We start from the raw sequence: 57,671 nt of genomic DNA on the forward strand, positions 1-57,671 counted from the left end.
ATTAGATAAAGTAGATATATTGAGGTGAGTAATTATTGACATTTATTTATTCGTAATACGTGATTATTTTTATCTTTATTTAACTAATTAGTTGAAAATATGGCTGAGAATATAAATAATGATAGAAAGTTCGGTAACTTAGAAAATTATGATAATGAACTTACAAATACTGCTCTAAAAGAGAATAACCAAAATAAGCTGAAAGAGCATTATGAAAATATCTCTCAAGCCTTAAATAATACGGGAATATGAGTATGAAGCGAAAGCAACTCAGTACTGCGAAATGCTTGACGATGCCCGTACCTATGATAAATCCACAAAAGATTATAATTTAGGCTCAGCTCATTTTATAACGACTAGCGGTTATAAGCCTTACTTGGAGCTTATAAAGCTTTAAATCCTGACGAAAATACAGATAAAAAATATAATATCTAGAGAAATAGAAAATAATATATTTTCTGTATTATTTAGTAAAAATAAAAATGATATTACTGCTCTTAATGATAAAATAAAAAAGCAAATTTAGAAGATTTTATTAACCCCACAGTCAACACAGAAAGAACAGTTATACTGGACAAACTTTAAGCAATTGTAGTAGCAGGTCAATAAGAGAAGCTTTAAGAGACAATGTACCGGATTCAGAATTTCGCGAAATATATGATTTCATTATACAAAGTCAAGTATCGCAAATAATATCAAACCTAGAAAAAGAACAAAAACAATTAGCAAATACACTAAATATAACTTCAATAAAAGAGCCTGAAGTTAAAGACCAGCATTTACCTAATAAAACTGATTTATTTATAAATACATTTCAAGAAAAAATAAATAAAGGACTTAATTTATCTACCTGATAGTACGAAAGTAGTAGACGATAAAAAACAAGAAGTTAAAACCGATCATATATTCCATAAAAATTCAGAGCCTAAAAAACAAACTATCAAAAATAAATTTTATAAGTATTTAAGTAAATTAACGGAAAAATTGAGCTTAAAATCCATAAGTAATTATTTTAAAGAATTAATTAAAGCTCCAAATCTTGAGTAAAATATCAATTTAGAAAAAGAAGCAAAGTTAATAGCAGACAAACATCGACTAACAAAATATATGGAACTTAGCGATAATAAAAATAATAATGCAGTATTTAGCGGTAAAAAAACATCAAAGAATATTATTCAATTATGACAACTGCCTTAGGATCTTGCATAGGTGTTGTTGCGTGGATCGGTTTCATCGTCATTGCGAGCAACTGTAAGGAGCACGGCAATCCAGAAAAAATAATAAAAAATTCTGTAAATCAGAATTTTTTACTGGATTGCTTCGTCAATCGCTATGCAATTTCCTCGCAATGACGATGAAACCGATCCACGCAACAACACCGCTATTTACTATATTCTTTTAAAATCTCAAAATCTTGTGCTTGGAGAAAGAATTTTTCAGGTAATGTAATTTTTGCTACAAAATTCTTTACATCTTCGCTTTGTAAATAGATCGTAGCTTTAGCATTACTTTCATTATTATTAGTGCGAGCTGCAAGCAAGGTTACTATCTGCCGTAATTCTTCATGATTTTGTGGGTAAAGCTGTAGCTCGAATTGTTTATTATTAACTGCATCCTCAATTGATGAAAAACTTTTTGCCGTTAGTTTTATTCCTCCCTCATCTTTAACTATGTCACAATTAACTACTACCAAACTTTTAACATCAAGTAAATGTACATAATCTTTTAAAACTTCCTCACTAAAAATACTAAGTTCAAAGATATTCTCAGGATCGGAAAGCACGAGTGTAACGAACCTACCTCTTGCCGACATACGAGAATCCTTTTTTTGTATTACACCGGCAAGATTTACTCGGTTAGTGCCTTCAGGTAAGTTATTATGTAAATCCGCAGTATTTAAAATATTTAAACGACTAAATATTTCTTGATACTGCGTAAGAGGATGATTAGAGATAAATAAACCCATAGCCTCAAATTCATAAAAAGCTAAAGTATTTTTATCGGCATAATCACTTGATACTAAAATAGTTGGACTTAAACTAGAAACTTTAATTAAGCTCAATTGATTAGATTCCTGCTCTTCGTGATATGAAGTTGAATAAGAAAGTAATTTTGGAATGCTTGAAAATAATTGCAATCTATTATCATGTAACTCATCAAAACAGCCTGATTTAATTAAATTTTCCAATAATTTACTGTTAATAGATTTTGTGGGTAATCTTTCAATAAAATCGGTAATTGATTTAAATGGCCCTCTTGCTTTTCGCTCGTCTGTTACTAACTTACCGAAATTTGGCGTAACTCCCTTAATAGCACCTAAGGCGAAGATTATTGCACTACCGGTATCATATCGTTCTTCTTTGTCATACCGCGGCTTGACCGCAGTATCTTTTGAAATTTCCTGGATCCTGCGATCAAGTCGCGGGATGACAGTGTCCGAAGACTTTACGCTAAAATACCCTTCAGAAATATTAATATTAGGTGCAGTAATTTTTATGCCGTTATCTTTTGCTTCTTGCAGAAATAAATTAATTTTATCGTGATTATTCAATTCAAGATTTAAGCAAGCAACTAAAAATTCAGCAGGATAATTAGCTTTAAGATATGCAGTTTGGTATGAAATAACACCGTAAGCCGCAGCATGTGCCTTATTAAACCCGTATCCGGCAAATTTAGCCACGGTTGCAAAAATGGATTTAGCTTGAGATTCCGAAATATTATTAGCAATTGCCCCTTTAACAAAAATTTCTTCCTGCTCCTCCATTTCTTTTTTTATCTTCTTACCCATTGCTCTACGGAGCAAATCGGCAGCTCCTAGCGTATAGCCTGCAAGAATCTGAGCAATTCTTTGTACCTGCTCCTGATATATCACCACTCCGTAAGTTTCTTCCAAGATCGGCTTTAATAGTTCGTGTAAATAATCAGGCTGCTGTAATTTATGCTTACAAGCTATATAGGTAGGGATATTTTCCATAGGACCGGGACGGTATAACGCACCAAGAGCTATCAAATCATGTATAGAATCAGGTTTAAGACGTCTAAGTGCATCTTTCATCCCAATACTTTCAAATTGGAAAACTCCGACTCCCTTACCTTTACACAACATTTGATAAGTCTTATTATCATCAAACGTCATATTGTTAAAATCTACTTCTATCCCTTGCTCTTTAAGTAGTTTCTTACAATCGGTAATAACCGTTAGGGTTTGCAACCCTAAAAAATCAAATTTAATTAAACCGGCAATTTCAGAATATTTCATAGAATAACCGACTATCAACATATCGGAATTAGCATCTTTATATACCGGTACTATATCGACTAAATCAGTACCTGCTATTACGATTCCTGCAGCATGAGTTGAGGAATGCCTATGTAGCCCTTCAAGAATTAACGAAGTATCAAGTACTAGCTTAATTAACTCCGCTTCACCCTCTAAATTATACAGCCCATTACCTTTAGCGGCATTTGCAAGCTCCGGAACTTCACGTATTGCCTGTTCTAGGCTAACTGGATTAACTGCACTAAAAGGTACAAGCTCTGTTAGATAATCAGCGAATTTATAAGGCAAGCTAAGCACACGAGCAACATCCTTAATTACAGCCTTTGCCTGCATCTTACCGAAAGTTATAATCTGTCCTACTCTATTATTACCGTATTTAGAGCGTACGTAATTAATTACTTCCTCACGCCTTTCTTGACAAAAATCAATATCGAAATCAGGCATTGAAATACGTTCAGGATTTAAAAATCTTTCAAATAATAAGCCGAATTTAATCGGATCGAGATCAGTAATAAGCAAACTCCAAGCAACAACCGAGCCTGCTCCCGATCCTCTACCCGGTCCGACTAAAATACCCTCTTTTTTACTCCATTTAATAAAATCGGATACAATCAAAAAATAACCGGCAAAATTCATATTACAGATAATATCCAGCTCATAATTAAGACAAGCAAAATATTCGGTTTTCAATTCTTCTTGATTCTCTAACGAAATATTTTCAGATTTAAACTTTATAGCAAGCCTTGCAAGCAACCCTTCTTTTGCATCTTTTCTAATTAAATCCGTTTCACTAATATCTTTGGTGGCAAAATTAGGCAGCATCGGCGGGTTTGCATGTGCTGCAAAATAACAACGCTCTCTTAAATTTACAGTATTTTGGGTAGCAGCGGGTAAGTCGGAAAAAAGCTCTATCATCTCACGTGGTGATCTAAAATAACAATTTTCGCTAACTGTTTTTCGATCCGAATATTCTTTAGTAACACCGGCTGATATGCATAACAATACATCATGTGCATCATGCATGCTTTTCTCACTAAACAAAACTTTATTAGTAGCAATAAGCGGAATAGCAAGCTCGGCAGCAATTCTAATATAACTATCCTCAATAAACTGTTCTTCAGGTAGATCATGTCTCATAATCTCAAAGTAAAAACGGTCTCCTAAAATTTCCTGTAATTTACGTGCAAACAGTATCGCTTGCTCCTCGTTACGAGCTAGCAAGCATTTTCCGATAATACCGTCGGTATAACAGCATAATCCTATTAATCCTTCTTGATATTCGATTAAATCTTCAAAATCAATGTGATCGCAGATCTTACGATCATTTTTAGTAAAAGTAAGACTTGATAGTTTGAGTAAATTTTTATAGCCGACTTCATCTTTAGCTATAAGCAAAATTTGAGCAAAAATATCTATATCGTATTTTATATTTAGAATAACCCCATGTATCGGCTGCAGCCCCTTTTTTACTGCGTATAATGCAAATTCTAATGAGCCGAATAAATTTCCCTTATCTGCCAAACAAATAGCAGGCATTTTATGCGATGAAGCAAGCTCTACTACCTTCTCGATCGTTAATGCACTTTCTAGAAAAGAATAAGAGCTTTGAGTTCTTAAATGAATAAATTCAGGTCGCATTTTAAATTAATGTTATAAGTGTATAAATCGTCATTGCTAGCGAATGTAGAGAGCGTGGCAATCTCATAAAACAGTATAAAATTCCTGAGATTGCCACGTCGATTCTACGAATCTCCTCGCAATGACCGTTGCTTAGGTTAAATTTTACTTCCAACTGTATAATATCTAAAACCGATTTTTTTCATTGCTTCATTATCTAGTATATTTCTAAGATCAATGATTATCGGAGATTTTACTAAATCATAAATTTCTTGCCAATTAAGCTCTTTAAATTCTGACCATTCAGTTGCAATAACTATAATATTTACTGATTTACAGGCTTCAACTGCCGACTCTAAATATAGCAAATTTCTATGTTCCAAATTCTTTTTAGCATTTTCAAGACCGACAGGATCAAATGCTTTAACATATACATCTTTATTTAATAAGATCTTTACAATTTCGATGGCAGGGCTTGCTCTAACATCATCTGTTCCTGCTTTATATGTTAAGCCTAAAATTGCTATATTTTTACCTTTTAAATCTCCGTCTAACAAAGTAGCTATCTTATCTACCATATTACTTGGACGCTGCTTATTACTTTTAATTACTGCCTTAAGAATCTTACAATCGATATGATGGTTTTCTACAAGATTATTTAATGCTAGAATATCTTTTGGAAAACACGAACCGCCAAAACCTGGTCCTGCATTTAAAAAATTTTGACCGATTCTTTGATCAAGTCCTACACCTTTAGATAAATCTTTAATATTACCGCCGATTTTTTCACATAAATCAGCCATCTCATTAATAAAAGCAATTTTGGTAGCTAAAAAACTATTTGAAGCATATTTAATAAGTTCGCTCGTCACTAAATCGGTAACCACAAACTTTGCACCTTGTTTTATTAAAGGTGCATAAATTTTTCGCAATATTTCCTCTGATTCTTTATTATTTACACCGACAACTATACGATCAGGATATAAAAAATCTTCTACCGCACTGCTTTCTCTTAAAAACTCAGGATTAGAAGCAATATTAAATGAAAAGCCTTTTGATTTTAAATAAGCTATAATATTACTGCAACTATCAGGCGGAACAGTAGATTTTATGACTATTAAACAATCTTTATTTATATGCATAGAAACTTTATCAATAGCATCATAGACATATTTTAAATCTGCTTCTCCAGACTCTTTTGAAGGCGTGCCGACCGTAATAAATATTGCCTCGGCATTTTGAAGTTCATTATTATAAATATTTGTAAATTTTAACCTATCAGATTCTAAAGCTTGCTTAAGATACTCATCAAGTTTAGCTTCATAAATCGGTAATATTTGCTTATTTAATTTGGATATTTTAACCTCATTATTATCAAGACAAGTAACATTATGACCTAAATAGCCCATAATAATACCTGAGACTAATCCCACATATCCGCTACCGATAAATGTAATATTCATAATTTTTTGTGATTTTTATATTAAATTTTTAGATTATACGTTATATTTAACTAGCTTATAAAGCTACTACAACAAAGTATAAAGCTTTTATCATATTTCAATAGATTTACAAGCTCAAATGAATTTTATTAAAAAAACCTTTATTAGTATTTTTATAATTCTGATTTCATTATCTTTGGCTATAACTCTAACTGTTTATAGTGCAAATAAAGGACACTTAAATGAACCTTTGAAAAAAATAATTGAATTTTATTTAAGTAAAAATGATATAAAGGCTGTACTACATAATTTAGAATTTAAAGAAAACCGATTATCCATAGATAAAATTTCCTTAAGTCTTATAGATAATGCTAGAGGAGAAATTAACGATTTTAATCTTTTCTTTAATTTCAAAAATTTCTTCTCTAATTCGTTAATAGAGGCTAATTTTAATATTGATAAAATTTCCGTAATCTCAAATAACGATGAAGAGATTATAAATACTTCAACGACCGGTGATTATTCGTTAAATATAATTAAAAAAGATTCCCTAACCGACATACGGTTAACTTCAATAAAAAGTGATATCTTAACCGATGAGCAAGGAGCAGGCTTACCTCTAGGAAATGCTTTATGCTCATATAAAACCGCCTATTCTAAAGATAATCCAAAGACCGTTAATTGCAAACTTACCTTTGGGGACAAAGCTTTTTTATCACTAAACGGTATAATAACCGATAAAAATATCGACGCAAGTGCAACTGCCGCAAATATGCCTTTAATAATTTATCAAACAGTCGAAAAAATCATTCCAGATAATCCTATAATCTCATATTTGCGAGAACATATAAAACAAGGTTACATCCAAAACGGAGAATTAAATATTAAATTAGATAAAAAAATTTTAAAAAAAAATATTTTAGTAGAAGATAATTTAAAAGCAAATTTACATATCTCGAATTTTGAATATAAATATCATAAAGATTTACCGCCTTTAACTAAAGTTGATACTAATATAATCATTTCAGGACCGGAAATAAAATTTCTAATTAATGAAGCATATAGCGGTAAAAGTGTCGTTTCAGATGGTATTATGACTTTCAAATGGGAAGGACCGGATAAATCGCAATTTGTTTTTAATGCTACTGCTAAAGGTGAAATTAACGACTTAATTGCTTTTGTTCCAAATGATGCATATCAAAATATTAAAGCTCAAAATATTGATCTAAAAAAAATAAAAGGGTCGGCAAATTCAATAATAGAGTTAATAATCCCTATTAGCCCAAATATCCCTAATAGCTATAATATTTTGTCGACATTAACAAATATTGCTTTTAATAGTTTAGACAATAATATCCTATTACAAAATGGAGAAGCTAAAGGTAGCTTTAAAGATAATAAACTAAATATTAGCGGTAAAGGTAAAATTAATAATTATGCAAGCAGCTTTACTTATGATCATGATATATCGGATAAAAATAATGAGTGTTTACTTAAAATAAAAAGCAATATTGCGGCAAATAATCAAAGATTTGGAGTATTTAAATTAATTTCAGGCAGCACTGTTTTAAATTTTGAGTATAAAAAACAGCATAATAATGAGAGTTTTATTACCGTTAATTCTAATCTTGATAATTTAGAATTTTATATAGATAAAGTATCGATTCATAAAAAATTATATAAAAAAGCCAATTTATATTTATATACTAAATTAAATGATAAAAATTTCGATGGAAATATTGAATTTAACCTTTCAGGGCAGGATAATCTAAAAATTAACGGTAATGCCTTAATTAAGAAAAATATTTATAATATTAATCTAGCCTCTGTTAAACATAATCATACGAATTTAAAAGGAAAAATAATCATAGATAATCATAATCTTAATACGGAACTTTATGGAAGCGGATTAGATTTATCAAATGCTAATATGATGCAGTTTTTAGAAAAAGAGGGAGATTCTACACGTAATATTAATTTAAAAACTAATATATCAAAAATACTTTTAAAGAATAATATAATTCTAGGTAATCTTGATTTAGCAATTAAATGTGATAAAGTGCGGTGTTTCTCCGGTTTTCTAAATGCTAATATCGATAATAAAAAAGTTAAGATGTCGCTTACCGCTAAGGAAACTTTTGAACAATGGCTAATTGAATCCGATAATGCCGGAGCATTGCTTAGGGGACTCGGAATGTATACCACTATGCAAAACGGTCAGATTAACATCAACTTAAATACAAAAAGATATGAAGTAAAAAAAGGTGAAATAGTGCCGATATTAGATGGCAAATTTTCTATAAAACATTTTACGGTAGTCGATACTCCTTTTTTAACACGGCTTGTTTCCTTTGTTTCATTGCCAGGTTTTCTTAGTTCAATAACTAATAATAAAAATATTTTATTTGAAGATATGAGCGGTAAATTTAATTATAGAGGAAATATAATTACAATTTTTGATACGGAAGCACATGGACCATTCTTTGATTTTACTATGAAAGGTAATATTGATACCAAGCAGCAATTAATTATGGTTAAAGGAAATGTTATTCCTTCCTTTTTCTTAATCAGCACTATTGTAACTAAAATACCGGTAGTCGGTAAAATATTTTCCAAAGTAGCCCCTTACTCCCTAAAAATGAACTATAAATAGCTAACTCCAAATAAATAAAACATAGGTAGACGAAGTTTAATTTGGAAAAGAGTAAGGAGGCTGTAAGCTGAGGATCGCAGCGTACATTAGTATGTGAGGATTGGAGGACTTATAAGGCATTGTTGCCAATTTTTCAAATTAAACGAGTATATATTTTGTGCAGAAAAAATTATATTTAATCGGTATTTTACTTTTAGGCTTAATTTCCGGTCTTACGTTCAATTTAATTTTTTTCACAGTTCCATATCAATTATCCGAAGCAAAATACACCACTGATATAATAGGTTCGATATCACTAGCTGCTTTTCCATATTGCTTAAAGGTCATATGGTCACCTTTTATAGATAAATACCCTATACCTTTTTTATGTTCTAAATTCGGTCACAGGCGTGGCTGGGCATTAGTAGCACAAATATGTTTAATCCTAGCAATGACGGGGTTCTTAAACATAAGCCCTTGTAATAACTTATATATTACTGCCGTTATCTTATTTATTATTTCATTCTGTAGTTCTACTCAAGATATTGTACTTGATGCATATAGAATTGAGAGACCTACATCGAAAGAAGAGCTTTCAATGGCTTTTACCTTTAGTAGCATAGGGTTTCGTTTAGGTATGTTACTTGGCAGCATCGGTGCTTTATATTCATCAATTATTTTCGGCTGGAATACAGTATATAAATTTGCTCTATTCATTACTATAATTGGACCTATAGTAATTTTATGTATCAAAGAACCACAATCAAAAGAAATACGCCATACAACTACTAATTTAATAGGATTACAACAATATTTTGAAGTTATTAAAAAAAGTATTATATCCTTAAAAAATGAACAGCAATATTTATTGCTAATTATATTGTTTGTCTTTTTATATAAAGCTGCGGATTCTATACCTATGGCTATGAGTTCGCCTTTATTTCTAGATTTAAGTTTTACTACTCATGAAATTGCCGTTATTTACAAAGCTTACGGGTTACTAATCATGATCGTCGGAGGAGCTTTAGGTGGCGTTTTAGCTGCAAAAATGGGTATATTTCATAGTGTCTTAATTGGTGGAGTTATTCAATTATTGTCACCTCTTATGTTTATGATTCTTGCTACTATCGGCTATGATATAAGGACATTTATAATAACCGTTACAGTGCAAAATTTTTGTGCAGGCTTTGCAGGAACTATTATCTCTATCTATTTTGCTAACCTTTGCAATAGTGAATTTGTTGCCACGCAATATTCTATTATTGCATCTTTTAGCTCTCTTAGCCGTATTATTCTAGCTAGTCTTGGCGGTATTTGTGCAAAATATCTTACTTGGCCTGTATTCTTTTTAGGTAATACTCTGTTTAGCATGTTATTTATACCGATATTTTATAAAAAATATAGAAAGAAACTAGGCTTTGTGAATATTTCTAAAAAGATATGACAATTATTAAAAAAGGTTTATAATATTGATATATACTCGTTTAATTTGAAAAATTGGCAACAATGTCCTATAAGTACTGCGGTACTCACGTATTAATATACGCTTCTCTCCTCGTCTTATGGACTCCTTGCTCTTTTCCAAATTAAACTTCGTCTACTTACTACATATATTAATCACATAATTATGAAATTATATAGTTTTCAAGAACATTTATTAGAATTAAAAATAAGGCTTCTTAGAATATTTACTACTTTTATAATTATATTTGCTATTTGCTATTATTTTAGCGACAATATTTATAGTTTTTTATTAAAACCGCTTGCTAAGCTAAGCGGTGATACGGTACGAAATATAATTTATACGGGGCTTACAGAAGCATTTTTTACCTATATTAAACTTGCAGCTTTTACTGCTTTTACTATTATTATACCTATAATTGCTTTGGAGTGTTATTTATTTATCAGTCCCGGGTTACACCGCCATGAAAAAAAAATTATCGCTTTTATTCTTTTTATGTCGCCTATTTTATTTTGGTGCGGTAGTATTTTTGTTTTTTACTTTGTAATGCCGAAAGCTTGGAATTTTTTTCTTAGTTTTGAAAAACGTGATATGATAGTACCGATAGTTTTGGAAGCAAGAATTAGCGAGTATCTAAATTTAGTTATTCATTTAATTATTGCTTTTGGAGTTGCTTTTCAACTACCGATTGTGATAATAATATTAAATATACTAAAAATAGTTAAGGTACAAACACTTAAGCAAAAAAGACGCATTGCCGTGGTAATTAACTTTATTATTGCAGGAATATTAACGCCTCCTGACATTTTAAGCCAGTTTGCTCTTGCAATACCGCTACTTTTATTATATGAAACTTCAATAATGATATGTAATTTTATAGAAAAACCGAGGACACTAAATGTTAAATATCAAATGGATTAGAGAAAATCAAGAATTGTTCGATGAAAAGCTTAGCCAAAGATTTATTGAACCTATGTCTAGTAAAATTGCTATGCTCGACGGAGAGAAAAGAAAAATTACGAGTTTAATTCAAGAATTTCAGCATGCACGTAGGGTAAAATCAAAGATTTTAGGTGATATGGCCTCTAAAAGCGGTGAAGAGTTTAAAGGGTTACAAATAGATGTCAAACATATAAATGAGAAGTTGGAAGAACTTGAACAGGATCTAAATAATAATAATGAATTAAATGAACTATTAAATATGCTTCCTAATATTCCGGACGAAGAAGTACCTTACGGAATTGATGAAAGTATGAATAAATTAGTTCGTACTTACGGAGAGATAAATCCAAATGCTTTGAATAAGCAGCATTTTGAACTAGGTACAAAATTAAATTTAATGGATTTTGAACAAACTGCTAAAATTTCTGGAGCTAGATTTGTAACGTTAAAAGGTGATTTAGCAAAGCTAGAACGTGCTTTAATTAACTTTATGATTGATGTTCATACTAAAGAGTTTGACTTCTTTGAGATATCACCTCCGGTATTAGTTCGAGATAATGCTATGTATAATGCAGGACAACTACCTAAATTTGCCGAAGAGTCTTTTGCAACAACAAATGGTTACAGACTAATTCCAACCGCAGAAGTATCTTTAGTAAATATAGTCGCTGATACTATTATACCAAGAGAAAAATTACCGATGCGTTATGTTGCTTACACCCCGTGCTTTAGATCAGAAGCAGGTAGTAGCGGTAGAGATACAAGAGGTATGATTAGATTACATCAGTTCGGTAAAGTTGAACTAGTATCCATTACTACCCCTGAAGAATCAAAAAATGAGCATGAATATATAACTAATGCATCAGAGACTATTCTACAAAAACTGAGTCTTCCTTATCGTGTTATGTTACTTTGCACCGGAGATATGGGGTTTGCGGTAAACAAAACCTATGATATAGAAGTATGGCTTCCGGGACAAAAGCAATATCGCGAAATTGCTAGCTGTTCTAATTGTGGAGATTTTCAAGCACGTAGAATGAAAGCAAGATATAAAGAATTCGGCAGTAACGAAACTACCTTAGTTCATACTTTAAATGCTTCAGGATTACCTATCGGAAGAACTATGGTTGCAATACTTGAAAATTATCAGAATGAAGATGGATCAATAACTATACCTGATGTCTTGATAAATTATATGGGAGGGTTACAAAAAATCACTACATATAGTGAATAATTGTTTATTAAATATAAATAATAAGGTAAAGTTTTGTAGTATACTCGTTTAATTTGAAAAATTAGCTATGTAGTGTAGAAGGCATTATTGCATAGCTTTGTATCATACCGTGGCTTGACCACGGTATCCAGTTACTAATAATAAAATTATTAGTATTATTAGTTATCTCTGGATCCCGCGACTTGATCGCGGGATGACCCCTGAATGTTACATAGTATACAAAACGATAATTTAAATTCAGGTTATTTGTGTTTAGTGATTTACGAAAATTTGACAAAGATATATATAATTACAATGCTCCTAATTTTATACCTATAGCATGTCATTATAATGATAATACTTTACTTACCAAAGATGGTAAATTACTACAAATTATCAAAATACATGGCATTAACTCAGAGAAAATAAGCGATAACATACAAAATTTACGTGAAATGGTTAGAGTTTCTATAAAAAAGAATATAACCGATTATGATTTTGCTTTTTGGCTACATACAATACGAGAAAAACAAAATTTAGACGATGCTACTCCTTACAAAAAATTATTACCGGCAAATATTCATGCACTATGGCAAAGAAAAAACCATTGGAATGATAAATTCGTTAATACTTTATATATATCTATAGTACATGATTCTGCTAAAGTTAACATCAAAAATTTTAACTCTTTAATAAATTCTTTATCTAATAAATTAATTACTGATTTTGAAAATAACTACTTAGATTCAGCTTTTCAAAAACTAGAAAATATCACTAATAATATTTTAAACGATTTAAATGAATTCGGTGCTGAAAAACTCGGTATAATATTTGAAAATGATAATGTTTTTTCTAATCCTTTATTTTTATATAATCGAATAGCTAACCTTAATAATAATGATTGTTTGGTGCCTATAATAGATTTATCCGATGCACTAGGTAGAAGTATTTATACAATTAGCGGCGATAAAATGGTAGTTACGGATCATGAGAAAAATAACAAATTCGCTTCTTTACTATCTATAAAAGAATATCAAGAAACTCCTTCTAATGCACTTGATAAATTTTTACAGTTACCGATTGAATTAATAATAACTGAAATATTTTACTTTGTTAGCAAAAAACAAGTAACATCCAAATTGCGTGGTCAAGATTATATTCTAAAAATTACTAATGACTCAACTTTACTTAATCACAAAGGGATTAATAAGCTTGATGCAACTAATTTAGATTTTCAATTTTGTAATCAGCAAATTTCAATTGCCGTTATAGAAGAAGATGAAAATAAATTAGATGCAGCCGTAGCTAAAGTATCAACCGAACTTTTTAAACTTGGTATTATTCATGTAAAAGAAGATCTTAATATTGAGCAAATATTTTGGTCGCAATTACCTGCTAACTTTGCTTTTATCCGTAGAATGTCACCATTATCCGTAGAACATATTGCTTCTCTTACCGCTCTTCATAATACTACACTCGGTAATCAATATAATCCTTGGGGTAAGGCTATAACTTTACTGCGAACCGAGAAAGGTACTCCATATTTCATGAATTTTCATGATAAAACGAATAAAGGTAATACTTGCATCTTTGGTACAGAAAAAACCGGCAAAACCGTATTATTGAACTTTCTAATATCAGAATCGACTAAATACGACCCAACAATAATTTATATCTCTAATAATAATGATTCTAAAATTTTTATCGAGGCAATAGAAGGCAAATGGTTAGAACCGGACAAACAAATTATCAATCCATTTTTAGTAGATGATACAGAAAAATCACAAGCCTTCATTTTAGAATTTTTAAAATTAATCAGCGGTCATTATGCTTCACCTCTCAGCAAAATAGAGATATCCTTTCTAGAGAAATTAAAAAATAAAATTTTATCAATTGAAAAAGAACAACGTATTTTTTCCGATATTTTAAAATTAGAAGATTTTAAGGAGGAAGGAGGAATACAAATACTTGATAAACTTAAAGTTTTTACCGAAGGACAATTATATTATGGATTATTTGACGGACCGTCTCTTAACATTCAAGAAGGGGAAATTATAGGGTTTAATTTATATAAACTTTCTGATGAGCCGTTTTCTAAACAATTTTACCCGATGGAGAGAAAATTTTTAGAACAATTTAATAATAATTTAAAGAAACACCAAAGTATTAGTGCAGCAGTAATTTATGCTTTTACTTATCATTTAAGCCTAGTTGGCACAAAACCTAAAATATTTGCTGCCGATAATTTTGATAAACTTTACAAACCTGAAGTTTATTACGATAATATAAATTTAATTTTTAATAATTTATCTCAAAATAACGGTATTTTCGTCAGTAATTTCAATTTTATTTATCTTAAGTCATATCCAAAATATACTATAAAACCTTGGCTTGATTTAATTAATACTAAAATTATTCTACCGTCTGACGTTAAAATAGAAGATTTAGACAAAATTTTAGGTTTAAGCGAGCCGGAAATACGAAAATTATCACAGCTAATACTTTCTGCAAGAATGTTCTTAATTAGTAAGGATAATGAATCTATAGCTTCTGAATTAAGTATTGCCGCTTTAATAGGAATTGTCCGTATTTTATCAAGCAGACAAGAGGAAATGGATATTTATAAAAAAATACTTGAACAATACCAAGGTCCTCCGGATAATTGGATTAATTACCTATATAATGAGTTAAATTTGTAGATAATATGTTTTCATATATCATTCCTGCGAAAGCAGGAATCTAGAATTTATTTTGTCATCCTGTGGCTTGACCACGGGATCTCATATCATAGGCTGTGTTCTGAGATACCGCGATCAAGTCGCGGTATGACATTTAACCGGATTCCTGCTTTCGCAGGAATGACATTTTGAACGTTCCCACAACATAGGGTAAAGCCACGGGGATGACAACAAAAAATTAACATAAAAAAACCATATTAAAGTGTTAAAAAAATATTTACTATTTTTCTTATTTTCATTTTTCTCATTTAATGTATATTCATCTATTTGGGGTGATATAGCCGATTGTCTTAGTGATCCATGTAATTGCGGTCAAAATGAGAGAACGGAAATTTGGAATAAGGGCGGCAACAATGAAGTAAAAAGAGGACCTTTTAAACCAGGCACATTGTGTCCTCCTTGGAATAAAAGCGACGGTCGCGATAATGATACTTGTTTATTAAAATTTGATTACCCAGGTACATTTATCGGTTTTTTACTCAATAGATGTGCGGAAGAAGCCCCTGATAGTAGTTACTTTACTCCAAAAATTCGTATTAGAGTTCAAAGCTGTAATGCCGCAGCTTGTTGGCACCAAAACTCTACTTTAAATTGGGATGGAGAATGTGTATTATGGCCTACAGGTTACGGTCTACCTCTAACTAGAGTTTGTGCTAGAATTGCCGTACCGGATATGCCTCTGCCTCCTGGAATAAATGCTACACCTTCCCCTGCAGATCCAGGTTATACCGATGGAGTACATCTCAATAAAGTCGGTTACACGGAAAGTGATAATAAGATAATCGGTGTAGACGGAAAAATAGTTACTTTAAAATCTCCTAAACTTTGTGCTTATAGCGATCCTGGACTTGTTAACCTTGTTTCAGATTCCGGGGCACATCTTGATCCGATGGACTGGAATCCTAATCGTCAACCTCTTCATCAAACTAATGCACTTAGCCCTATTGCAAAAGTATTAAAATTTCTAGTTGAAATGGTAAAAGGAGCAAGTTTACCAAGTTTATTAGGGCAGCTTCTTGGTATGATAGATCAAGATTCAGAATTTATAAAAGTGCTTCGATCAATACTTGATGCGATAGGAGAGGTTTTTAATTTTTTCCCTAGTTTAATAATAAAAGTTATTGAAGCACTTGGATCATTAAATGGTTCTGTAGATAGCTATTCTTTTGGTTGCGTACAATTACCTTTAGGACCTTTTCCACCGCCATATTGTCCAAATTTAGATTATATTAGTATTAATGCTAATGCTAATAATGTATGTAGTATAAAAAACACTAAAGAGGATATTGATAAAGGAAAACCTGAATTTAAACAATCTTCAACTTTACCGCCTTGCGTGGTGTCGAATGTTAGAAACAATATAGTTAATAATACCATACGTGTTAGCTTTAGCAATCTTGTTCCGCTTTGCACAGGCTCCCCCCCTGACCTCAAAACTTGTGTAGAACCACGTAATACAGATTTTTCTTCAGCAAAAATTACTCATACTAATACGGCTTTTAAAGATTTAATTAAATCGTGTAAGAACACTTCAGGCAGCACCCCATGTATTAATACAGATATCCTTACGCCATGTAGTGTTACGGCTAACGGTTGTAATGATGGATTTAGAATAGTATATTCGCAGAAAATTGGAAATGTAGAAACACCCAGCGATTATTACATAGACGATATACCGGACTGTCCAAGTTCTAATTCAACTACCTGCCAAAAAGTATGGGGAGTTAATATAGGCGAATTTAAGGATGTAAGCGTAAAATTTCCTGAGGTACAAGGACAAGATGCAAGTAGCTTAATACCTATAAAGACAGATGTCACCTTAAAAGACAATAACGGTAAAGATAGAAAACTTTATATCTCTATTAGTAATACTGAAGACGATAAACAAAATCCTAATAATATTTGCTTATTTGAGTCTGATAATTTAATAGATTGCGTACCGAGAGTAAATCATTCTTACAGCTTAGCTGCTTATGAATGTGCAAAACAATATGCCGGAATTACCTGTACTAATAACAATTCCAACGATGCTTATTATAAACCGCAGTTCATTGCTTCAGTACAAGTAAGAGAAGGCAACAATATCATAGATGAAACAAGCACTCTTGTAACACCGTTATCATACGCCGGACCTCCACCTCCCAACCCCACTGACACAGAAAGCATAGTAATGCTTGCCGGTTATAAGTATAGTTCTTCCGTTGCGTTTATACCTAAAGATCCACCAAAAGATCCGACGGAAGATAAATATATTGCTATGCCGTTTTCAGGAGAGAATGCTCTAAATCAATTGACTATTCACGGTAAATATAAAGATGATAAAGAACCTTATGATAGTAAGGGAAATCCTGACCTAAGTGCGGTATATTTAAAATATTTAGAATATATAAACGGTAAATATATCCAAGGTGGAACGCATGCCTGCTTGATGCCGAAAAATTTCCAACATTGTAATCCTATGCCGCTTCCTACTTTACCTGATGGATCACCTATTCCCGGTTACAACAATGACTCGATAAATTGTGTACTTGCTAAACTAAACAACAACGATACTATAAATTGTAAGGATTTTAAAAATAAATATAACGTTAAATATCCAAATCTTGGCTTATGTAAAAAAGATACAGATCTAACGAACTGTACTCTAGAAGAAACAGTGTTAGGTCCAAGAAGAGGTATTACAATTTATACTTGCAATATAAATAATATTCCGAGTAAATGCTATACCAATAACGATAAAGCTAATACTCCAATATGTGTTTTAAGTAGGGATTATACAGATAGAATTAAGCCGGAACCTAACATAGGACCAATATTAGTACCAGTAGATCCTTCAAAATATTATACAGTGACATATACAAAAGGAGATGAAAACACTCCTCCTGAGCCGACATATAAAGCTGAGACTGAGGAAGTAAGAGATAAAACTTGGCAAGAGCTAAATCTTTGTGCTCCTATATTAGTACCTACTTGTGCTAAAATTCCTAGCACAGAGCAAGCTCCTTCTGGTAACAATCACGGTAATGCAGAATGGCCTGAAAGCGATATAGGAGAACTTGCAAAAGGAAAATGCCCAACGAATTGGATAGTTATTGATCCTAGTAAACCTTTAGAACGCCATTGTTTGTCATATTTGGATAGAAAGGTTGTCGAGTTTGAACCTTTAGGTCAAAATGTCGGCTGTAGAGAATCTACAGGATTGCCTATAAAAGTTGATTATAACGACTTTCCATCAAGCCAATTACCTGATACCCCTTATGATCCGGTAACTAAAATAGGTGACTATATCTTAAACAAAAAACCGGTACCACAGGGGAGCATTATGGCATTTCCAAAGGATGGAGCATTTATAGATGCAACAAATGAACCGGACAATACAATATTGCATACTGTAGAATTCAAAGTAACTTTAGATGCAATAATAGACGATATTGAGTATTTTAAAGTATTAGATTTATGGTATGATGATTGCACATTAATATATGTCAATGGCACAAAGCTACTTAGCCTCCCTACTAACATTGATTCTCTAGATAATAAAAATCAATGCAACAATGGAAATGATCAAGGTCAAGCATTACAAGCTAGGACTTTACCGATTGATATCAAACCTTATTTAAAACAAGGAGAAAATACTATAAGATTCCAGCTAAGAGTTATGTTTGGTGGAGGACTATATTTCCACATGCGATATAAAATGAAGAGATAAATAAATGAGTTGGATTATTTTTTATACGGTAATTTTTGCTTTACTAATTCTTGATTTAGGAGTCGTACATAAAAAAAATACCGTAATAAGCTTTAAAGAAAGCATACTTTTTAGTCTTTTCTATTTTATAATAGCTTGTTTATTCGGTATCTATGTTTATTATAATACGGGGGCAGATCATGCTCGTGAATATTATACTTGTTTTCTCATTGAGAAAGCTATGTCACTTGATAATATTTTTGTGATCTCTATTATCTTCCAATTTTTTAAAATTCCCGGAAAATATCAACATCGTGTTTTATTTTTCGGTATAATAGGCGTAATAATATTCAGAGCCATAATGATTTACGGCAGTATTATTCTTATAAATAAGTTTGCCTGGTTATTATATATTTTTGCCGTAATACTTATTGCTACCGGTATAAAAACTTTCTATGTATCACATAAAACTTTTGATATACAGAATTCTTATATTTACAAGTCAATAATAAAAAATCTAAATATTACCTCTAATCTTGAAGGGGATAAATTTGTTGTTAAACGTAATAACAAACTATATTTTACCCCCCTTTTTATATCTCTAGTACTGATAGAAGCAATAGATTTAGTCTTTGCTATAGATAGTATACCGGCAATATTCGCAATTACTAATGATGTTTATATAATTTATACTTCAAATATTTTTGCTATTTTAGGGCTTAGAGCGTTATTCTTTTGTTTAGCAGAAATTGTAGAACGTTTCAGTTATATAAAATATTCTTTGGCTTTAATTTTAATATTTATCGGCTTTAAAATATTTATTCATCATTATATAACGATTCCGGCATATGTTTCGCTCACTGTAACTATTACTTTATTACTATTTGGTATAATTGCTTCCATAATTAGAAAAAATATGATTGACCATTAATAAAGGAAGTATATAATATTTTTTTATTTTTTAAGCAATTATAATGACTAAATTACTAAAATTATTTTTTATTACTATCATCATTTTTAATAACATTGCTTTTGCAAAAGAAACAGGGTTTCATATAGGAGCAGAAGGCGGAATAGTTGAACCAGTCGTTAGTAAATTCCGATATAAACACTCAAATACCGAAATAATTTTAAAAAAATCAAGTATGTATAGTGGGAAAATAGGCTATATAATATATCCACAGGTAGCTATTGAATTCTCAGCAACTTATCAACCTAAATATCGTCTGCATTACGTATTACCTCAGCAAAATTTAAGTAATGGTCTCACTATTCCTAAAATCCCAGGTAATACTACCGTATTATCAAATATATATATGCTAAATCTTATTTATGATTTAGAAAAAATAAAAACTTTCACACCTTTTGTAATACTTGGAGGTGGAATAGCACAAGTAAAAGTTAAGCCTACCTCTTCTAGGTGGAGTGTTATAAATAGCAATTATTTTAAAGTAAGAAGAACTCATAAAAATTGTGTTGCTTGGCAAGCAGGTCTTGGGATTTCACAAGATGTAACTTCAAATTTAAGTATTGATGCAACTGCAAAATTACAAACGGCATATAGAGTAAGAATTAATTATGATATGCTTGATATGAAAACGGGGCAATTCGTGCCGGCAAATCCTATCAAAAAAACTATAGCCGTTGGAGAATTTGGTGTAGGATTTACTTATAGATTGCCATTTTAATAATTCTGTGAAATATTTATATGAAAGCTGCAATGTCATCCTGCGGCTTGACCGCGGGATCTCAGGACACAGCCTATGATACAAGATCCCGCGGTCAAGCCGCAGGATGACACGAATAATCCAACTATATAAGGAAAAAATATGTCCCCAAAAGCTACTAACTCTTCTTCTACCCCTAACGGTCATGATAAGACGGCAAAAAAAACACATTCCGTACAATCCGTTGTTAACGGTGCGGTTTCAGATCATAACACTTATGATGAAGTGCCGTATGAAAGCTACCCATATGCTCTTACAAATCCTTATCACTTAAGTACACTTGCAACTCTTTTCGGTGTAAATGCTCCTGAAGTCGAGAATGCAAAAATATTAGAGCTTGGTTGTGCAGCAGGCGGTAATTTAATACCACACGCAGTTCTTTATCCAAAAGCTCATTTTGTTGGGGTTGATTTGTCTAAGGTACAAATTGACGAAGCAAATAAAAATGTTAAAGAACTAGGATTAAAAAATATAGAGTTCCATCATTGTTCGATAACCGATATTGATGATTCTTTCGGTAAGTTTGATTATATAATTTGCCATGGCGTAATTTCTTGGGTGCCAAAAACCGTTAGAGATAAAATTTTTGAAGTTTGTAATAAAAATCTTAGCCCAAACGGAATAGCATATATTAGCTATAATACATTACCCGGATGGAATATGGTCCGTACTATTAGAGATATGATGATGTATCATTCTAGCTCATTTGCAAATGTACGGGATAGAATAGCGCAATCTAGATTATTACTAGAATTTGTTAAGGATAGCTTAGAAAACTCTAAAACTCCTTATGCAGAAGTATTAAAAACCGAAGCAGGGCTACTTGCTAAACAAACCGATCATTATTTACGTCATGATCATTTAGAAGAAGAAAATGCTCAATTCTACTTCCATGAATTTATGAATGAGGCAAGAAAACACAATTTACAATATTTAGCCGATTGTAATCTTTCGACTATGTATCTCGGTAATATGCCGCCAAAAGTAGTAGAGCAGTTAAAAGCGGTGAACGATATAGTTAGAACTGAACAATATATGGATTTCATTACGAATCGTCGTTTTAGAACCACTTTACTATGTCATAGTGATGTGAAAATTAATAGAAATATTAACAATGATGATATAACGAAATTTAATATAATCTTTAATATAGTGCCTGAAAAACCACTCAAAGAAGTAGATCTTAATAATGCTTCTGAAAATTTAAAATTCTTCTTAAACGGTAATAAAGACTCTAACTTAACAACTAGTTCGCCTTATATGAAAGCTATTTTATACACTTTCAGCGAAAATCTAAATAATCCGTTAAGCTTTGAGAAAATAACTGCTGAAGCTAATAAAAAGCTATATAATACTAAATTAAACGAAATCAAAGCTGAGCTTTTAAATAATGCAATGAAGCTAGTACTACAAGGTTATATTAGTATTACAAATCAGAAGCATCGAAATAACCCTGAGCTTGATAAGCCTAAAACAACAAAAATGGTGATACATCAAGCAACCCATACACCTTCTATGTGGGTTACAAATTTAAAACATGAACCGATCGGCGTTAATTTCTTTGAGAAGTTTGCACTTAGATATATGGATGGTAAACATGATAAAAAAGCAATCATTGAGGCTGTGCTTAGTCATGTAGAAAAAGGCGAGCTAACTTTAAGTAAAGAAGGTCAAAAAGTAGAAAACAAGGAAGAAATACGCAAAGAACTAGAAAGCTTATTTACTCCGATGATCGAGAAATTTTCTTCTAATGCTATGTTGGTTTAGCCAATTTATACTCTGTCATACCGTGGTCTTGCCACGGTATCCATGATACTAAACAAAAATTATTTATTGATTCTCCTACGCCAATAGCGTATAATTATTATGAGTAAAAAACTGATTTCAGTTGTTGAGCTTCCAGAGTTTCAAAAATTTGCTAAGAATAATTTAAACGAAAAAGAATGCTTTGAAATAATACATTATATTGCTGCTAATCCTGACCAAGGTGATATAATCAAAGGCACCGGAGGTATAAGAAAATTACGATTTGCTTTAAGTAGTATAATAAAGGTAAAAGTGGCGGTATAAGAATAATTTATTTTTACTACAATGAAAATATGCCGGTATTTTTAATAACCGGTTTTATAAAAAGTAAGATGGAAAATATTAATCATGATAGTTGTAATGAATTAAAAAAACTAATTGAAGAATTGGTAAAATTATATGTCGGAAGAGGCAAAAATGAATAATACAAATACTAATCAAACCGAAAAAAGTATATTAATTGGAATGCAAGAGGCTGTTTTATACGCTAAAGGAAAATTAAAAGCAAATAAACATGATATAAAATTATCTAATATAGACGTGCATGAAGTAAGAGATAAGTTAAAATTAACACAACAACAATTTGCTACAACATTTGGAGTTAGTGTTGCAACTTTAAGAAACTGGGAACAAGGCAGAAGATTACCTACCGGAGCCGCAAAATTACTTCTTAAGATTATTGAGAAAGAACCTAATGTTGTAAAACGAGTTTTATGCGGATAGAATAGAGTTAAAGCTGTATCATATAATAATACTCCTTGAAATGAAGAGTTGATATATGAAGTTCAACTTGCAAAAGAGCAGGGAGTCTGTAAGCCGAGGAGTGGAGCGTATACTAAATACGTGAGTATCCGAGGACTTACAAAGACGACGCAGCCAATTTTGCAAGTTCAACGAGTATATCATGTTCATATTTTTTTATTTATTTGCAACATTAATAACTATCAGTAGCTTATGCGTTGTTTTAAGCAAAAATTCCATATATTCGGTATTATGGTTAATTTTTGCATTTATCAACGGTGCAGGGCTTATGATTTTGCTTGGAGCAGAATTTTTAGCTATGATGCTGATAGTGATTTATGTTGGAGCTGTAGCAGTATTATTTCTATTTGTGATAATGATGCTAGATATGCATTTTAATAAGACAATAACACAGTTAAAAGAAAATCTTGCTTTAAGTATTTTTATAGCTTTAATAATGTTTGCTGATTTAGTAACAATTATTTTACTTGGCACTAAAAATATTAATTTCAGTTCGGATGTATCGTTTGTCATAACAAATAATATCTCAAATACTAAAGCAATAGGTAACGTGCTTTACACTGAATTTATGCTACCGTTTCAAATGGCGGGACTTATCTTATTTGTCGCTATGATTGCATGTATTACTTTAACGCTAAAGAAACGTGAAGGAGTAAAACGTCAAGAGATTGTAAAACAACTGCGGCACAATAAAGAAAATACCGTATTAATGACAAAGCCTATTCTAAATAAAGGTGTTGAGAATATTAAATATGAATGAATATATTTCGCTTAATCATTATTTAATCTTAAGCAGCTTAGTTTTTACTATCGGGATGTTTGGATTATTTATGCATCGCAAAAATATTATCAATATATTAATGTCCATTGAGCTAATGCTACTTGCAGTCAATATAAATTTTGTTGCATTTTCCGTATATATGCAAGAATTATCGGGACAAATTTTTAGTATTATAATCTTAACCGTAGCAGCTGCCGAAACTTCAATCGGGCTTGCGATATTACTAATATATTTCCGTAATAAAGGCTCAATTGAAATTACCGACATTAATCAGATGAGGGGGTAATGATGTATCAAAGTCTTGCCATAATGATCATCATGTTACCGCTTGCCTCTGCAATAATAAACGGCTTATTCGTAAGGATAATAGATAAAAAATTAGCTCAAATAATTGCAACCGGTTTTTTATCTTTATCTGCCTTATTCTCATTAATAATATTTTGTGATGCGGGCTTAGACGGGAATATTATCCATATAAAATTATTCCCGTGGATTGAGGTTGGAAATTTTAAAGTAAATTGGTCTATTTATGTAGATCAGCTCACTAGCATAATGTTTATAGCCGTAACATGGGTGTCAAGCGTCGTGCATATCTACTCGCTTGGCTATATGGCCGAAGATAAGGGGGTTGTACGCTTCTTGTCTTTTCTTTCTTTATTTACTTTCTTTATGTTAATGCTAGTGTCTAGCGATAATTTCTTACAGTTATTTTTCGGTTGGGAGGGCGTCGGCGTTTGCTCATATTTACTAATCGGATTTTGGTATTCAAAAGAATCAGCCAATAAAGCAGCGATTAAAGCTTTTATAACAAATAGAGCCAGCGATTTTGCTTTTATCTTAGGCGTAATAACGATCATTGTTTATTGTGGTTCGGCAAATTACAAAGATGTATTTTCATCTGCAGAATTATTATCTAATACAAAAATATTATTACAGTTTTCTATTCTAGATATTATTTGTTTATTATTATTTATCGGTTGCATGGGTAAATCTGCACAGATCGGTTTACATGTATGGCTTCCTGATGCGATGGAAGGACCGACTCCGGTATCCGCACTTATTCATGCAGCAACCATGGTAACGGCAGGAGTATTCTTAGTAGCACGCTGCTCGTATTTGTTTGAATATAGCCTTTTAGTTCTACAATTTATTACGATTATCGGCGGTGTTACTTGTCTTTTTGCAGCAAGCATTGCTATTATGCAAAGCGATATCAAGAAGATTATTGCTTACTCTACCTGTAGCCAGCTTGGTTATATGTTTATGGCTTGCGGGGTATCTGCCTATAATAGCGGGATATTTCACTTAGTAACTCATGCTTTTTTCAAAGCATTATTATTCTTATCTGCAGGTAGCGTAATACATGCCGTTCACGAGCAGGATATATTTAAAATGGGGGCTTTAAGAAATAAGATGCCGATAACTTATGGAAACTTCTTAATTGGCTCACTTGCACTAATAGGGATTTACCCTTTGGCAGGGTTTTATTCTAAAGACTCGATTTTAGAAGCAGCTTATAGTAGCGGATCATTTATGTTTATTTTTGGAATAGCTGCTGCAATACTTACTGCTATTTATTCAATGAAAATTATTATGTTGGTATTTCATGGCAAAACTAAGCTAGAAAAAGATGTTTTTGAACATGCCCATGAACCGGCTAAAGTAATGAATAATCCCCTTATATTACTGGTAGCAGGGAGCTTTTTTAGCGGTATGATCGGTTATTATTTACTTTCTATGGATAAACCGAACGGCTATTTCCATGAAAGCCTATTTAATTTACATATTTATAAACTACTAATTAGCCATCCGCCTTTGTATATAAAATTACTACCTATGGCAGTTGGCATAGTAGGGATTATTACGGGAATTTACTTATATAAGTCAAGTACTTTTATGTCATTCCTGCCTTCTTCTATGTCATTCCCGCAAAAGCGGGAATCCAGTAAAAATATTAAAAAAGACTGGATACCGCTACAAGCTCGCGGTATTACATTCATATCCAACATATTACGCAATAAATATTACTTCGACGAGATATATAATTTCTTAATTGTGAAGCCTATTAACTGCCTAGCCCATTTATTTTATCTTGGTGATCAGAAAATAATCGATCGTTTTGGACCAAACGGTTTTTCACAAGTCGTTAATTGCTTTAGCGTTCTTACTGGCAAAACACAAACAGGATATGTTTTTAATTATGCTTTGTATATAGTATCGTTTATTGTTGTAACAATTAGTTATTTTGTTTGGAAAGGCTAATGTACTGATGTTATTTGCGTTAAAAACTAAAACTGTCATTGCAAGCCGTAGGCTGCGTGGCAATCTCATGAAGTAATAACAAACTCCTGAGATTGCTTCGTCAATTACTTCGTAATTTTCCTCGCAATGACGGAAAAAAACTCATAAAATCTTAAAAGAATGTTAGAATTACCTATTATATCTATCAGTATTTTTCTGCCGCTAATAAGCGTGCTATATATTTTGCTGTTTATTAGTCAAAGTAAAAAAGCAGATAAACCGATATATGTAATGTATGTTGCGGTGCTTAGTTCTGTTTTAACATTCATCTCAACTATTTATATTTTAATAGAGTTTGACTCCTCAAACCCCGCTTATCAATTTGTCGAACGCTACGCTTGGCTTGATAAAATCGGGCTTGAATTTCATGTAGGTGTTGACGGTATATCAATATTTTTTGTGGCTCTAACTTCTTTCCTTACTCTTATTTGTATAATCGGAAGCTTATTTACTGTTAAAAAATATATCAAAGAATATTTAGTATGTTTTTTATTAATGGAATCTTTTTGTATAGGAGCATTTACCTCAGTAAATTTATTATTATTCTATCTCTTTTTTGAAGCAATATTAGTACCTATGTATATTATTATCGGCGTATGGGGAGGCGAAAATAGAATATATGCTGCTCTTAAATTCTTCTTATATACTTTCTTCGGCTCAGTATTTTTCCTACTTTCATTAATTTATATTTATAGCAAAATTCATAGTTTTGATTTAACCTATATCTTTCAGCTTACCGATAATATTCCATTATTTGCTCAGCACATTTTATGGTGGGCTATCTTTATTGCTTTTGCCGTTAAAATCCCTATGATTCCGTTTCATACTTGGCTACCCGATGCACACGTACAAGCTCCAACCAGCGGCTCGGTTATTCTTGCCGGTATTTTATTAAAACTCGGCGGTTACGGTTTTTTAAGAGTATTACTACTGCTATTCCCTAATGCATCACAAGAATTTGCAATTTACATAATTTACCTTAGCGTTATTGCTATAATATACGCATCACTTGTTGCTCTTGCTCAAAAAGATATGAAGAAGATGATAGCATATTCATCTATTGCACATATGGGATATGTTACGATAGGCATTTTTAGCTTTACTGAAGCCGGAGTTAGTGGAGCAATATTTCAAATGCTTAGCCATGGCGTGATTTCTTCATGTCTATTCTTAATAGTTGGTACTTTGTACGAAAGATTGCATACAAAAGAAATAGCTAAATATGGTGGTGTAGCAAGTAAAATGCCTGTGCTTGCCACATTGTTTATGATTGCAATGCTCGGCTCTGTCGGGCTACCTGGTACTAGCGGATTCATCGGAGAGTTTTCAAGCCTGCTTGGGATTTATAAGGTAAATGTAATAGCAACCTTTATAGCAGCTCTCGGTATAATTCTTGGGGCGGTTTACATGCTGAAATTATACAAAGAGGTTATGCTAGGCGAAATTACCAATAAAGAAATCATGCATTTCAGAGATTTATATAAATACGAAATAATCTCAATAGCTCCTTTAATACTACTAATTATTTACTTTGGTCTAGTGCCGAATTCTATTTTAAATGTATTTCGTTTATCGATAGAGAATTTGCTAGTTAGATTTTGAAAAATTAGCGTCATTGCGAGGAAATTTACAATAGTAAATTGACGAAGCAATCCAGTTAAAAATGCTAATCTTTAGCATTTTTATTATTTTTCCTAGATTGCCGCAGCCACTTCATGGCTTCGCAATGACGACTTAGGTATCCAGGCAGGAATGATATAGTAACAAGGACATGCTATCACTTCATCAATTACAATTTAATATTAGAGACCTTTCCAAATTCGCTTATAGAGAGGAATTTGAAGAAAACACGGAACGCAGCACCGCAGCGTACAAAAAAGTACGTGAGGATGCGAGTACCGGATTGACGTACAAATTGCCTCTAGAAGTAGAATTTGGAAAGGTCTCTATAGAACAAAGAAATTTATTTGATCTAAATATTACTTTTCTTCCTTCTTCTATCACCTATATAAAAGGAGCTAACGGTTGCGGTAAAAGCTCGCTGCTACGAATGATAGCAGGAATTATGCAATCAAGCAGCGGTAATATTTACTATAAAAATAGTAATATTAACAATATCGCTAAACCTTACTGCAATTATATCGGTCATAATTTAGGGCTAAAACTCGAAATGACTGTTTTTGAGAATCTAAAATTTTGGTCGGAAATTTATAATTCCGCCGAAACCCTATATGCTGCTATTCATTACTTCAAATTATACGACTTATTAGATGAAAAATGCTATAGCTTGTCTAGCGGAATGCAGAAAATCGTAGCCGTATCAAGGCTTATTGCGTGCCAATCTGACTTATGGTTACTTGATGAAGTTGAAACTAATTTAAGCAAAGAAAATAGGGATTTACTAAATAATTTAATTGTCATGAAAGCAAATAGCGGTGGTATTGTTCTTCTATCCTCTCATCTAGAAAGTTCTATAAAATCTGCACAGACATTACAACTGGATTAATTATTATTGTTTTGCGTATTTTTATAGATCTTCCAATGTACAATAAAAAATACAAGGCTAACTATAATCAAAATTGAACAATTAATTATTGTACTTACAGCACGTGCTTTAGTAACTTCCATATATTTCATTCTTATAACTAATTCTCTTTTCTTCTAGCTCTTTTTGGAGGCAACCCTTTTTTAATTGTTCATATAAATCCTTATCATATGATTTTAGCTTTAAATATTGCTCATTAGTACTATATTTATGAGTTCCTCTTTTTATTAGTATATTCCGGTAGGGAATAATGTAATGAATGCATTAAATGTAATAGAGAGCGTTATCAATAAAACTATAGTAGTAACAAAATAAACTACCATACTATAAATTTGCTTTATAAACATAATTTTTTAATTTTTATAATTATTTATAATTAAGAGAATAAAAGTCAAAAAAAAGAAAAGCAATAATTAAATTACAAAGGTTTATGAAATTTCGCATACAAAGTTCGAGATTTCATGGTATGTTTTTTTAATTTAACTTTTTTGAAATGAACCTGTTAACAGAATCACAATAGCATAATACGTATATATTCCGAATAAATGAAGAGTAATTAAACGAGTATATTACCTATACTCGTAATCTTTGTGTAGTTTACTAGCAAGTGCTTGCTCCCATCTATCGCCATTTTGCAGTAATCTTTCTTTATCGTAAATAAGTGCAGTATGAGTTAGGCTTGCAAACTCAAAATTAGGACCTTCAACTATTGCGTCTACAGGGCAAGCTTCCTGACACAATCCACAATAAATGCATTTTGTCATATCTATATCATAACGTGTGGTATGTCTACTGCTGTCATCTCGTTCGTCAGCTTCAATCACTATCGCTTGTGCCGGACAAATCGCTTCACAGAGTTTACAAGCAATGCAGCGTTCTGTACCGTTTTCATAGCGACGCAGTGCATGCTCACCCTTAAATCGTGGACTAACAGGACTTTTTTCATAAGGATAATTGATTGTAACTTTAGCTTTGAAAAAATATCTCAAAGTCAAAGCCATCCCCCTTACTATCTCATATAGAAAAAACGATTTTAAATAGTTTATCATAAAATTTATATATTAAAGATCAATGTCATTCCTTCGGAAAGATGTTGTTACACGGATTAAAAAACACGTTCGGTGTCATACCACAGCTTGACCACGGTATCCAGAAAAACAATTTAAACTACTAATAATATTAGTAGTTTAAGCTGGATCCCGCGATCAAGTCGCGGGGGGGGGGATGACAGAGGCGAAACCGATCCATGCAATAAAGCCGATCAAGTTAGTTAGGGTGATACCTAAATACTCGGCAAATTATCGGTATATATAAGTACGCTTGACACTAACACCACCCAAAATAAAGTTAGAGGCAAAAATACTTTCCAGCCAAGTCGCATTAATTGATCATAACGATATCTTGGTAAGGTTGCTCTAATCCATAAAAAGCAGAATAATAAGAATCCGACCTTAAATACAAACCAAAAGAACCCTGGAATACAATCTAACCACGATATATTAAACGGCGGTAAATAACCTCCTAAAAAGAAAGTAGTAGTCATTGCACTAACTAATATCATATTAGCATATTCACCTAGAAAAAATAAAGCAAATCCCATAGAGGAATATTCAACATTATAGCCGGCAACTAGTTCTGATTCTGCTTCAGGTAAATCAAAAGGTAATCTATTTGTTTCGGCAAGCACCGAGATAAAAAACACGACGCCCATAGGTAGTAGCATCAAATCAATCCACCACGGCATTGTTCTTTGTGCTTCAATGATCCCACTTAAATTGAGAGTACCGGTAGTAAGTAGCACGGTAATAATAACCAGCCCCATCGATACTTCATAAGAAATCATTTGAGCAGATGAGCGTATAGCACCAAGGAATGCATATTTTGAGTTACTAGCCCAACCGGCAATAATAATGCCGTAAACACTTAAAGAGGATATAGCAAGGATATATAAAACACCGACATTAATGTCTGCAAGCACTACGCCTTTTGCAAAAGGTATAACTGCCCAGCCGATTAAACTTAATATAAAAGTTATCATCGGTGCTAAAATAAATAATATTTTATCGGAATTAGTAGGAATTATCGGTTCTTTGAATAAGAGCTTAACCGCATCGGCAATAGGCTGAAGTAATCCAAACGGACCGACAACGTTAGGTCCTCGTCGGAGCTGCATTAATCCAATAACACGACGCTCTGCATATGTTAAATACGCAACACACAATATTAAAGGGATAGTGATCGCCACTACCTTTAGAGCGATTATAATTAACGGGAAAATATATTCAAAAAAGAGTTCTGTCATATTTCATTGTCATCCCGCGACTTGATCGCAGGGATCTAAGCAAAATTATAATATCTTCATATAAATCATGCCAATTAGGGTTGTTAGCTTCGATTAAAGCGTTTCTCACGACTAATTGCTAGATTAATATTATTAAACTGTTCAAAATAAATTAATTTATTTAAATTATATTTTGTAGTAAATCCCTTTATTATTTTTTGTTTATGCTGCCAAACACGTTTTATAACATCAGAAGTAACACCTATATATATAAGTACCATCATATTTATTTGAAAGTATATAAACATAGTATTCTTTCATTTTTATTTTTTAATTATTAGATCCCGCGATCAAGTCGCGGGATGACAAAATTTCCTCTTGCTTCCTTAGCCTCAACGCACTTAGCCATAGTTACTGAATTTTTACTAATCACGTCTGTTATATAATAATTAATAGGTTCTGCAGTTATAGGCTCTTTTAATAACTTATCTTTAGAGCTAAATTTAGTAAATTTATTCTCTGTAATTTTATCAATACTAGCAAATATCTTATATTCTTTAGCAAGCTTGGCTCTTACTTCTTGCAAATTATCCATTCCGATATCTATTTTTAGATAACCGGCAAGCTCTTTAATAATTTCTATATCTGCTTTAGCTACGCCCACAGGTGCTACTGCTTTTTCTGCTATTTGCGGTCTACCTTCTAAATTTACGTAAATTCCGCTCTGCTCGGTATAAGCAGCCGCAGGTAAAATTACGTCAGCACTGCTAGCCCCTGCATCTCCGTGATGTCCTTGATATATTATAAAAGCTGATTTCAGCTTATCAAACGGGACTTCATCAGCTCCAAGCAGATAAGCGAGCTCCAGCTCTTCAAGCTTAATAGGATTATTAAAACCGATGTCAAGACCGCCAACTATAGAAGCGTGATTATGCAATATATTAAAGCCTTTCCAATCATCATGCATAATATTATATTCAGCTACTATTTTATGAATAAGCGACAATATAGCATATCCGTCATCTCTTGCATATACGCCGTCACCCACTATAATCATCGGATATTTTGCTGCTTTTAAGACTTTCGTAAACTCATGAGTACCAATGGCTAGCTCCTCAATAATCTTAATATCACTTCCTAAATCCTGAATTCTATAAGTTTGATTATGTCCTTCACCTATTCTTGCTACTTTTAATAAACCTGTACGCACTCTTTGCCCTATTCGGCTATTTAATACCGGAGCTATCTGCCTTGGATTTGCTCCGATTAGTAAACATAAATCAGCCTTTTCTATGCCGGCAATAGTTGTATTAAATAAATAGTTTTCTCGCTCGCTTGTATCTATTTTATAATTAAACTGATTAACACTATAATTATTAGAGTCAAGCTTTTGCAGTAATGTTTTCAGTATAAACATTGCTTCAACAGACGTAAGAGAGCCGGCAATAGCAGCAATTTTCTCCGGTTTTACGGATTTAATTTTATCCGCTATCGTCTTTAAAGCTTCGCTCCAGCTAGCTTCTACTAATTTACCGTTTTTTCTGATATAAGGGCGATCTAAACGCTGATATTTCAAACCATCATAACTAAAACGGTTTTTATCAGAAAGCCACGCCTCATTTATTTCTTCATTAACACGAGGTAATATTCTCATTACCTCATCGCCTCTACTATCTATACGAATATTGGAGCCTTCGGCATCATGCATACCTATAGAATTTGTGTGCCTTAGCTCCCATTTACGGGCTTTAAAGGCATATGGCTTAGAGTTTAAAGCACCGACTGGACAAATATCGATCATATTACCGGAAATTTCAGAGTCTAAAGTTTGCTCTAAATAGGAAGTAATTTCCATATGTTCGCCTCGATGAATAGCCCCCATTTCTTCTATTCCTGCTATGTCACTCGCAAATCTAATGCATCTAGTGCATTGTATGCATCTCGTCATCGCTGTTTTAATCAGCGGTCCCATATATTTATCTTTAATAGATCTCTTATTTTCATGAAATCTATTAGTACCTTTGCCGTATCTAAAAGCCTGATCCTGCAAATCACACTCACCGCCTTGATCACAAATAGGGCAATCTAGAGGATGGTTAATAAGTAAAAACTCCATCACCCCTTCACGTGCTTTTTTTACCATAGGCGTATCGGTATGAATAACCATACCGTTACTTACCGGCATAGCACAAGAAGCTATAGGTTTTAGTGATTTTTCCATTTCAACCAAGCACATACGGCAATTACCGGCGATTTTTAGACGCTCATGATAACAAAAATGAGGGATTTCTTTGCCTACTTGTGTGCAGGCTTGATAAACGGTGCTACCTTCTGATACTTCTATTTCAGAACCGTCTATAGTAAGTTTTATCATTCTTATTTAATCCAATAAGTCATAGGGTTCAGATAAGCTTGATCTTTTATCATATACTTAAAACCGATAGCAACACGAAGTATATACCAAACAGCGAGTGCAAAGTATAATACTACTCCAATAATGATAAACGTAAATATGAAACATACAATCCACCCAAGAACTCCAAGACAAAAAGTACGAAATAGAAATACATAATGGCTGATAGCAAAATTATCACCTTTATCTTTATTAAGATATGCAAAAAATACTCCGATTAACGGTAATATCGGTGCTACTATCCCGCATAGATATAATATATATACCACTATTAAATTTTTCTTACCGCTCTCGGTATATTCTTTAAGATGCTTGTCCATATGTCTTTCCTTTGTTATTTTTATAGGAATGAGGCTTTTCGATGTCATTCCGTTGATCGCAGGAATCTACTTTGTCATACTGTGACTTGATCGCGGTATCTCAGGATACAGTCTGCGATACAAGATCCCGTGGTCAAGTCACGGGATGACACTCAATGTACTTCTTCACCCCTTCAAACTCTCCACCACAAAATGCATAATACTGCCGTGCTTTATATAATTTATCTCATTATCCGTAAATATTTGCAATATTAAATCGATTGTCCTTATTTCACCGGTTTGTTTTTTTATCACGCATTTAACAGGATTATAAGGTCTTATATTCTCGCTTAAGCCTATAATGTCAATAGTTTCTGAACCGTCTAACTTTAAATCTAACCTTGTATTATTGCTGGTAAAAGTTAGCGGTAAAATACCCATACCTACTAAATTTGAGCGATGTATTCGTTCAAAGCTCTCGGCAATCACTGCTTTTACACCAAGCAACTCAGGCCCTTTTGCCGCCCAGTCTCTAGATGAGCCGCTACCATATTCTTTACCTGCAAAAATCACTACCGGTACATCATGAGCTTTGTAGTCCATAGCTGCATCGTAAATAGTTTGCTGTATGCCGTTTAACTGGTTTACAGTAAAACCACCTTCTACACCTTTACACATTTCGTTTTTTATACGAATATTAGCAAATGTGCCACGCATCATCACTTCATGATTTCCTCTACGTGATCCGTAAGAATTGAAATCAAAAGGCTCTATATGATGGTCTGTTAAATATTTAGCAGCAGGGCTGGTTTTACTAATACTGCCTGCCGGCGAAATATGATCGGTAGTAATAGAATCACCGAAAATTGCTAGAATTCTTGCAGATTTTATGTCTTTTATACTATTCTCGCTGCCTATATCCTCAAAATAAGGCGGATTATTAATATAGGTACTATTCTTATCCCAATTATAATTAGAGCTAGTAGTAACCTGTAAATCTTTCCACTCTTTCGTTCCGCTAAATATATCAGAATATTTTTCTATAAACATAGAGGAATTAATTGAATTTGCAATAACTTCATCTATCTCTTCTTTGCTTGGCCAAATATCTTTTAAATAAATATTTTCTCCTATGGGCGTATTTGTTAGATCTATATTAAGAGTGCCGCTAAGTGCATATGCTACGACTAAAATAGGCGAACCGAGATAACTTGCTTTAGTAAGCGGATTAATTCGCCCTTCAAAATTCCTATTACCTGATAAAACGGAAGCAACAACTAGCCCGTTTTTGTTAATAGTTTCCTCTATTTCCGGATTTAGAGGTCCGGAATTACCGATGCAAGTAGTGCAGCCGTAACCTACTAGATTAAACCCTAATTCATCTAAATATTTATCAAGACCGCTAAGCTTCAAATATTCCGTTACGACTTTTGAACCAGGAGCAAGAGAAGTTTTAACCCAAGGCTTTACCTTTAATCCGTGTTCTAATGCTTTTTTAGCAAGAAGTGCGGCTCCAATCATAACGCTAGGATTTGAAGTATTAGTACAGCTAGTAATCGCTGCAATTACCACATGGCCGTTACCGATTTCGTAATTCTGGTTTGCTACGGCATATTTTTTATCAATGTCTTTATTTTCTAAAGCAAAATTTGGTAATTCATGTTTAAAATTACTTGCTACCTCGTTTAAGTTTACTCGATCTTGCGGATGTTTTGGACCGGCAAGTGAACTATGTACCGTAGATAAATCTAGCTCTAAAACCTCGGTATATTCTGCCTCATGCTCAAAATCATACCAAAGATTCTGCTCGGTTGCGTATTTCTCTACTAATTTGATTTGCGTTTTTTCTCTACCTGTTAGCTCTAGATATTTTATAGTTTCTTGATCAATCGGGAAAAAGCCGCAAGTAGCACCGTATTCAGGCGACATATTAGAAATGGTAGCACGATCGGCAATCGTTAGCTTTTTAAGCCCTTCACCGAAAAACTCAACAAACTTACCTACTACTTTCTTTTTCCGTAGCATTTCGGTAATAGTTAGAACTAGATCGGTCGCCGTGGCGACCACTGCTAACTTCCCAGTTAGCTTTACACCGATTACTTCCGGTAGAATCATAGTAAGCGGCTGTCCAAGTATTGCAGCTTCCGCCTCTATTCCGCCGACTCCCCAACCAAGTACCGATAACCCGTTTACCATAGTTGTATGGCTATCCGTTCCAACTAAACTATCAGGATAAAGGGTGCCGTCTTTATGCCACATAACTTTTGCTAAATATTCTAAATTTACCTGATGGCAAATACCCGTACCCGGCGGTACTACTTTGAAATTATTAAACGCTTGCTGTCCCCATTTAAGAAATGCATAACGCTCAATATTGCGTCTCATTTCCATTTGTACGTTTTTTTCAAATGAATCCTTAGCTGCATAAGAATCAACGCTTACTGAATGATCTATTACAAGATCAACAGGAATAAGCGGATTAATTTTTAACGGATCGCCTCCTATTTTCTTCATCGCATCACGCATAGCAGCCAAATCTACAATAGCAGGCACACCGGTAAAATCCTGCATCAAAACTCTTGCCGGCATAAAATCTATTTCCGCATCAGATTTTTTAGTTTTTAGCCATTCTTTAAATGCAAGTAAGTTTTGCTTTGAACCATTAGAACGTAATACATTCTCAAATAACACTCTTAAACTATATGGAAGTTTTTTTAAGGGAAGATCGATATCGCTTGCCGCTTTATTTATATCGTAAATTTTGTATGAAATATTATCGACTGATAACTCTTTTATATATTCTGAATTATGCACTTTTGACATTTGTTTCTCACTTAATTGTGTGGAATGAACATCGTCATTGCGAGCGACTAAAAGGAGCATGGCAATCTCAAGATGTTTAACTAGATTGCCGCGTCGCTTCGCTCCTCGCAATGACATTAAAATAACCTTATCCCAAAACGTAGATTTTTAAAACAAATTAATGTTGATCTGATAAAGGTTTTTGAAGATCGAGAAGCTTAGTTGCTATTTCCGCTTCACTTAAATTCGTAGCGTTAATAGCCGTTTCCGTAGCTATATTAATATAATTTGCCGTTACTTCGGTTACACCGCTGGAAATAAGATAAGTGTTTTCAGATTTATGCATATCATCTATATAAACCTGCACTAAACCGGCTTTCAAACTAACAATCATCGGAGCATGACTTGGCAGCACCCCAAACATACCTTCCTCACCCGGCATTGTTACCATTTTAGCTTGCTTTTCAAATGCAATACTTAAAGGCGTAATTATTTTGACTAGAATTGTTTCGTTCATGGGTTCATTATATTTTTCGTCATTGCGAGGAAATTGCATAGCAATTGACGAAGCAATCTCAGGAGTTTGTTATTATTCCATGAGATTGTCACGCAGCCTACGGCTGCTGCTCGCAATGACGATTGTGGTCACGTTTATCATTTCAACATCTTTGCCTTCTCAATAGCCTCTTCTATAGTTCCGACCATATAAAAAGCAGCTTCCGGTAAATCATCGTATTTACCCTCTACAAGTCCTTTAAAACCTGCTATAGTATCGGCTAGATTAACAAATTTGCCTTTGCTACCTGTAAATACTTCGGCAACATGGAAAGGCTGCGATAAGAAACGCTGTATTTTTCTAGCACGTGCCACGGTTAGTTTATCTTCTTCGGATAGCTCATCCATACCTAAAATAGCGATGATATCCTGCAATGATTTATAAGTTTGTAAAACCTGCTGCACTTGTCTTGCTATGCTATAATGTTCTTCACCGACAATCATCGGATCAAGTACCTGAGAATTACTATCCAACGGGTCAACTGCCGGATAAATCCCAAGCTCGGCTATCTGACGGCTAAGTACTGTTGTAGCATCTAAATGTATGAAAGAAGTAGCAGGAGCAGGATCAGTTAAATCATCCGCTGGTACATATATAGCCTGTACGGAAGTTATTGAGCCATGCTTAGTAGAGGTGATACGCTCTTGTAGTTCGCCCATATCGGTTGCAAGAGTAGGCTGATACCCTACCGCTGACGGAATCCTACCGAGTAACGCTGATACTTCAGAACCTGCTTGAGTAAAACGGAAAATATTATCTACAAAAAATAAAACATCTTGCCCCTCATTCATATCTCTAAAACTCTCTGCAATGGTCAGACCACTTAACGCAACTCTTGCCCTTGCTCCAGGCGACTCGTTCATTTGTCCATAAACAAGAGCCACTTTTGAATTTTCCGGTTTCTCAAGATCAATCACACCTGAGTCAATCATTTCATGGTAAAGATCATTACCCTCTCTAGTTCTCTCGCCGACTCCTGCAAATACGGTATAACCACCGTGTGCTTTAGCTACGTTATTAATAAGCTCCATAATTAACACGGTTTTACCGACTCCTGCACCGCCGAATAATCCTATCTTACCGCCTTTAGTATAAGGAGCAAGTAAATCAACAACTTTAATACCGGTTACTAATATATTACGCTCAGTTGACTGATTGGTAAAATCAGGAGCAGGCTTATATATAGAAGAAATATTTGAGCTTTTAATGTCTCCTTTACCGTCAATTGGCTCACCTATAACATTCATAATACGCCCAAGCGTCTCAGTACCTACAGGAATACGAATAGGACTACCTGTATCTATTACTTCTATGCCCCGCACTAACCCTTCCGTAGAATCCATAGCAATACAACGCACCGTATCATCACCTATATGTTGTGCTACTTCCAGCACTATCCTTTGTTTATCGTTATAGCACTCTAGAGCATTTAAAATTTCCGGTAACTCACCGTTATTCGTAAATTTTACATCCACCACTGCTGAAATAATCTGAGTAATTTTCCCGATATTCTGTGTCATTATTTTTTCTGTTAAGATAATGTTCTTATAAAAAATGTCATTGCGAGAAGAAACTGAAAGTTTCGACAACGCAATCTCAGAATATTTGATGAGATTGCCACGCAGCCTACGGCTGCTCGCAATGATGGTAACTAAACCGCTTCTGAGCCGGCTATAATCTCTATCAACTCCGTAGTAATAATAGCTTGTCTTGATCTATTCAACTTTAAAACTAACTTGCTTATTAAATTATTAGCATTATTTGTTGCATTTTCCATAGCGGTCATTCTAGCCCCCTCCTCACTTGCTCTACTTTGTAGTAAAGCATAATTTATTTGGGAATTCACATATAAATTAATTAGATTAGAAATTAGATTCTCCCCCTCATACTCAAAATGATCATTTTCTACTGCAGAATCATCTTGATATTTTTCTACCGGTAAAATCTGTTGTCTAGTCATAATTTGAGTCATTGCGTTTTTAAATTTATTAAAATATATAACACAATTACTAACTTCTAAATTCGCAACTAGCGACATAATTTTTTGTTTTACTTGTAGCATCAAATTTTCATCATAAATTTTGGGTAACTCAAAATAACTATCAATATAATTTACATATTGCCTTTTTAGTGCTTCGTAACCTTTTTTTCCAATAATGATAAGTTTTATTTGTTCGCCTTTATTTTCTAACTCTTTAATATCATTCTTAACTTGCTTAATTATACTGTAATTAAACGTTCCGCATAAACCACGCTGTGATGTCATAACTATCAATAAATTTGCTTTATTCGGCATGGTATTAAAAAATTTCTGCTCTTCTATAGATAACTCATACATATCAATTGATAATATAGCAGACATCATTTTACTAATAGCCTTAATATAAAAATTTGAATTGGCTATTTGACTTTTTATTTTTGCCATTTTAGAAGCTGATACTAGTTGCATTGCTCTAGTAATCTTTTGTGTAGATTCAACGCTTTTAATTCTAGTTCTTAACTGCTTTAAATTTGACATACTTATTTAGTATTTTTATGTCATTGCGAGGAGCGGAGCGACGCGGCAATCTAATCAAATATCCTGAGATTGCCACGCTCCTTTTAGTCGCTCGCAATGACGATTTGGTATCCACGCAAAAACAACATCATCTGATTTAACAAAATCCTTAACAAAATTTTCTAAAAATGCTTTTAGTTTCTGCTCGGTTTCTTCGGTTATACATTGCTCATTTTTTATTGATTCCAAAATATCTTTTTTATTTAACCTTATCTCCATAAGCATTTTATCTTCAAATTCTTTTACTTTCTGAAGCGGTACATCATTTAAATATTTCTTAGTTCCGACATAAATACTTACTATTTGTTCTTCTACCGGAAAAGGATGATATTGAGCTTGTTTTAATATCTCAACTAATCTTTTACCGTGATCGATTTTTGCTTTAGTGGCAGGGTCTAGATCTGATCCAAATTGCGAGAAAGACTCAAGCTCTCTAAATTGAGCAAGTTCTAGCTTTACCGAACCTGCTACCTGCTTCATAGCCTTTATTTGTGCTGCAGAACCAACTCGGCTTACCGAAATACCGACATTAACGGCAGGTCTTACGCCTTTATAAAATAGCTCGCTTTCTAAGAAAATTTGACCGTCGGTAATTGAAATAACATTTGTTGGGATATATGCGGATATGTCACCTGCTTGCGTCTCGATTATAGGAAGAGCAGTAAGTGAACCGCTGCCTTTGTCCTCTGACATTTTAGCAGCACGCTCAAGCAACCTTGAATGCAGGTAGAACACGTCACCAGGATATGCTTCTCGCCCGGGAGATCTTCTAAGTAATAATGAGATTTGTCTATATGCGACAGCATGCTTACTTAAATCATCATAAATAATAAGTGCGTGCATGCCGTTATCACGAAAATATTCGCCCATGCTACAGGCAGAATAAGGGGCAATGAATTGAAGAGCCGCAGCTTCCGAAGCAGTAGCCGAAACAACGATTGTATAGTCCATGGCTCCGGCATCTTCTAGTTTTTTTACTATCTGTGCAACACTTGATCTTTTCTGCCCTATAGCTACATAAATACAATAAATTTTATCACTTTCATTAGTAAGTGAGTGGGCTTGTTTTTGATTGATAATAGTATCGACGGCTATAGCTGTTTTTCCGGTTTGCCTATCACCGATTATTAACTCTCTTTGCCCTCTACCTATTGGGATTAACGAATCTATAGCCTTTATTCCGGTTTGCACGGGTTCGCTAACACTTGTTCTTTCTATTATTCCCGGAGCCTTCATCTCGATATGTCTATACTCTTTACTTGTAATATCGCCTTTGCCGTCAATAGGATTACCTAGAGCATCAACAACGCGACCAAGCAAAGCTTTTCCTACCGGTACTTCTAAAACTTCTTTAGTTCTTTTGACATTATCGCCTTGCTGTACTTGGTTATCATCCCCCATAATTACAGCACCGACGCTATCATTTTCCAAATTTAAAACAAGACCCTTAACACCGGATTTAAATTCTATCACTTCACCGGATTTTACATTAGCAAGACCGTAAATTTTGGCTATACCGTCACAGACGGTTATTACTTGCCCTACTTCCTCAAGCTCACTTAAGCAATTAATATTAGCTATTTCCTTTTGTAATATTTCAGCTACTTCAATAGGCTTTAGTTTCATGTGGTTTACGTCTCCTAATTTTCTTGTCATTGTGAACGAGCAAAGCGAGTGCAGCAATCTCAGGAATTTAGTACTGCTTCATGAGATTTCCACGTCAAGGCTTCGCCTTTCCTCGCAATGACGATATAAATATCTATACAGCAACCCTAATTTTTTTAAAGCTTTCGTTATTTTATCTAAACTACCTTTTATCGAGTAATCTTGCAACATACTATCATATTTAATTACAATACCGCCAATAATAGTACTATCTATATCAAATAATATTTCTGTTTTTTGATTTAATTCTTTTTCTACACGAGATTTAATCCACTCCTGCTCTTTAGGTTGTAACTTATTTGCAGAAATAACCTGAACTATCTTTATATTTTTACTTTCATATAGTAAAGTATTATAAGCATCTACTATATTAGATAAAATAGCAGTACGAGAATTTTTTACCAATAACAATAAAAAATTTTGTACTATTGTACTAATTTTGATATTTTTTGCTAACGAATTGACTGCGTTCATTTTGTCGTTCTTATTCACTATAGGAGAAAATAAGAACTCTCTAATATCAAAATTATCGGTAATTATACGATTTATAGAGGTAATTTCTTCAAAGATCTTATCTTGTATATTATCAATCATAGCGTTATTAAATAACGCTACTGCATAATTCTCGATTAAATTACCTTTGTTCATTTTTTTAATTATATTTAAATATGTATTGCTCTATCATAAGCGGTGAGTACTGATTCATGCATCATTTCCGATAAAGTCGGATGCGGGAAGATAGTGTTAATTAAATCCAACTCCGTTCCTTCTAAATTTTTTGAAACCGCATATCCTTGTATTAATTCAGTTACTTCTGAGCCTATCATATGAGCTCCGAGCAATTCACCCGTCTTAGCATTAAATATAGTTTTAATTAAGCCATCACTATCACCGCTTACTAAAGCTTTGCCATTAGCTATAAAAGGGAATCTGCCTATTTTAAGCTCATAACCTAAGGCTTTTGCTGCTTCTTCAGTCAAACCTACACTTGCTATTTGCGGCGAAGAATAAGTGCAGCCGGGAATATTATGTTTATTAATAGCATGCGGTTTTAAGCCCGCGATGTTTTCCGCTGCAATAATACCTTCATGGCTTGCTTTATGAGCTAAACAAGGCACTCCTGCTACATCGCCTATAGCATAAATTCCTGATTCCGCAGTTTGCATTAATCCGTTAGTAGTGATATAGCCGTTTTCTACTTTAATTTTTGTTTTCTCGAGTCCTAAATTTTTGGTATTCGCCGTAATACCTACTGCCATAAGCAAGATTTCAGCTTGTAATTTTTGTGTTTTACCGGATAACTCTAGCTCAACTTCTATCGTATCTTTTGATTTTGTTTGCTTAATTAATTTAGCATTTGTAATAATTTTTATTCCCTTCTTCTCAAAATTCTTATGAGCGATTCCGGCAATTTCCGTATCTTCGGCAGACAATATTCTAGTATGAGCTTCGATTACGGTAACATCCACACCGATACTATTATAAAACGAAGCGAATTCTATACCTATTGCACCTGAACCTACGATAATCATAGATTTCGGCACATGCTGCGGTATCATAGCTTCTTTAGAAGTCCAAATTTGTTTACCGTCAGGCTCAAAGCCTTTTAAAATCCTAGATCTTGCTCCGGTAGCTATAATAATATTATCTGCTTTTACTGTAGGTTTATCATTTATACTTATTACCTTATTTGCTTCAAGTTTTGCTATCCCGTCTATCACGGTCACTTTGTTTTTTTTCAATAGTAACTTAACACCGCCTGCAAGCTTATTTGAAATCTCTCTTGAACGCTCAACTATTTTCTTAATATTAACTTCTGCAACACCGGCATCAATTCCATAATCTTTAGCATGTTTTATATATTCAAAAACCTCAGCAGATTTAAGCAGGGATTTAGTCGGTATACATCCCCAATTAAGGCACATCCCTCCTAAATGTTCTTTTTCTATTAATACAACTTTTTTCTTTAATTGTGCTGCTCTAATTGCTGCAACATATCCACCTGGACCACCGCCTATAACGGCTACATCGTATTGTTCCATTTTATTTTTATTTTGTTAGTTTTGTTATTCGATGTCATCCCGTGGACAAGCCACGGGATCCAGTAATTTAAGTTCTTAAAATTAAAAGCTCGATATATCTCGCTTTACGCTGGATTCCCGCCTTCACGGGAATGACATTTATATAGCATTTAGTAGACGAAGTTTAATTTGGAAAAGAGCAAGGCGTTTTATATTTTTTGACCGCAGCGTACATACTAGTACGTGAGGATCAAAAAATATAAAACAACAACGCCAATTTTTCAAATTAAACGAGTATACTGCTTTTTAGCATCCATCTATTCTTTTCATGCACTTTAATCCGTCCAATAATCATATCGGCTGTACCCTCGTCGCTCTCTGCTTGTGCTGCTTTGAGTCCCTTATATAATGTATCTCTAATAATATCTTGATCTTTTGTTAGACTTTGAAGCATTTCATTTGCTGTTGCGTTCGGATTTGCCTCATCTATAGATGCAAGTTTTATTAAATCTGATAATGCGGGGACTTTAGCACTTAAACTTCTTATTCTTTCGGCAAGTTCATCTAAGCTTTCAGCTAAATCTTCATACTGCCCCTCAAATAATAAATGTAGACTTCTAAACTCTGCTCCTTCTACATTCCAATGATAATTCTGTGTTTTAAAATATAAAGCATAGCTATCTGCTAAAATTTGCTCTAAAGCTTTTACTACTTGCATAACATCCTCAAAATTTATGAACTTTTTGACTTTATAATATTTCTTTAAATACTTCAAGAGATAACAAAATTTATAATCCAGCATTACCTAGAAAGAGTAGATATCGTCATTGCGAGGATGCATTGTTGCGAGGAGCGAAGCGACGTGGCAATCTTGTCAAGTATCCTGAGATTGCTTCGTCAATTACTTTGTAATTTCCTCGCAATGACATAAAAATTTCATTTTTTTATTAATTCCTTTAGCTTTTCTTTTGCTGCTTCTTTAGAGCGTCGTCCTGCATAAGAATCATAAGTTTTATTATCTTCAATAAAATGTATAAAGAAAACTGTTCTGTCATTTTTTTGTAACCAACCTACAAACCACCCAATTTGTTTATCTTTTAACTTTATGGTTCTATCTTGGCTAAGTTTATTACCGCTGCCTGTTTTACCGTAAAGCTTCCAACCATCTATAAAATCTTCAATAAACAAAATATTTTTAGTCATTTCTTGGGCTTTAACACTTACCGGCAATTTATTCTCTGCTAATTTTTGAAGAAAAGTTAATTGTTCTTCCGGTGAAATTTCTAAAGAACTAGAAAGCCATGCATTAGTTAAACCGTTATTCTTGCCTTTATCTCCTGAAATATCATGATTACCATAATCAAATTTTATTACATAATCACGGAATTTTTCAATACCTAATTCTTTGGTAATAACCTGAGAATACCAAACACAGCTATTCTTCATCCAATCTTTAGGTGTTTGGGGATTGTTTCCAAACTTCAAGATAGTCAGCATATCCTTCTTTAAAAGGTAATTTTGGATGAGTTTCATCAATTAAAAACCCATCATCATAACCCATTAAACTTATAGCAATTTTAAATGTTGAGCATGGAGCATAACGAGACTCGCAATTACCTTCCCGTTTAATAAATTTATCATTTTCTTTAACTAAAAAACAATCCGCTTTAATTATAAAAGGTATAGTAAGTGATATTAGGGCAGTTAGATATAAAATAATTTTTTTCATATAATTAAAACTCCAAATAAATAAGTAGGTAGACGAAGTTTAATTTGGAAAAGAGCAAGGCGTTCATATTTTTTGACCGCAGCGTACATACGAGTACGTGAGGAGTAAAAAATATAAAACAACGACGCCAATTTTTCAAATTAAACGAGTATATTTAATAAATTTCTTGAGACTGATCCTCCTTACTCGGTACATAATCAAAAATATCATTATTATCGTGATTATCAATCATATCTTCATTCTCAAGCATCTGAAAATTATTGACTTTAAATGCTTCTATCACGCTACCGTTTGGCGTAATTTTACCGGTCGCTCTATCTACTGCTAATAATTTTATTGAATCAGGGACTTTGAAAGGCAACGACGGTTCATCCTTATAAGCGTTACTCATAAAATCAATAAAAATCGGCAATACTACGTTTGAACCTGTTGCTCTTTTTCCAAGCTCTTTCGGTGTATCATAGCCAACATAACTACCTACTACTATTTTGGGTGTAAAGCCTACAAACCATGTATCTTTACTATCGTTACTAGTACCGGTTTTTCCGCCGATAATTTTCCCTAACTTCTTCGCAGCATAACCGGTTCCTCTATCTATTGCTCCTGTTAAAAACGAAGTAATTTGATAATCACTAGCTTCATCCGTAACTCTATAGATATCTTCTTTCGGTATTTCTAATATTGCGGTATCTAAATTGCTATCCGAAACATTACAAGAAAGACATTCTCTATCATCTCGCCTATAAATAATTTTACCGTTATGGTCTTTAATTAATTCTACAAAATGAGGCTCAACTTTTTTACCGCCGTTAGCAATAATTGCATAAGCATTAGTCATTCTGCTAAGTGTGGTTTCAATTGAACCAAGTACCATAGAATAAACTTTTTTCGGTTCATTATTAATACTAAATCGCTTAATTATATCAACGATTTTTGTAAGTCCTACGGCAGTTGCTACTCTTACGGTTATAAGATTACGAGATTTTTCAAGCCCGGTACGCATAGTGATTTCACCTAAAAACTTACCCTCATAATTTTTAGGACGCCAACTAGGCATACCCGGACCTTGCGAAATCTCAATAGGTCCATCGTTAAAAATCTGATTCGGCTTAACACCGTTTTCAAGAGCTGCTAAATAAACAAAGGTTTTGCTTAAAGAACCGGGTTGACGAAGTGCCTGTGTTACTCTATCAAATTTACTTGTGGAAAAATCATAACCGCCAACACTTGCAAGTACCTGTCCGGTATTTGGGTTCATAACCATAATAGCCCCGTTTACTTCAGGGATCTGACGAAGAGCATAGCCGTCTTTTATAGACTCAACTACTATCACGTCACCTTTTTTAAGCAAAGCCTTAACTGATTTAAGGTTACTTCTTGCCCATTTCATTTCAGAAATAGGAATTTTAGATTTGCTGCCGTCTATAAGTCCAATCTCTGCATGGTTGTCGGCCACATCTAGAACTACGGCTAATTTATACTCTAAAAGAGACTGAGGCGTAGGTAATTTTTGTAGCTCTTCTTGCCAATTATCAAGAGGAATATTAGCAATAGGTTTTCTAAAACCACGCTTTCTATCAAACTCCCTAAGTCCTTTTCTTAGAGAGTTTTCAGCTAATTGCTGCATCTTTGCATCTAAAGAAGTAATAATAGTAAGACCTCCGGTATAAAATTCCTCTTTGCTATTTAGCATCTTAATTACTTCTTCTCGAACCTGCTCGGCATAATAATCAGCCGTAACAGTTTCTTCTTTAGCTCGTTTACGTAAAACTATCGGGCTATCCATAGCTTCTTTCGCAGCATCTCTTGTTATATAACCATCTTCAAACATACGTGCTATTACATAATCACGACGAGCTTTTACTCTAGCGTAGTTTCTTTCTGGATTAAGTTCGGAAGGGGCTTTAGGCAGTGCCGCAATAAAAGCTGATTCTGCAATGGTAAGTTCCTCTACGGATTTATTAAAATAATTTTGTGCAGCCGCTGCAACGCCGTATGCACCGCGACCAAAGAATGTTTGATTAAGATATAATTCTAAGATTTGATCCTTAGTAAATACTCTTGAAACCATATAAGAAAGAATCGCTTCTTTAATCTTACGTTCAAGAGAAACCTCGTTAGTTAGCAGAAAATTTTTAACCACTTGCTGAGTAATGGTAGAGGCTCCTTCCATACGCCTATGATGTAAATAATTAGATATATTTAAAAATGCCGCTCTAACTATTCCAAGCAAATCGACGCCAGGGTGGTTATAGAAATTCTTATCCTCAGCTGCAATAAAACTTTCTATTAGCGAACTCGGTACGCTATTAATCGGTACAAATACACGACGTTCAAAAGCATACTCCTCCATTAGTTTGCCGTCATGGGCATAAATACGCGTTACCGACGGGGGATAATAACGTGCAAGCTGTGAGTAATCAGGTAAATCACGTGAATAGTGATATATTATATACCCCACAATCGCACAACCTATTAGAATAAGCACGGCAAAAATTTTTAAACAAAAAAGAAGAGATTTATACATGACTTATAATATTTCGCCGGTTAAACTATTAAGTGAAGCCTTAGTAATTTTTACATCAATGATTTTACCAAGTAAAGATTTATTAGGGTTTTGGATATATACAGACTGCATGTATGGAGTTTTACCTATTATTTGACCGTCGAATTTACCATCGCGATCAAATAGAACTTTCATAGTACTACCAATACAACTTTCATTAAAAGCTAGTTGCTGAGCCATGAGTTCTTTTTGCAATATAGTTAATCTCTCTGATTTCATGTGTTCCGGAACTTGATCCATTCTAGTTGCTCCTGGCGTGCCAGGACGAGGACTATATTTAAACGAATAGCACTGACCATATTTTACTCGGCGGACCAAATCTAAAGTATCCTCAAAATCTTCATCTGTTTCACCGGGAAACCCGACAATAAAATCAGAAGATAACACTATATCGGGTCTTGCTTCTCTTAAGCGATTAATTATATCAAAATAATAATCCCGATCATGTTTGCGGTTCATGGCTTTTAATATTTTATTTGAACCTGATTGCACCGGAAGATGTAAAAACGGCATTAATTTGGGTTCAGTGCTATGCAGTTTTATTAGATCATCTGTCATATCTATCGGGTGTGACGTAGTATAACGTAATCTCTCTAAATTTGGAATTTGTGCTAGATGTTTGAGTAAATCGGCAAGACTGGATATCTTGTCATCTAAGCCCTTACCGTGATATGCATTGACATTTTGTCCAAGCAGCATAATTTCTTTAGCACCACTGCTAACTGCTTTTAATGCTTCTCTATAGACCTGCTCTACATTCCTTGAAAATTCAGCACCTCTAGTATAAGGTACTACGCAGAAAGTGCAAAATTTATCGCACCCCTCTTGTACCGATATAAAGGCACTTGCTCCCTGCGGATATAATTGCTCCGGCAACTGATCAAATTTTGCTTCTTCAACAAAATCAAGATCGATTAAATGTTTTTCGTGTCTGACGACTTTAGAGATTAATTCCGGTAGATTATAATAAGATTGAGGACCGACAACAATATCAACATAAGGAGTTCTTGTAAAAATTTCCTCCCCTTCCGCCTGTGCGACACAACCGGCTACAACTATTATGGCAAAGTTTAAGCCTTGTTTTTTTCTCGTATCTTGTAGTTTCTTAATACGACCGAGTTCAGAATAAGTTTTCTCGGCTGCTTTCTCTCTAATATGACAGGTATTTAGAATAATAACATCCGCATCCTCAATATTTTCCGTGGGCTCATAGCCAAAGGGATAAAGCAAATCCTGCATCTTAATGGAGTCGTAAACATTCATCTGACATCCATAGGTCTTAATATAAAGCTTCTTACTCATAAAATTTTTAATATTATAAAAAGTTTTATATTATACTATATTTAAATAATTTTATCAAATTTTAAATAAACTGAAAACGCTATCCATCTGCTCTTCTTAACTTAATTAATTCATCTACTAGAGAAATTTTTTCTCCTGTAGTATTCATATAATCTTGCACTTTTGCTTGTAATCTTGCTAAAGCTTGATTTGGAGTAGTAAATACAAATTTTTTATGAGCCCTATCTTTTATTTTCTTTTTTGCCAATTATTAATATTTTATGATGAATATTATTTCTTTACCTCATTTTTAAAATATTGTCAAATAAGGATAAAAATACCATTTTAGAAAAAAGCAATATATTATTTTTTATTTATAAATTCAGTTAAGCTTTAAACTAATATCTTGACGTATTAATTTTATCCATGTAAATTTAACATTGGATATTAAATTTACATGGATAATGATTGAGCGTTTTTTAGCAAAAGATATTAAATCTTTTTTAAATGAGTTTTCAGCGGTAGCTATTTTAGGCCCAAGACAAGTAGGTAAAACTACTTTGGCAAAAGAAATAGCAGAACAAATATCTCCTACACCTTTATATTTAGACTTAGAGAAGCCTTCAGATTTGGCAAAATTATCTGATCCTGAGCTTTACTTTCAAACTCATTCTAACTATTTAGTGATTATTGATGAAATTCAAAGAATGCCGCAGCTTTTTCAAGTTTTATGTAGCGTTATTGATGAAAGACGTCAGCAGGGGCAAAAAGTTAAACAATTCTTACTTCTTGGTGCTGCCTCTAAAGAATTATTAAAACATTCTTCGAAATCTTTAGCAGGTCGTATAATTTATACTCAGCTTTATGGTTTTAATATTCAAGAAGTTAGAAAAGCCGGATATATTGATAATAATTTATTATGGCTTAGAGGCAATTTTCCCGATAGCTTTCTCAGTGCTTCAGATAATAGCAGTATGAATTGGCGGCAATCTTTTATCATGACTTATTTAGAACGTGAAATACCTCAGCTTGGCTATAATATATCTACAGAAATTTTACGTAGAACATGGACTATATTCGCTCATTGCCAAGGCGACTTATTAAATGCTAGCAAAATAGCGGCAAGCCTTGGTATATCAGTACCTACTATAATGAGATATATCGATCTATTTGAGGATTTATTCCTTATAAGATTGCTAAGGCCTTGGTCTAGTAATGTAAAGAAACGATTAGTCAAAGCCCCCAAACTATACATTCGCGATAGCGGTATCCTACATGCATTATTAAATATTAAATATTATGATGAACTACTTGGACATTATATTCTCGGAGGGAGCTTTGAAGGATTTGTAATAGAAAATATTTTATCTATAGTTAAAAATCAAATGAATAGTTGGTTTTATAGAACCGCCGGAGGGGCTGAGGTAGATTTAATACTAGAATCAAGCATAAATAATCTTACAGCCATTGAGATTAAAAGATCACTTACTCCTTCCATATCAAAAGGTTTCTATAATGCATTGCAAGACTTAAAACCAAAGAAAGCTTATATAGTATACCCGGGAAAGGATAAATATTACCTTAATTCACAAGTTGAAGTAGTTCCTTTGCATTATCTTCTTAATCTATTAAAAACAGAGTTACAATAGTGTCATAATTTAGGCTTTGTTGTATGGATCGGCTTACCCGTCATTGCGAGGAAATTGCATAGCAATTGACTAAGCAATCCAGTAAAAAATGCTAAAAATTAGCATTTTTTTAATTATTTTTTGGATTGCCACGCGATCAAAGATCTCTTGCAATGACGACTCGGTATCCACGCGGGCAATGCTGAGCTAAGAATGACACTAAACCCCTACCGATTAATTCTTGCTAGGTAGATTCTTTCGGTGATTTCTTTTAATTTTTCTATTCGCTCTATTAAATAAAGCAGCTGTTCTTTTGTAATTTTATAATTTTTATCATATCTTGCATCAACATAAGCTTTTTCAAGAAGCTCAAAACATTTCTTTTGTTCTTCGGTTAATTGAGGAAACACAGTCCATAATTCATTATCATAATTTCCTGCCATGCTACCTAATTTTGTACATTATGTAATTTAGGTTTGTAATTAGAAAAAACTAATAAAATAGCACTATATAAACTTTCCGTAGCTTGGTGTAACAAGAAAGCAGCAACGGCATATCGATCTTTTTTTAAATAGTAAGCTACTCCATCTAGAAAGTCTTTACCTTTATCAAACCATTCTTCAAAATAATCTTTAGCGATTTCTTTCACTTCACTCCAAGGTAAATCTTTAGCCTCACTAAGTGTAAATTCACTGCTATCTATATATATAGAATACCCTCTTTTTTGATATTGGTGAAAAAATAACGTCCTTTTTCTAACTGCCTATTTACTTCATCTATTGACTCAAGAATTATCGATATTAATGAATCATACGGGATAATTTGTTTAGGATTTATTACTCCTTTCTTTTCTAACCTCTTATATATTTTATCTTCCAACCTTAAAGTAGCATACCCTTTATATTGACCTTTTTTCAGAATTATCAAAATATCAGTATCGCTATGATAGCCGTTAGGTAGATCACGTACCCAATCGCCTCTAGCAAAAGAGCCGTACAAGATAATCATAGCGATTTTATCCTGTGCAATATCTAAAATCTGCTGCACTATAAAATTAAGCTTAGCTTGGATTTTTAGAGAACACTCGGGTAAAGTGGTTTTCATTTAAATATTTAATTTTTTTTATTTCCGCTTGTAATGTTTTTATTTCTTCTATTGTAAGCTTAGTATATCGTGCTATTTTCTCTATAGGTTCGTTCTCTATTAGCATTTCTTTTGCTGTTTCAATTTTTGCCTCAGTTTTACCTTCAGCTTTACCCTTAACTTCGCCCTCTTTAAACTTTGCTTCAAATTTTGTCTATTTCTTGTTGTATAGCCATTTCTGCCCTAAAATAATCATCATGCTCCCTTTCTGTCCATTTATATTGTTCTAAACTTGCATATGCCGATAACACAATTTCATTTTTAATTTCTTTTGGCGGTTCTTGTTCTTGCAGAGCATATTTTAATAAATGCAACCATTCATCGGTATCAGTCTTTAAGATCATTTTTTTTAAATTTTCCTAGTGCAATAAATACATAAGTTAATGAAAACAAATATTATTTATGGGTATCGCTTTCTTTTATATGATGATAGCTAATATACGGCAATTCATCGGGCAAAGCTTTTGTTCCTATAATAGCAATTTATTACTACTGGCAATAAATCCTTATGCTTCATGCCCTTTGTAATTTGATTAACGTAGGTATAGCAACCGTAAAGCTGTGTTCTATTAAGATAATCTTTCTCCATTTTACGCTGCATTTCGATTATATACCATCTACCGGTTTCATCTTTAACTTTTAGATCGAATAAACTTCTTTTTCCTTCAAGAAATAAAGGTAACTGTTCAGTAGTTATATAAGTTAAATCTATAATTTTATCTCCTTTCGGTAATTTAAGGATAGCATTAAGTAAATCTATTAGTTTCACTTTATCGCTAAATAATTTTTTAAATGCGACATCATTTGTACCGTCTAAATATCTTTGCATAAATAATTATATCTTTAGTAAGTTTTCATATATAGTAAATTAACCCTAGGTAGTAAATAGTTTTATTATTAAATATTTGATTAATACCTATCATTATTATCATATACTCCCCAAATTGCTTTCTTTGAGATCCATCCCGTATAGTCTTTACATATAATTTGACAGAACTGTTCTTTACATTTTTTTAAACCACAACGAACTTTTGGCATTAATTTTGCTATAACTCGGCTTTTAGGACCTGCGGATTTGGTAAGTTCTATTTCCTTATCAGAGGTAATAACCACTGATCTTTTACCTGATAAAACGCTTGAATGTATCCAACCACCCTCACCGTTAATGTCACGTACTTGTCGCCATTGTTCGTACTCTGCAATTATTTCTACCGGTTCTCCTTTTTTAATAAAAACCCATTCTACGGCAGATTTAGTGGTTGGTCCGCTCCTTGCATTTACTTCATTAGATTTTATTGAAACAAATCTCGGAATAGGCAATTTTTTATTATCGGCGTTAATTGTTGTTGATAATATTACAATAATTAAAGTAATAAGAATTTTAATCATTATCTTCCGCTTCAGATAAAGCATCCTCTTTTTTTGCTATTATATAATTACCAAGCCTAAATTGTACTTTTATTCTATTAATTTCCTGCTCGCTAATACCTATATTTTTTAGGACTGTTCCACCGATTTGTAATCCAGTCTCATAACTTTCCGGAATAATAGTTGTGGCACCTAAATCATAAAATTCTCTAGCATTTTTTAAATTTTTTAACTTAACGACAACCGGTATATCCTGATAATTACCGCTAATTGTTTTAAGCGATTTCTTGATAGTTACTTGATTATTCATAGTAAGTATTATAGCGAATGCTCTTTCCGTACCTAATGCCTTTAGAGTATCGGCTTGCGATACATCACCTTTAAAAACCGGTAAACCGTTTGATAGCTCTTCTTTGACTCTATCATCATCTAAATCAAGTATTACGTAACTTATACCTTCCGCTTCCAAAACTCTTGCTACCATTTTACCGGTATTACCGAGTCCGGCAATAATGATATGGTTTGTTAAATCTCTTGCACCAAGCTCAATCATTTGAGTCGGAGTTTTACCGAGTCCTTTATCAACTTTCTCGGCAATCTTTTTCCCTAAAGCTGCGAGTAATGGAGTAAGTGCCATAGTAAAAGTAACTACGAGTAATAATATATCGGCAGTACTTTCTTCCAATACTCCGCTATCTTTACCTAAACTGAATAATATAAAACCAAACTCTCCGCCTTGCGATAATAATAAGCCTGAATAAAAAGCAACTCCTTTATTAAAACCGAATAAAATACAAAAAGCCGTTATGATTAAGGTTTTTATACCTATTAAAGCAATAGATAAAGTAAGAATATGAGATATTTTTTCATACATTTCTAGTGCGTCGATATTCATACCGACGGTCATGAAAAACAATCCTAAAAATAAACTTTTGAAAGGATAAATACTTTCTTCCGCTTGCAATCTAAATTCAGTTTCCGCAACTAATACTCCGGCAACAAATGCTCCTAGAGCTAAAGATAAACCAAATGTTTCGGTAGCCCAAGCAGCAGAAAGTACTATTAACAAAGTCATCGAAATAGGTAACTCGCTTGCATTATTACTTTCTGATGAAATGAATGAAAATACAGGACGAAGAAAAACACGACCGACAATAAATATTGTAAGTAAGGCCGTTACGGCTTTTAAGAGTGCAATACCAAGAGCAACTGCAATCGATGCTTTATTGTTACCGGCAAGTAACGGAACTATCACAAGCAATGGCACTACGGCCAAATCTTGCAGTAACAGAATAGCTAAAGAAATTCTTCCTATTTGTGTCGATTGGCTACGATTTTCTTCAATAACCTGCATAACAAGTGCCGTAGATGAAAGAGCAAGGCCGCCGCCGGTAATAATAGCCGCACTACTATTACCGTCTATAAGTACCATTGCACCGGCAATTACTATAGCAGTCGTTAAAACTTGCAAACTACCGAGACCAAAGACATATCGTCTCATAGCTTTTAATCGCTCGAAGGATAACTCAAGACCTATTGCAAATAATAGAAATACTACACCAAGTTCACCTAGTAACTTAGTTTGGTCATATGTTACGATTTTTAAACCGTGATCACCTATTGCAGCTCCCGCAATTAAGTAACCAAGTACTGGACTTAATCTAAGACGCTTAAGTATAGCCACGATAAAAACCGCAGTGCCGAGTAAAATTATAACGTTAATAAGAATATGATCGTTCATCTTTTCCAAATTTCTTCTAGCTTAAAATGCTCCCGTACTTCAGGATAAAAAATATTAATTAAAATAGTACCTGCATCTATTAGTACCCATTCTGATTTACCAAGCCCCTCAATATTACTATTTATACCGGCATTATTTTTTAATTCTAAAGCTATATATTCAGCAATTGCTCCAACATTTTTAGTCGAACGACCGCTAGCAAATATAATATAATCGGCTAATTTATGTTTTCCTGTTAAATCAATTACCTCAATATCTTCTGCTTTTTTCTCACTCAAACATTCTAAGATAAATAATTTTAATTCTTCAGCTTCTTTTTTCATAATAATTAATAAATGACATAATAATATTAATTAATTATATGCATAAGAGTAGAGTTTATCAATGAATGTTTAAAATTCTATAATAAAAATTCATATAAAGCTTTAATTTAACCAAAAAAACTTTAATTAATATTTAGGCTTTTATATCTAAAAAGTGATAAAATAATGGCAATATCTGCAGAAGAGTTAGAAAAAATACTTAAGGAATCCTTTCCAAACAGTATAATAAAAATTACTGATTTAGTAGGAGATCAAGACCATTATGCATTAGAAATATCAGATGATTTAATGGACTTTCTTTAATTAATCAACATAAATTAGTAAAAAACGCCCTGTCTGAAATATTAAATAAAAAACTATAATGATTCCTCAAAAATAATTACAAATACTAATATAATAAATCCTGCACAAATTCAATTTATTATTTAATTTTCAAGCTAGCAACTCTTCTAGTCTTTATATTTTTATTCTTCTTTATTATAAATTATTTTGATTGTCCTAAGTCTATGGGGATTTTGCGTGACACTTCATTATTGTCTTTTGAATATATAAGGAGTAAAAATAAATTTTACTCCTTATTAATTTATGTAGATTTACTCTTCAAGTTGTTTTTCTATCCATCTCTTATGTTTTTATTCATCTAAAAGACCTTGTTTTAAGGTTTTTGATGCATCATGCCATTTATTATTATACTCATTTAATCTTTCGTAAGCAGTATTAGTATCTTCTTCATTTGTATGCATAGCATATAATATAGCTTTATCATCAACTAAATCAGCAAGTATCACTTTACCTTTTGTTAGCCATTGCTTACTGCTCGGTCCTTTTACTGTTTTCTCGTTATGTTTTGATAAAAGTTCATTTAACTCTTTTACATGTCTTTCATGATCTGTTTTTTATAGTCCTTAATTAGTTAATTCTATTAATAGCAGTTTTATATGCTTCGATAGCATCGTAATCAAGCTCTATGAAGTTCTTTTATTGCATCGGCAAAATTATTTTGGGTTCCTACTAAAGTTGTCATGTTAGCCTCCTTAATTTTTGGTTGCAATTATAAGCCTACTCCTTAAATTTTTTCAGGTCAAGGTTAAAAAAACAACAATAAAAATAAATTTTTTATAAGTAAACAGTAATTAACTTTATTGTTAAGAATAATAGTTTAATTTAGGTTGACTTACCATATAAATTTTTCTACCATCATATATAGAGTTACTGAAAACGAAAAAAGTGGTTCTGTATTATTAACTAACCCGAATATTTAGGAGGGAACTATGACTAATAATAACAAAGGCTTCGCCTCTAGGGACAAAGAAACAAGTAAGAGAAATAGCTGCTAAAGGAGGGCATGCTTCTCATAAAGGTAGCCATTAGGATAATAGATAGAAAATATTAAATAGCGAGCTATTCAGGATAGGAACTTATCCTGAATAGTGATAAGATAATCAAGGAAATTATTAAGTTTCGTCTTTGATTATAAAATTTACTACTCAGTTAAGGATAGGAATTTTATAGTTCTTATCCTTAACTGATGTAGGTTTTTAGAAGTTTACTTTAAGTCTTAGCGTAACCGGATTGAGCATGGTATTTTTTAGCTAAGTTCAGCCCATAATGCACTCCATACTCCATTCTGCCTTTCTTAAGTACTACCCCCTGCTCCTAAATCATACAGCATTTTAGTAGGTTTAGGCGTCGGTACCGGTAAAGGCTCATTAAGACCGTTAAGATCTGCAACGATTGCCGGTGTTTTACCTTTAAAGTCGTAATTAATAAAAGCATGGACTTGCGGTTTAATTATAAATTCATCCTTATAGAAGGTTGTTGTAATTTCACCGCCGAGTATACCCTCAACCTTATTATATTGACGCTTCTGAATAGTTAGGTTTTGGAAAGAAGTACCGTATTCCTGATAACTGGAATCTTTAATCTTAGTAAGTCTGAGTCCTGCCATCGGTACAAATGAAGTTTCTTTCCATAGATAATTATAACCCCCAACTACTTGACCACTATAAGAAGTTGAATGATACTTACCGTGTGCCGTTTCATAACCGCCTATAATATTACGTAGTGCATTAGTTTTAATATCGCTTCATGAATAGGTAGTTACGCCTTCTACAAACCAGTTATTTATAAAGTTATATAAACCGTATATAGAACCCATATTAGTTCCGACCTTAGTAGTATTGCCGGCTTTGGCATTTTGGTAACATAACTTCGTATCGATTCTAGTATAAGCAGCACCAAGAACTATATTATCGTTTATAACGGTATCGACCCCGATTGAGCCACCGGTAGATTTAGCTTTATAACCGCTAAGTCCGTTAAAGGCTTTTTGTACCGCTTTGCTGTAATATGGGCTAACCCA

Annotated in this window: 47 protein-coding genes and 7 pseudogenes (2 of these 54 only partly in view); 24 read left to right on the forward strand and 30 right to left on the reverse strand. The window is 33.1% G+C overall.

Translation table 11 applies throughout. From position 1 onward, the window contains the following. From metK to RAS_RS10845, 3 genes and pseudogenes are all read left to right on the forward strand, one after another. On the forward strand, positions 1-28 hold the end of the coding sequence (gene metK, locus RAS_RS07030) for a methionine adenosyltransferase (protein ID WP_147143532.1). Its footprint begins 1,115 nt before the window's first position; the window shows 28 of its 1,143 coding nt (coding positions 1,116-1,143); its start codon lies off the left edge, out of view; it ends in the stop codon at positions 26-28. A 71-nt stretch (positions 29-99) separates the two neighbouring features. Beyond that, positions 100-397: pseudogene (locus tag RAS_RS07035) on the forward strand (hypothetical protein). Positions 398-984: 587 nt separating this feature from the next. After that, a pseudogene (locus RAS_RS10845) lies at positions 985-1,185 on the forward strand (hypothetical protein). A gap of 196 nt (positions 1,186-1,381) precedes the next feature. On the opposite strand, the gene dnaE reads toward RAS_RS10845, so the two are convergent. Continuing rightward, on the reverse strand, positions 1,382-4,918 hold the full coding sequence (dnaE, locus tag RAS_RS07050) for a DNA polymerase III subunit alpha (RefSeq protein ID WP_147143534.1): 3,537 nt from the start codon (positions 4,916-4,918) through the stop codon (positions 1,382-1,384). Positions 4,919-5,055: 137 nt separating this feature from the next. Further along, on the reverse strand, positions 5,056-6,360 hold the full coding sequence (locus tag RAS_RS07055) for a UDP-glucose dehydrogenase family protein (RefSeq protein WP_147143536.1): 1,305 nt from the start codon (positions 6,358-6,360) through the stop codon (positions 5,056-5,058). A 118-nt stretch (positions 6,361-6,478) separates the two neighbouring features. On the opposite strand from RAS_RS07055, the gene RAS_RS07060 reads away from it, so the two are divergent. The 18 genes and pseudogenes from RAS_RS07060 to ccmA all read left to right on the forward strand — a co-directional run bounded on the left by RAS_RS07060 (position 6,479) and on the right by ccmA (position 28,897). Next, complete coding sequence (locus RAS_RS07060) at positions 6,479-8,992, forward strand: YhdP family protein (RefSeq protein ID WP_147143538.1); 2,514 nt, start codon at positions 6,479-6,481, stop codon at positions 8,990-8,992. Between the two features lie 157 nt (positions 8,993-9,149). Beyond that, positions 9,150-10,415 carry an MFS transporter gene (locus RAS_RS07065; RefSeq protein ID WP_147143540.1) on the forward strand — a complete coding sequence of 422 codons (1,266 nt, stop codon included), beginning with the start codon at positions 9,150-9,152 and terminating at the stop codon, positions 10,413-10,415. Between the two features lie 183 nt (positions 10,416-10,598). Next, the gene (tatC, locus tag RAS_RS07070) at positions 10,599-11,354 is read left to right on the forward strand and encodes a twin-arginine translocase subunit TatC (protein ID WP_147143541.1); all 756 of its coding nucleotides are present in this window, start codon (positions 10,599-10,601) and stop codon (positions 11,352-11,354) included. Continuing rightward, on the forward strand, positions 11,332-12,609 hold the full coding sequence (serS, locus tag RAS_RS07075; protein WP_147143543.1) for a serine--tRNA ligase: 1,278 nt from the start codon (positions 11,332-11,334) through the stop codon (positions 12,607-12,609). Before tatC ends, serS begins: the two co-directional genes overlap by 23 nt. A 248-nt stretch (positions 12,610-12,857) precedes the next feature. After that, positions 12,858-15,287, forward strand: a complete 2,430-nt coding sequence (locus tag RAS_RS07080; RefSeq protein WP_147143545.1) for a VirB4 family type IV secretion/conjugal transfer ATPase — start codon at positions 12,858-12,860, stop codon at positions 15,285-15,287. A 241-nt stretch (positions 15,288-15,528) separates the two neighbouring features. Further along, the gene (locus RAS_RS07085) at positions 15,529-19,035 is read left to right on the forward strand and encodes a hypothetical protein (RefSeq protein WP_147143547.1); all 3,507 of its coding nucleotides are present in this window, start codon (positions 15,529-15,531) and stop codon (positions 19,033-19,035) included. A 4-nt stretch (positions 19,036-19,039) separates the two neighbouring features. After that, positions 19,040-19,945, forward strand: coding sequence for a TerC/Alx family metal homeostasis membrane protein (locus RAS_RS07090; protein WP_147143549.1), 906 nt, complete (start codon positions 19,040-19,042; stop codon positions 19,943-19,945). Between the two features lie 43 nt (positions 19,946-19,988). Further along, positions 19,989-20,702 (forward strand): outer membrane protein, encoded by a 714-nt coding sequence (locus RAS_RS07095; RefSeq protein ID WP_147143551.1) that lies wholly within the window; start codon positions 19,989-19,991, stop codon positions 20,700-20,702. 141 nt (positions 20,703-20,843) lie between these two features. Further along, on the forward strand, positions 20,844-22,508 hold the full coding sequence (locus RAS_RS07100) for a methyltransferase regulatory domain-containing protein (protein ID WP_147143553.1): 1,665 nt from the start codon (positions 20,844-20,846) through the stop codon (positions 22,506-22,508). 99 nt (positions 22,509-22,607) lie between these two features. Then, positions 22,608-22,811 (forward strand): hypothetical protein, encoded by a 204-nt coding sequence (locus tag RAS_RS10190; protein WP_232049217.1) that lies wholly within the window; start codon positions 22,608-22,610, stop codon positions 22,809-22,811. A gap of 29 nt (positions 22,812-22,840) precedes the next feature. Then, complete coding sequence (locus RAS_RS10195; RefSeq protein WP_232049218.1) at positions 22,841-22,972, forward strand: hypothetical protein; 132 nt, start codon at positions 22,841-22,843, stop codon at positions 22,970-22,972. Further along, positions 22,965-23,270, forward strand: coding sequence for a helix-turn-helix domain-containing protein (locus RAS_RS08830; RefSeq protein ID WP_232049219.1), 306 nt, complete (start codon positions 22,965-22,967; stop codon positions 23,268-23,270). The genes RAS_RS10195 and RAS_RS08830 overlap by 8 nt, the downstream gene beginning before the upstream one ends. A gap of 181 nt (positions 23,271-23,451) precedes the next feature. Beyond that, positions 23,452-24,069 (forward strand): NADH-quinone oxidoreductase subunit J, encoded by a 618-nt coding sequence (locus RAS_RS07115; RefSeq protein WP_010421135.1) that lies wholly within the window; start codon positions 23,452-23,454, stop codon positions 24,067-24,069. After that, positions 24,062-24,376, forward strand: coding sequence for an NADH-quinone oxidoreductase subunit NuoK (gene nuoK / locus RAS_RS07120; RefSeq protein ID WP_010421133.1), 315 nt, complete (start codon positions 24,062-24,064; stop codon positions 24,374-24,376). Before RAS_RS07115 ends, nuoK begins: the two co-directional genes overlap by 8 nt. Further along, entirely contained in the window at positions 24,376-26,352 is a 1,977-nt protein-coding gene (gene nuoL, locus RAS_RS07125; RefSeq protein ID WP_147143555.1) for an NADH-quinone oxidoreductase subunit L, read from the forward strand. Before nuoK ends, nuoL begins: the two co-directional genes overlap by 1 nt. A 159-nt stretch (positions 26,353-26,511) precedes the next feature. Continuing rightward, entirely contained in the window at positions 26,512-27,993 is a 1,482-nt protein-coding gene (locus tag RAS_RS07130) for an NADH-quinone oxidoreductase subunit M (protein ID WP_147143557.1), read from the forward strand. A 202-nt stretch (positions 27,994-28,195) separates the two neighbouring features. Beyond that, a pseudogene (locus RAS_RS10200) lies at positions 28,196-28,324 on the forward strand (palindromic element RPE1 domain-containing protein); the annotation flags it as partial. After that, on the forward strand, positions 28,307-28,897 hold the full coding sequence (gene ccmA, locus RAS_RS07135; protein WP_232049371.1) for a heme ABC exporter ATP-binding protein CcmA: 591 nt from the start codon (positions 28,307-28,309) through the stop codon (positions 28,895-28,897). The pseudogene RAS_RS10200 and the gene ccmA, both read left to right, overlap by 18 nt. 608 nt (positions 28,898-29,505) lie before the next feature. Here the strand turns inward: ccmA and nuoI are convergent. The 17 genes and pseudogenes from nuoI to RAS_RS08835 form a co-directional block, all read right to left on the reverse strand. Beyond that, the gene (gene nuoI, locus RAS_RS07140) at positions 29,506-29,985 is read right to left on the reverse strand and encodes an NADH-quinone oxidoreductase subunit NuoI (RefSeq protein ID WP_147143561.1); all 480 of its coding nucleotides are present in this window, start codon (positions 29,983-29,985) and stop codon (positions 29,506-29,508) included. A gap of 233 nt (positions 29,986-30,218) precedes the next feature. Then, positions 30,219-31,238 (reverse strand): NADH-quinone oxidoreductase subunit NuoH, encoded by a 1,020-nt coding sequence (gene nuoH / locus RAS_RS07145; protein WP_147143563.1) that lies wholly within the window; start codon positions 31,236-31,238, stop codon positions 30,219-30,221. Between the two features lie 83 nt (positions 31,239-31,321). After that, positions 31,322-31,501, reverse strand: a complete 180-nt coding sequence (locus tag RAS_RS10205) for a GIY-YIG nuclease family protein (protein WP_232049220.1) — start codon at positions 31,499-31,501, stop codon at positions 31,322-31,324. A 53-nt stretch (positions 31,502-31,554) separates the two neighbouring features. Beyond that, complete coding sequence (nuoG, locus tag RAS_RS07155) at positions 31,555-33,591, reverse strand: NADH-quinone oxidoreductase subunit NuoG (RefSeq protein WP_147143564.1); 2,037 nt, start codon at positions 33,589-33,591, stop codon at positions 31,555-31,557. A gap of 2 nt (positions 33,592-33,593) precedes the next feature. Further along, positions 33,594-33,950 carry a DUF4870 family protein gene (locus tag RAS_RS07160; protein WP_010421113.1) on the reverse strand — a complete coding sequence of 119 codons (357 nt, stop codon included), beginning with the start codon at positions 33,948-33,950 and terminating at the stop codon, positions 33,594-33,596. Positions 33,951-34,115: 165 nt separating this feature from the next. Further along, positions 34,116-36,752: an aconitate hydratase AcnA gene (gene acnA, locus RAS_RS07165; RefSeq protein ID WP_147143565.1), complete on the reverse strand. Its 2,637-nt coding sequence runs from the start codon at positions 36,750-36,752 to the stop codon at positions 34,116-34,118. Between the two features lie 157 nt (positions 36,753-36,909). Then, complete coding sequence (locus tag RAS_RS07170) at positions 36,910-37,248, reverse strand: F0F1 ATP synthase subunit epsilon (protein WP_147143567.1); 339 nt, start codon at positions 37,246-37,248, stop codon at positions 36,910-36,912. A gap of 137 nt (positions 37,249-37,385) precedes the next feature. After that, positions 37,386-38,807, reverse strand: coding sequence for a F0F1 ATP synthase subunit beta (atpD, locus tag RAS_RS07175; RefSeq protein ID WP_147143569.1), 1,422 nt, complete (start codon positions 38,805-38,807; stop codon positions 37,386-37,388). A 131-nt stretch (positions 38,808-38,938) separates the two neighbouring features. Further along, positions 38,939-39,805 (reverse strand): ATP synthase F1 subunit gamma, encoded by an 867-nt coding sequence (gene atpG / locus RAS_RS07180; protein WP_147143571.1) that lies wholly within the window; start codon positions 39,803-39,805, stop codon positions 38,939-38,941. Positions 39,806-39,940: 135 nt separating this feature from the next. Continuing rightward, positions 39,941-41,470 (reverse strand): annotated as a pseudogene (gene atpA / locus RAS_RS07185) (F0F1 ATP synthase subunit alpha); the annotation flags it as partial. A gap of 78 nt (positions 41,471-41,548) precedes the next feature. After that, positions 41,549-42,157, reverse strand: coding sequence for an ATP synthase F1 subunit delta (gene atpH, locus RAS_RS07190; RefSeq protein ID WP_147143573.1), 609 nt, complete (start codon positions 42,155-42,157; stop codon positions 41,549-41,551). Between the two features lie 14 nt (positions 42,158-42,171). Further along, complete coding sequence (gene lpdA / locus RAS_RS07195; RefSeq protein WP_147143575.1) at positions 42,172-43,551, reverse strand: dihydrolipoyl dehydrogenase; 1,380 nt, start codon at positions 43,549-43,551, stop codon at positions 42,172-42,174. A gap of 265 nt (positions 43,552-43,816) precedes the next feature. Next, on the reverse strand, positions 43,817-44,248 hold the full coding sequence (locus RAS_RS07200; RefSeq protein WP_147143578.1) for a Dps family protein: 432 nt from the start codon (positions 44,246-44,248) through the stop codon (positions 43,817-43,819). 218 nt (positions 44,249-44,466) lie between these two features. Continuing rightward, a pseudogene (gene blaOXA, locus RAS_RS07205) lies at positions 44,467-45,259 on the reverse strand (class D beta-lactamase). A gap of 154 nt (positions 45,260-45,413) precedes the next feature. Then, positions 45,414-47,786, reverse strand: coding sequence for a penicillin-binding protein 1A (locus tag RAS_RS07210; protein WP_147143581.1), 2,373 nt, complete (start codon positions 47,784-47,786; stop codon positions 45,414-45,416). A 3-nt stretch (positions 47,787-47,789) separates the two neighbouring features. Beyond that, positions 47,790-49,127 (reverse strand): tRNA (N6-isopentenyl adenosine(37)-C2)-methylthiotransferase MiaB, encoded by a 1,338-nt coding sequence (gene miaB, locus RAS_RS07215; RefSeq protein ID WP_147143584.1) that lies wholly within the window; start codon positions 49,125-49,127, stop codon positions 47,790-47,792. A gap of 79 nt (positions 49,128-49,206) precedes the next feature. After that, complete coding sequence (locus RAS_RS08835; RefSeq protein ID WP_172616158.1) at positions 49,207-49,374, reverse strand: hypothetical protein; 168 nt, start codon at positions 49,372-49,374, stop codon at positions 49,207-49,209. Between the two features lie 196 nt (positions 49,375-49,570). On the opposite strand from RAS_RS08835, the gene RAS_RS07220 reads away from it, so the two are divergent. After that, positions 49,571-50,755, forward strand: coding sequence for an ATP-binding protein (locus RAS_RS07220; protein WP_147143587.1), 1,185 nt, complete (start codon positions 49,571-49,573; stop codon positions 50,753-50,755). Positions 50,756-50,961: 206 nt separating this feature from the next. Here RAS_RS07220 and RAS_RS10530 read toward each other — a convergent pair whose 3' ends face one another. From RAS_RS10530 to rsfS, 8 genes are all read right to left on the reverse strand, one after another. Beyond that, complete coding sequence (locus RAS_RS10530; RefSeq protein ID WP_147143590.1) at positions 50,962-51,177, reverse strand: HEPN domain-containing protein; 216 nt, start codon at positions 51,175-51,177, stop codon at positions 50,962-50,964. A 5-nt stretch (positions 51,178-51,182) separates the two neighbouring features. Continuing rightward, positions 51,183-51,383, reverse strand: coding sequence for a HEPN domain-containing protein (locus RAS_RS10535; RefSeq protein ID WP_172616159.1), 201 nt, complete (start codon positions 51,381-51,383; stop codon positions 51,183-51,185). A gap of 50 nt (positions 51,384-51,433) precedes the next feature. Beyond that, entirely contained in the window at positions 51,434-51,838 is a 405-nt protein-coding gene (locus RAS_RS07235; RefSeq protein WP_197734674.1) for a nucleotidyltransferase domain-containing protein, read from the reverse strand. A 182-nt stretch (positions 51,839-52,020) separates the two neighbouring features. After that, the gene (locus RAS_RS10215; protein ID WP_232049221.1) at positions 52,021-52,221 is read right to left on the reverse strand and encodes a hypothetical protein; all 201 of its coding nucleotides are present in this window, start codon (positions 52,219-52,221) and stop codon (positions 52,021-52,023) included. 104 nt (positions 52,222-52,325) lie between these two features. Beyond that, positions 52,326-52,706: an Rpn family recombination-promoting nuclease/putative transposase gene (locus RAS_RS10220; protein WP_232049222.1), complete on the reverse strand. Its 381-nt coding sequence runs from the start codon at positions 52,704-52,706 to the stop codon at positions 52,326-52,328. 80 nt (positions 52,707-52,786) lie between these two features. Then, a complete protein-coding gene (locus RAS_RS07245; RefSeq protein WP_147143595.1) occupies positions 52,787-53,266 on the reverse strand; it encodes an SH3 domain-containing protein in 480 nt (159 codons plus the stop codon). Further along, positions 53,259-54,986 (reverse strand): monovalent cation:proton antiporter-2 (CPA2) family protein, encoded by a 1,728-nt coding sequence (locus tag RAS_RS07250; RefSeq protein WP_147143597.1) that lies wholly within the window; start codon positions 54,984-54,986, stop codon positions 53,259-53,261. The genes RAS_RS07245 and RAS_RS07250 overlap by 8 nt, the downstream gene beginning before the upstream one ends. Next, positions 54,983-55,309 (reverse strand): ribosome silencing factor, encoded by a 327-nt coding sequence (rsfS, locus tag RAS_RS07255; RefSeq protein ID WP_147143600.1) that lies wholly within the window; start codon positions 55,307-55,309, stop codon positions 54,983-54,985. Before rsfS ends, RAS_RS07250 begins: the two co-directional genes overlap by 4 nt. Positions 55,310-55,474: 165 nt before the next feature. Here rsfS and RAS_RS07260 point away from each other — a divergent pair. Next, positions 55,475-55,671 (forward strand): annotated as a pseudogene (locus RAS_RS07260) (BolA/IbaG family iron-sulfur metabolism protein). Positions 55,672-55,941: 270 nt separating this feature from the next. On the opposite strand, the gene RAS_RS08840 reads toward RAS_RS07260, so the two are convergent. Then, positions 55,942-56,097, reverse strand: coding sequence for a hypothetical protein (locus RAS_RS08840; protein ID WP_172616160.1), 156 nt, complete (start codon positions 56,095-56,097; stop codon positions 55,942-55,944). 538 nt (positions 56,098-56,635) lie between these two features. Between RAS_RS08840 and RAS_RS10225 the strand changes: the two genes are divergently transcribed. Continuing rightward, on the forward strand, positions 56,636-56,680 hold the full coding sequence (locus RAS_RS10225; RefSeq protein ID WP_232049372.1) for a hypothetical protein: 45 nt from the start codon (positions 56,636-56,638) through the stop codon (positions 56,678-56,680). Between the two features lie 265 nt (positions 56,681-56,945). Here the strand turns inward: RAS_RS10225 and RAS_RS10230 are convergent. After that, positions 56,946-57,638, reverse strand: a pseudogene (locus tag RAS_RS10230) (autotransporter outer membrane beta-barrel domain-containing protein); the annotation flags it as partial. Then, positions 57,566-57,671: the end of a hypothetical protein gene (locus RAS_RS10235; protein ID WP_232049223.1), read on the reverse strand. It continues 299 nt past the right edge of the window; the window shows 106 of its 405 coding nt (coding positions 300-405); its start codon lies beyond the right edge, outside the window; the stop codon is at positions 57,566-57,568. The pseudogene RAS_RS10230 and the gene RAS_RS10235, both read right to left, overlap by 73 nt.

The organism is Rickettsia asiatica, from assembly GCF_007989425.1.
Lineage (GTDB): Bacteria > Pseudomonadota > Alphaproteobacteria > Rickettsiales > Rickettsiaceae > Rickettsia > Rickettsia helvetica.

Excerpts from the sequence above, each read along its gene's own strand:
- dnaE (WP_147143534.1), bottom strand. The coding sequence starts at position 4,918 with ATGCGACCTGAATTTATTCATTTAAGAACTCAAAGCTCTTATTCTTTT.
- RAS_RS07055 (WP_147143536.1), bottom strand. The coding sequence starts at position 6,360 with ATGAATATTACATTTATCGGTAGCGGATATGTGGGATTAGTCTCAGGT.
- RAS_RS07060 (WP_147143538.1), top strand. The coding sequence starts at position 6,479 with ATGAATTTTATTAAAAAAACCTTTATTAGTATTTTTATAATTCTGATT.
- tatC (WP_147143541.1), top strand. The coding sequence starts at position 10,599 with ATGAAATTATATAGTTTTCAAGAACATTTATTAGAATTAAAAATAAGG.
- serS (WP_147143543.1), top strand. The coding sequence starts at position 11,332 with ATGTTAAATATCAAATGGATTAGAGAAAATCAAGAATTGTTCGATGAA.
- RAS_RS07090 (WP_147143549.1), top strand. The coding sequence starts at position 19,040 with ATGAGTTGGATTATTTTTTATACGGTAATTTTTGCTTTACTAATTCTT.
- RAS_RS07095 (WP_147143551.1), top strand. The coding sequence starts at position 19,989 with ATGACTAAATTACTAAAATTATTTTTTATTACTATCATCATTTTTAAT.
- RAS_RS07100 (WP_147143553.1), top strand. The coding sequence starts at position 20,844 with ATGTCCCCAAAAGCTACTAACTCTTCTTCTACCCCTAACGGTCATGAT.
- RAS_RS10190 (WP_232049217.1), top strand. The coding sequence starts at position 22,608 with ATGAGTAAAAAACTGATTTCAGTTGTTGAGCTTCCAGAGTTTCAAAAA.
- RAS_RS10195 (WP_232049218.1), top strand. The coding sequence starts at position 22,841 with ATGCCGGTATTTTTAATAACCGGTTTTATAAAAAGTAAGATGGAAAAT.
- RAS_RS08830 (WP_232049219.1), top strand. The coding sequence starts at position 22,965 with ATGAATAATACAAATACTAATCAAACCGAAAAAAGTATATTAATTGGA.
- RAS_RS07115 (WP_010421135.1), top strand. The coding sequence starts at position 23,452 with ATGTTCATATTTTTTTATTTATTTGCAACATTAATAACTATCAGTAGC.
- nuoK (WP_010421133.1), top strand. The coding sequence starts at position 24,062 with ATGAATGAATATATTTCGCTTAATCATTATTTAATCTTAAGCAGCTTA.
- nuoL (WP_147143555.1), top strand. The coding sequence starts at position 24,376 with ATGATGTATCAAAGTCTTGCCATAATGATCATCATGTTACCGCTTGCC.
- RAS_RS07130 (WP_147143557.1), top strand. The coding sequence starts at position 26,512 with ATGTTAGAATTACCTATTATATCTATCAGTATTTTTCTGCCGCTAATA.
- nuoI (WP_147143561.1), bottom strand. The coding sequence starts at position 29,985 with ATGATAAACTATTTAAAATCGTTTTTTCTATATGAGATAGTAAGGGGG.
- nuoH (WP_147143563.1), bottom strand. The coding sequence starts at position 31,238 with ATGACAGAACTCTTTTTTGAATATATTTTCCCGTTAATTATAATCGCT.
- RAS_RS10205 (WP_232049220.1), bottom strand. The coding sequence starts at position 31,501 with ATGATGGTACTTATATATATAGGTGTTACTTCTGATGTTATAAAACGT.
- nuoG (WP_147143564.1), bottom strand. The coding sequence starts at position 33,591 with ATGATAAAACTTACTATAGACGGTTCTGAAATAGAAGTATCAGAAGGT.
- RAS_RS07160 (WP_010421113.1), bottom strand. The coding sequence starts at position 33,950 with ATGGACAAGCATCTTAAAGAATATACCGAGAGCGGTAAGAAAAATTTA.
- acnA (WP_147143565.1), bottom strand. The coding sequence starts at position 36,752 with ATGTCAAAAGTGCATAATTCAGAATATATAAAAGAGTTATCAGTCGAT.
- RAS_RS07170 (WP_147143567.1), bottom strand. The coding sequence starts at position 37,248 with ATGAACGAAACAATTCTAGTCAAAATAATTACGCCTTTAAGTATTGCA.
- atpD (WP_147143569.1), bottom strand. The coding sequence starts at position 38,807 with ATGACACAGAATATCGGGAAAATTACTCAGATTATTTCAGCAGTGGTG.
- atpG (WP_147143571.1), bottom strand. The coding sequence starts at position 39,805 with ATGTCAAATTTAAAGCAGTTAAGAACTAGAATTAAAAGCGTTGAATCT.
- atpH (WP_147143573.1), bottom strand. The coding sequence starts at position 42,157 with ATGAACAAAGGTAATTTAATCGAGAATTATGCAGTAGCGTTATTTAAT.
- lpdA (WP_147143575.1), bottom strand. The coding sequence starts at position 43,551 with ATGGAACAATACGATGTAGCCGTTATAGGCGGTGGTCCAGGTGGATAT.
- RAS_RS07200 (WP_147143578.1), bottom strand. The coding sequence starts at position 44,248 with ATGCAAGTAGTAAAAGCTTTAGAGCAAATTTTAGCAGATAGCTATGCT.
- RAS_RS07210 (WP_147143581.1), bottom strand. The coding sequence starts at position 47,786 with ATGTATAAATCTCTTCTTTTTTGTTTAAAAATTTTTGCCGTGCTTATT.
- miaB (WP_147143584.1), bottom strand. The coding sequence starts at position 49,127 with ATGAGTAAGAAGCTTTATATTAAGACCTATGGATGTCAGATGAATGTT.
- RAS_RS07220 (WP_147143587.1), top strand. The coding sequence starts at position 49,571 with ATGATTGAGCGTTTTTTAGCAAAAGATATTAAATCTTTTTTAAATGAG.
- RAS_RS10530 (WP_147143590.1), bottom strand. The coding sequence starts at position 51,177 with ATGGCAGGAAATTATGATAATGAATTATGGACTGTGTTTCCTCAATTA.
- RAS_RS07235 (WP_197734674.1), bottom strand. The coding sequence starts at position 51,838 with ATGAAAACCACTTTACCCGAGTGTTCTCTAAAAATCCAAGCTAAGCTT.
- RAS_RS10215 (WP_232049221.1), bottom strand. The coding sequence starts at position 52,221 with ATGATCTTAAAGACTGATACCGATGAATGGTTGCATTTATTAAAATAT.
- RAS_RS10220 (WP_232049222.1), bottom strand. The coding sequence starts at position 52,706 with ATGCAAAGATATTTAGACGGTACAAATGATGTCGCATTTAAAAAATTA.
- RAS_RS07245 (WP_147143595.1), bottom strand. The coding sequence starts at position 53,266 with ATGATTAAAATTCTTATTACTTTAATTATTGTAATATTATCAACAACA.
- RAS_RS07250 (WP_147143597.1), bottom strand. The coding sequence starts at position 54,986 with ATGAACGATCATATTCTTATTAACGTTATAATTTTACTCGGCACTGCG.
- rsfS (WP_147143600.1), bottom strand. The coding sequence starts at position 55,309 with ATGAAAAAAGAAGCTGAAGAATTAAAATTATTTATCTTAGAATGTTTG.